Origin of the sequence: Cupriavidus sp. GA3-3, from assembly GCF_000389805.1 — a bacterium.
GTDB classification, from domain to species: Bacteria; Pseudomonadota; Gammaproteobacteria; order Burkholderiales; family Burkholderiaceae; genus Cupriavidus; species Cupriavidus necator_D.
In genome coordinates, this window is sequence record NZ_KB944492.1 from 1 (window position 1) to 57,671 (window position 57,671).

Below are 57,671 nucleotides of genomic sequence, written 5' to 3' on the forward strand. Positions count from 1 at the left end.
CCGGGACGGCGGCGGTGCCAGCGGCGCGCACGCCGACGCCAGCGGGGCCGCGGCCTCCGGCGCGGCCGGCGAACATCGCCGCCACCGCCAGGCCGGCGCCAGCGCCCCGCCCGCCGGCGGCGCGCAGCAGTAAGGACAGCGCATGAACCCCTCACGCCTCTTCATCGAGCGCCCGGTCGCCACGGCGCTGCTGATGCTGGCCATCTTGCTGTCCGGGCTGGTGGCGTACCGGCTGCTGCCGCTGTCGGCGCTGCCCGAGGTCGACTACCCGACCATCCAGGTCACTACGCTCTATCCTGGCGCCAGCCCGGACGTGATGACCTCGTCGGTGACCGCGCCGCTGGAGCGGCAGTTCGGCCAGATGCCGGGCCTGAAGCAGATGTCGTCGTCCTCGTCGGGCGGCGCTTCGGTGATCACGCTGCAGTTCGAGCTGACGCTGCCGCTGGACGTGGCCGAGCAGGAGGTGCAGGCCGCCATCAACGCCGGCAGCAACCTGCTGCCATCCGACCTGCCGATGCCGCCGGTCTACAGCAAGGTCAACCCGGCCGACGCGCCGATCATGACCATCGCCATGACCTCGGACACCATGCCGCTGCCCAGGCTGCAGGACATGGTCGACACGCGCGTGGCACAGAAGATCTCGCAGATCCAGGGCGTGGGCCTGGTCACCATCAGCGGCGGCCAGCGCCCCGCGGTGCGCATCCAGGCCAACCCGGCCGCGCTGGCTTCGCTGGGCATGTCGATCGACGACCTGCGCACCGCCATTGGCGCATCCAACGTCAACGGCGCCAAGGGCAGCTTCGACGGCCCCGCGCGCGCCTCCACCATCGACGCCAACGACCAGCTGCGCTCGGCCGACGAATACCGCCAGATCATCCTGGGCTACAGGAACGGCGCGCCGATCCGCATCACCGACGTGGCCGAGATCGTCGACGGCCCCGAGAACAGCCGCCTGGCCGCCTGGGCCAACGACAAGCCCGCGATCGTGCTGAATATCCAGCGCCAGCCCGGTGCCAACGTGATCGAAGTGGTGGACCGCATCAAGGCGCTGCTGCCGCAACTGCAGAATGCGCTGCCGGCCTCGGTCCACGTGCAGCTGCTGACCGACCGCACCACCACCATCCGCGCCTCGGTCGAGGACGTGCAGTTCGAGCTGCTGCTGGCGATCGCGCTGGTGGTGCTGGTGATCTTCCTGTTCCTGCGCAATATACCGGCCACCATCATCCCGGGCGTGGCGGTGCCGCTGTCGCTGGTGGGCACCTTCGGCGTGATGTACCTGGCCGGCTTCTCGATCAACAACCTGACGCTGATGGCACTGACGATTGCCACCGGCTTCGTGGTCGATGATGCGATCGTGATGATCGAGAACATCATGCGCTACATCGAGAAGGGCGATTCGCCGATGGCGGCGGCGCTCAAGGGCTCGAAACAAATCGGCTTCACCATCATCTCGCTGACCTTCTCGCTGGTGGCGGTGCTGATCCCGCTGCTGTTCATGGGCGACGTGGTCGGGCGCCTGTTCCGGGAATTCGCGATCACGCTGGCGGTGTCGATCCTGATCTCGGCAGTGGTATCGCTGACGCTCACGCCGATGATGTGCGCGCGCCTGCTGCACCATGTGCCGGAAGAGAAGCTGTCGCGCTTTCACCGCGCCAGCGGCCGCTTCTTCGACAACGTGATCGAGCGCTACGGCCGTGCGCTGGAGTGGGTGCTCGATCGTCAGAAAGCGACGCTGGTCGTGGCCGTGGCCACGCTGGTGCTGACCGGACTGCTGTATCTGCTGGTGCCAAAGGGCTTCTTCCCGGTGCAGGACACCGGCGTGATCCAGGGCATCACCGAGGCCGCCCAGACCACCTCGTTCGACGCCATGGCGCGCCGGCAGCAGGCCGTGGCCAAGGTGGTGATGCAGGACCCGGCAGTGGCAAGCCTGTCGTCGTTCATCGGCGTGGATGGCACCAACACCACGCTCAACGCCGGGCGCATGCTGATCAACCTCAAGCCCAAGGGCGAGCGCGACCCCATCGACGTGGTCACGCAGCGCCTGCAGCAGGCCGTGCACGAACTGGGCGGCGTGTCGCTGTACACGCAGCCGGTGCAGGACCTGACCATCGAGGACAAGGTCTCGCGCACGCAGTACCAGTTCACCGTCGAGGACCCCGATCCCGCCACGCTGGCCGCGTGGGTGCCGAAGCTGGTGGAACGCCTGCGCCAGGAACCCGAGTTGCGCGACGTCACCAGCGACCAGCAGAACAACGGCCTGCGCGCCTATGTCGATATCGACCGCGACGCCGCGGCGCGCTTCGGCATCACCACCGCGGTGATCGACAGCGCGCTGTACAGCGCCTTCGGCCAGCGGCTGGTGTCGACCATCTTCACGCAGTCGAGCCAGTACCGCGTGGTGCTGGAGACCATGCCGGAATTCCGCAAGAATCCGCAGTCGCTGGCCGACCTGCGCCTGCCCTCCTCTTCCGGCGGCCAGGTGCCGCTGGGCGCGTTCGCGCGCATCACCGAACGCACCGGCCCGCTGGTGATCAACCACCAGGGCCAGTTCCCGGCGGCGACGATCTCGTTCAACCTGGCGCCGGGCGAATCGCTGGGCGCCGCGGTCGACAAGATCACCAGGGTCGAGCAGGAGCTGGGCCTGCCGATCTCGATGCAGACCAGCTTCCAGGGCGCCGCGCTGGCCTTCCGCGCGTCGCTGTCGAACACGCTGTGGCTGATCCTGGCCGCGGTGGTGACGATGTATATCGTGCTGGGCGTGCTGTATGAAAGCACCATCCACCCGGTCACGATCCTGTCGACGCTGCCATCGGCGGGCGTCGGCGCGCTGCTGGCGCTGCTGTTGGCGGGGCAGGACCTGGGCATCATTGCGATCATCGGCATCATCCTGCTGATCGGCATCGTCAAGAAGAACGCGATCATGATGATCGACTTCGCGCTCGAGGCAGAGCGCGAGGGCGGCATGAAACCACGCGATGCGATCTTCCAGGCCTGCCTGCTGCGTTTCCGCCCGATCCTGATGACCACCATGGCGGCCCTGCTGGCGGCGCTGCCGCTGATGCTGGGTTCCGGCATCGGCAGCGAACTGCGCCGGCCGCTGGGCGTGACCATGGTGGGCGGCCTGCTGGTCAGCCAGGTGCTGACGCTGTTCACCACGCCGGTGATCTACCTGGCGTTCGACCGCGTGGCCACGCGCGTGAAAGGCTGGCGCAAGCGGCGCTTCGGTGATCCGGAGGAAGGCGGCACGGGCGAGGAGCCGGTGTAACGATGAATCTCTCGGCTGCCTTCATCCACCGCCCCGTCGCGACCGCGCTGCTGACGCTCGGCATCCTGCTGGCGGGGCTGGCCGCGCTGCGGCTGCTGCCGGTGTCGCCGCTGCCGCAGGTGGACTTCCCGACCATCTCGGTATCGGCGTCGCTGCCAGGCGCGAGTCCTGAAACGATGGCCGCCACCGTGGCGACGCCGCTCGAGCGCGCGCTCGGCACCATTGCCGGCGTGACCGAGATCACTTCGAGCAGTTCGCTCGGCTCCACCCGGGTGACGCTGCAGTTCGACCTGTCGCGCAATATCGACGGCGCCGCGCGCGACGTGCAGGCGGCCATCAATGCCTCGCGCGCGACACTGCCGACCAGCCTGCCCAACAACCCGACCTACCGCAAGGTCAACCCGGCCGATGCGCCGATCATGATCATCGCGCTGACCTCGCCGACCATGACGCGCGGGCAGCTGTACGACGCGGCCTCGACCATCCTGGCGCAGAAGCTGTCGCAGGTCGATGGCGTGGGCCAGGTCACCATCGGCGGGGCCTCGCTGCCGGCCGTGCGGGTCGAGCTGAACCCGACCGCGCTGAACAACTACGGCATCTCGCTGGAGGATGTGCGCAACACCATCAGCGCGACCAACGCCAACCGGCCGCTGGGCACGCTGGAGAACGCCGCCAGCAACTGGCAGGTCTACGCCAACGACCAGGCGATGAAGGCGGAAGACTACATGCCGCTGATCATCCGCTATGCCACGCCGGGAACCTTCTCGTCGACGTCGGCGGGCGCGCTGATTGCCAGCACCGCCAACGCCGCCGCCAGCGGCGGCGTCAGCACCAAGGTGGTCAACGGCGTGACCGTGACCACGCTGACCACCAGCAGCGGCACCACCACCATCACCAGCGGCGCCACCGGAGGCACCAGTGCCACCAGCGGCCCCAACTCGTTCGCGGTGCCGGTGCGGCTGCGCGACGTGGCCAATGTGGTCGACTCGGTGCAGGACATCCGCAACGCCGGCTCGGCCAACGGCAAGCCGTCGGTGCTGCTGGTGCTGAACCGCTCGCCCGGCGCCAACATCATCGAGACCGTCGACCGCGTCAACGAGATGCTGCCGCAGCTGCAAAAGATGATCCCCGCGGCAATCTCGATGGACGTGATGATGGACCGCACGCCCACCATCCGCGCCTCGCTGCGCGAGGTCGAGAACACGCTGATGATCTCGGTGGCGCTGGTGATCATGGTGGTGTTCGTGTTCCTGCGCAATGTGCGCGCCACCCTTATCCCCAGCGTGGCGGTGCCGGTGTCGCTGATCGGCACGTTCTCGGTGATGTACCTGGCCGGGTTCTCGCTGAACAACCTGTCGCTGATGGCGCTGACCATCGCCACCGGCTTTGTGGTCGACGATGCCATCGTGGTGCTGGAGAACATCTCGCGCCACATCGAGGAAGGCATGAAGCCGCTTGCCGCGGCACTGCGCGGGGCGCGCGAAGTGGGTTTCACGGTGCTGTCGATGAGCCTGTCGCTGATCGCGGTATTCATCCCGCTGCTGATGATGGGCGGCATCGTCGGCCGGCTGTTCCAGGAATTCGCGATCACGCTGTCGGTGGCGATCCTGGTGTCGCTGGTGGTGTCGCTGACCACCACGCCGATGATGTGCGCACGGATGCTGCGCCCGCCCGAGCCGGAGAAGCAGGGCCGCTTCTTCCGTGCCACCGAGCGCATGTTCCAGTGGCTGCACGACGGCTATGCGCGCTCGCTGTCCACGGCGCTGCGCCTGAGTCCGCTGGTGTGGCTGGTGCTGATCGCCACCATCGCACTCAACGTGTACCTGTACGTGATCGTTCCCAAGGGCTTCTTCCCACAGCAGGACACGGGCCGGCTGATCGGCTTTATCCGCGCCGACCAGGCCACCTCGTTCCAGGCCATGCGCGGCAAGCTCGACAATTTCATCAAGATCGTCCAGTCCGACCCCGCCGTGGTCAACGTGACCGGCTTTACCGGCGGTTCCCAGCGCAATACCGGGCAGATGTTCGTCACGCTCAAGCCGCTGTCGGAGCGCAACGAATCGGCCGACGCCATCATCGCGCGGCTGCGCGGCAAGCTGTCCAAGGAGCCGGGCGCGAGCCTGTTCCTGCAGTCGGTGCAGGATATCCGCATCGGCGGGCGGCAGAGCAGCTCGCAGTACCAGTTCACGCTGCAGTCGGACGACCTGGAAGTGCTGCGCGCGTGGGAGCCCAAGGTGCGCGCCGCGTTGTCGAACCTGAAGGGGCTGGAGGATATCGACACCGATACCAACGACAAGGGCCTGCAGACCTCGGTGATCATCGACCGCGACGCGGCCTCGCGCCTGGGCGTGACCGCGCAGCAGGTGGATGCGGTGCTCAACGATGCCTTCGGCCAGCGGCTGGTGTCCACCATCTACCATCCGCTGAACCAGTACCGCGTGGTGATGGAGCTGAGCCAGGAATACCTGCAAGGGCCCGATGCGCTCAAGGACATCTACGTGGTCACCGGCAACGGCAACCGCGTGCCGCTGGCGGCGTTCGCGCGCGTGACCCCGTCCAGCACGCCGCTGGGCGTGAACCACCAGGGCCAGTTCGCGGCCTCGACGATCTCGTTCAACCTGGCCGAGGGCACTTCGCTGTCGCAGGCGACCGACGCGATCACCCGCGAGATGGCGCGCATCGGCGTGCCGGAGACGCTGCGCGCCAACTTCCAGGGCGGCGCCAAGGCGTTCCAGGATTCGCTCAAGAGTCAGCCGATCCTGATCCTGGCGGCGCTGATCACGATCTACATCGTGCTGGGCGTGCTGTATGAAAGCTATGTGCATCCGCTGACGATCCTGTCGACGCTGCCCTCCGCCGGCGTGGGCGCGCTGCTGGCGCTGCTGGCATCGAAGACCGACTTCAGCATCATCGCGCTGATCGGCGTGATCCTGCTGATCGGCATCGTGAAAAAGAACGCGATCATGATGATCGACTTCGCCATCGATGCCGAACGGCGCGATGGCCTGTCGCCGCGCGACGCGATCTACCGCGCCTGCCTGCTGCGCTTCCGCCCGATCCTGATGACCACCATGGCCGCGCTGCTGGGCGCGGTGCCGCTGGCAATCGGCCGCGGCGACGGCGCCGAACTGCGCGCGCCGCTGGGCATCTCCATTGTCGGCGGACTGGTGGTAAGCCAGCTGCTGACGCTGTACACCACGCCGGTGGTCTACCTGACGCTGGACCGCTGGCGCCTGAAGGTCAAGGCCTGGCGCCAGCGCCGCCGTGGTGCCGGCACGCCTGACCAGCCGGCCGCCGTCTAGATTTGCGAAGACTCGACATGACAGTTCTTTCCCGCCTCCTGACCCATGCCCTGCCGGTGTCGCTGGCCTGCGCGCTGCTGCTGGCCGGCTGCGCCGTCGGCCCCGACTACCAGCGCCCCGACGCGCCGGTTTCCGCATCCTTCAAGGAAGCCGATGCCGCCACCCCCGCCTGGACCGGCGACTGGAAGCCCGCCGAGCCGCAGGATGCGCTGGCACGCGCCGACTGGTGGACCGTGTTCGGCGATGCGCAGCTCGACGCGCTGATGTCCGAGGTGCAGATCTCGAACCAGAATATCAAGGCCGCCGAGGCGCAGTACCGCCAGGCGGTGGCGTCGCTGCAGGCCGCGCGCGCCGGCTTCTTCCCGACCGTCGACGCACAGGCCGGCGCCTCGCGCGCGCGCGGCGCCAGCGGCAGCACGCTCAACGGGCAGAGCGCGACCCTGGGCGCAACCTGGGAAATCGACGTCTGGGGCCGCGTGCGGCGCCAGGTGGAAAGCAGCGAGGCCAGCGCGCAAGCCAGCCAGGCCGACCTGGCCTCGACGCTGCTGTCGACACAGGCAACGCTGGCGCAGAGCTACTTCCTGCTGCGCGTGGCCGATGCGCAGAAGGCCCTGCTGGACCGCACCGTGGCCGACTACCAGAAGTCGCTGCAGCTGGTGCAGAACCAGTATGCGGCGGGCACCGCGCAGCGCTCGGACGTGCTGCAGTCCGAGACCCAGCTCAAGAGCGCGCAGGCGCAGCAGATCGACATCCAGATCACGCGCGCGCAGCTGGAGCACGCCATCGCGGTGCTGGTGGGCAAGCCGCCCGCGGCGCTGACGCTGGCCGCCGACGACTTCCGCACCGCGCCGCCGCGCGTGCCGGCCGCGGTGCCGTCGCAACTGCTGGAACGCCGCCCAGACATCAGCGCGGCCGAGCGCCGCATGGCCTCGGCCAATGCGCAGATCGGCGTGGCGCAGGCGGCCTACTATCCGACCCTGTCGCTGTCGGCCAGCGGCGGCCTGACCGCCAGCACGCTGGCGCGCTGGATGTCGCTGCCGGACCGGATCTGGTCGATCGGCGGCGGCCTGGCCGGCACGCTGTTCGACGGCGGGCTGCGCAGCGCGGCCAAGGCGCAGGCGGTGGCGGCCTACGACCAGACCGTGGCCAACTACCGCCAGACCGTGCTGGGCGCGTTCCAGGAAGTCGAGGACAACCTCGCCGCGCAACGGCTGCTGGAACAGGAAGCGGTGGTGCAGAACGACGCGCTGCGCTCGGCGCGCGAGGCGCTGGTGCTGGTGAACAACCGCTACCGCGCCGGCACCGCTGGCCTGCTCGACGTGCTGACGGCACAGACCAGCGCCTATACCGCCGAGCGCACCGCGCTGTCGATCGCCGGCCGCCAGTACACGGCGGCGGTGGTACTGATCAAGGCGCTGGGCGGCGGCTGGCATGCGCCCGGTGCGGAGGCTGCGCCGGCACAGGCCGGTTCGAACCAGGCCGTCAGCCAGCGCTAGCCGCAGGCGCGCGCGGCAGCGGCTGTTGGCAGATGCGCTCGCGCAGCCAGGTGGCAGCCTTGCCCAGCGGCCGCTGCTTGTGCCAGACCAGCTCCATCGCCACCGGCCAGTCCTGCTGCTGGAATGCCAGCGGCGGCGTCACCAGCCGCGCCGCGGCCGGCGAATTGGCCACCACGTGCCACGGCACGAAGGCCCAGCCCAGCCCGCGCTTGACCAGCTCCACGATCACCCACTGGCTTTCCACCCACCACACGTCCGCGGCCACGCGCAGGCGCATCTTCTCTTCGCTGTCTGAGCGGGTGGCGACCATCAGCTGGCGATAGCGCTTCAGTTCCTCCCAGTCCACACGCTGGCCGGCCAGCGGATGCTCGGGCGCGCACAGGATCTGCATCGGCACCCAGCCCAGCGCATGGAAGCCCAGCGCCGGTGGCAGCACCTCCTGCCGCCACATGATGCCGAGGTCGGCGCCGCCCTCCAGGACCAGCCGGCTGACGTCCTCCATCAGCGGAAACAGCAACTCAAGCTCCACCGCCGGGAAGCGGCTGGAGAACTCTTCCAGCAGCATGCCCAGCGTCTCTTCCGGATAGAGCTCGTCCACCGCCAGCACCAGCCGCGTCTCCACGCCCTCGCCCAGGCTCTTGGCCACGCCGCGGAAGTGCTCGCAGCGCTCCAGGATCACGCGCGCCTCGGCCAGCAGCCGCTCGCCCGCGGGGGTCAGTACCGGGTAACGGGCGGAGCGGTCGAACAGCGCGTTGCCGGCGTCGATTTCCAGGTTGGACACCGCCGCGCTGACCACCGACTGCGCCTTGCCCAGCCGGCGCGCGGCGGCCGAGAACGAACCGGTGTCAGCCGCCGCGACGAATGCCTGCAATTGCTCGATGGAGAGGCTCATAAATAACTTTCCATGCTTATCTATCTGTTTTACAGATAGTATCCAACTTGGCAATCCCTACCCAGCAGATAGACTAGCTCCCATCGCGTTTGACACGCAAGGAGAACAACGATGCGCAAGACCTGGGACCGGATTCGCCACGCCGTCGGCTTCGAGGTGGTCGGCCTGCTGATTTTCGCGCCGCTGGCCAGCTGGGCCTTCGGCTATGAACTGCACGAGATGGGCGTGATCGGAGCGGTCGCCTCGCTGATCGCCACCGGCTGGAACTACCTGTACAACGTGCTGTTCGACAAGGGCATGCTGCGTTTCACCGGCCAGCTGCGCAAGTCGGTGCCGGTGCGCGTGCTGCACGCCGTGCTGTTCGAGCTGGGCCTGCTGGTGGTGTTCCTGCCGTCGGTGGCCTGGTACCTGGACATCAGCCTGGTCGATGCGCTCATCATGGACCTCGCCGTGGCCGGCTTCTACATGGTCTACGCGCTGGTGTACAACTGGCTGTACGACATCGTCTTCCCGGTGCCTTCACTGCAGGCACAAGCCAAGCCGGAAGGCGCCGCGCTCGGCTGAGCGCGGGTTTTTCCCGACCCCGGAGGCGTCACTCCGGGGTCTTCCCCATCTTGTCGCATCCGGTCGAATTGTTATACTCCATAACAAATCCAATTCGACCGGAGGCAGCGCGCCCGCGCTTGCGTACCGGCGCATCCTGCACGCGGGGGAGACACCATGAAGATCGCAATCGCCGGTGGCGGCATCGGCGGACTGACGCTGGCGCTGCTATGCCACCGCCACGGCATCGAGGCCGAGGTCTGGGAGGCCAGCGAAACGCTGCGCCCGCTGGGCGTGGGCATCAACCTGCTGCCGCACGCCGTGCGTATCCTGTCCGAGCTGGGACTGCGCGACGCGCTGGCGGATATCGCCATCGAGACCTCGTCGCTCTCGTACTACAACAAGCGCGGCCAGCGCATCTGGCATGAGCCGCGCGGGCTGGCGGCCGGCTACGACTGGCCGCAATTCTCGATCCATCGCGGCGAATTCCAGATGCTGTTGCACCGTACCGTGGTGGAGCGCCTGGGCGCCGGCGCCGTGCATACCGGCCATAGCTTCGAGACCGTGCTGGACACCGGCGCGGGCGGACAGGCGCGCTTTGGCCTGCGCCGCCGCAGCGACAATGCCGAGGTCGAGGCCAGCGCCGATGTGCTGGTCGGCGCCGACGGCATCCACTCGGCGGTGCGCCGCCATTTCTACCCCACCGGCGACCTGCCGCGTTTTTCGCGCCGCCTGCTGTGGCGTGCGGTCACCGAGGCGCCGCCCTACCTGGACGGCCGCTCGATGTTCATGGCCGGGCACCAGGACCAGAAGTTCGTGGCCTATCCGATCTCGGAACCGCTGCGCCGCCAGGGCCGCTCGCTGGTCAACTGGATCGCCGAGCTGCGCGTGCCCGACAGCGTGCCCGACACCCCGCCGCGCAGCGACTGGAACAAGCAGGTCGACAAATCCGTGTTCTGCGCCGCGTTTGCCGACTGGCGGTGGGACTGGATCGACATCCCCGCGCTGATCGACGGTGCCGAGGCGATCTACGAATTCCCGATGGTCGACAAGGACCCGCTGCCGCGCTGGACCTTCGACCGCGTCACGCTGCTGGGCGACGCCGCGCACCCGATGTACCCGATCGGCTCGAACGGCAGCGCCCAGGCGATCCTGGACGCGCGCTACCTGCTCGACAGCCTGCTCGGCACGCCCGACACCGGCTACGCGCTGCGCGAATACGAGGCCGAGCGCCTGCCGCGCACCGCCGGAATCGTGCTGCGCAACCGCATGAACGGGCCCGAGCAGGTGATGCAGCTGGCCGAGGAACGCGCGCCGCAGGGCTTTGCCGACATCGACCAGGTGATCCCGCGCGCGGAACTTGAGGCGATCTCGCTGCGGTACAAGCAGCTGGCGGGATTCGACCGGCAGTCGATGCAGGGCAGGCGGTAGGATCCGGCAGGTTTGACAATGCAGAACAAGACCATCGAGAGAGGAGACACCATGGCGCCCCTGACCACCACCAAGCTGGCCCGCCTCGCACTGGCCGCGGCCCTCGCCTTCAGCGCCGGCAGTGCGCTGGCCGACATCACCGTCGGCGTCAGCCTGTCCACCACCGGCCCGTCGGCGTCGCTGGGTATCCCGCAGAAGAACTCGCTGGCCTACCTGCCGCAGAAGATCGGCGGCGAGGCGGTACGCTACATCGTGCTGGACGATGCCTCGGACCCCACCCAGGGCGCCAAGGTGGCGCGCCGCTTTGTCTCCGAGGACAAGGTCGACATCATCCTGGGCTCGTCCGCGGTGGCGCCGTCGATCGCCATTGCCGAGGTGGCCGATGAGGCCCAGACCGTGCAGCTGGCGTTCTCGCCGATCGAACTCAAGCCCGGGCGCGGTGCCTGGACCTTCCGGCTGGCGCAGCCGGTGCGGCTGATGGCCAATGCCGTGGCCGCCACCGCCAAGACCAACGGCGTCAAGACCATCGGTTTTATCGGCTTTGCCGATGCCTACGGCGAGACCTGGCTGAAGGACTTCACCGCCGCCGCCAGCGCCAACGGCATCCGCCTGATCGCCACCGAGCGCTACGGCCGCGCCGATACCAGCGTGACCGCGCAGGCCATCAAGCTGATTGCCGCCAAACCCGACGCCATTTTGATCGCCGGCGCCGGCACCGGCGCCGCGCTGCCGCACACCACGCTGCGCGAGCGCGGCTACGGCGGCACCATCTACCACACCCATGGCGCGGCCACCAAGGACCTGATCCGCATCGGCGGGCGCATGGTCAATGGCGCGATCCTGCCGGCCGGGCCGGTGATCGTGCCGGAGCAGTTGCCCGCGGGCGACCCAGTGCGCAAGCCGGGGCTGGACTACGTCACCCGCTATGAGAAGCAATACGGGGCCGACAGCCGCACGCAGTTCGGCGCCCACGCCTACGACGCCGGGCTGGTGCTGGAGCGCATCGTGCCGGTGGCGCTCAGGCACGCCAGGCCGGGAACGCCGGCATTCCGCCAGGCGCTGCGGCAGGCACTGGAGACCGAGCGCGACATCGTGGTCTCGCACGGCGTGCTGAATTACAGTGGGCAAGACCACTATGGCTTCGACCAGCGCGGGCGGGTTATGCTGACCATCGACAACGGCAACTGGAAACTGCTGAAATGAATCCCGACGCATCCGGCACACCGCCCGCCGCACCCCCGCGCCCGCGCAGCACCACCGCCGCGTCCGCGCGGCGCAAGGCGCGAGACCCGCTTGCGCCGGATCCGGCCGCAAGCGGCGGTGCCGATGCCGGTTTCGACCCGCATGTGCCGAACATCGACTATGGCGTGCTCGACAATCTGATCGGCTACGCCATCCGCCGCGCGCAGATCCGCATCTATGAAGATTTCGTGCTGTCGCTGGCGCAATGGCAGATCACGCCGCCGCGCTTTTCGGCGCTGATCATCATCTCGCGCAACCCGCACCTGAAGCTGACCGAACTGGCGCAGATCCTCGGCATCGCGCGCTCGGGGGCGGTGCTGCTGGTCGACGCGCTGGAAGAGATGAACCTGGTGGCACGCCGCCCGGCAGCCGGCGATCGCCGCGCCTACAGCCTGGTGCTGACGGCAGCCGGCCGCCGCACGCTGGAAGCCGCCACGCAGGCAGTGGTGGCGCACGACGCGCACGTCGGCTCGGCGCTGAGCGAGGCCGAGCAGGCCACGCTGAAGTCACTGCTGGCTCGGCTGGCGCCGCCGCGCGCCGGCTGAGGGCAGTCGGCAAGACTGTCATCTGCCGGCCCGCGGCCATGCGTTAACATGGCCGCCATGCCAAGAACAATCGCCGCGCCTACTGCATCGCGACCCGGCGCCCTGCTGCGCTGCCTGTCGCCACTGCTCTCGCCCATCCTTGCCGCCGTGCTGCTGGCCGGCGGTCCCGCGCCCACCCCGGCGCAAGCCAAGGCGCCCGCCAAGACGGTCAAGGCGGCAAAAGCGGCGAAGGCCGCCACCGCCGCAAAAACCGCTGCCGATCCCGCACTGGTGAGCGCCGGCGTGCCGGCCCCGGTGGCCGCGGCGCTGCGCCGAGCCGGCGTGCCGGCGTCGGCCGCCAGCTTCTACGTGGTCAGGCTGGGCGCGGGCACCGCCCGCGCCAGCTGGAATGCGCAGCAGCCGATGAACCCGGCCTCGACCATGAAACTGGTCACCACCTTTGCCGGGCTGCAGCTGCTGGGGCCCGACTACCGCTGGCAGACCTCGCTCTATGCCGACGCCCAGCCCGGCTTCGACGGCACCGTCAACGGCAACGTCTACCTGCGCGGCCACGGCGATCCCAAGCTGGTGCCCGAGGAAATGGCCAAGCTGGTGGCGAAGGCGCGCGCCGGGGGCGCTACCGGCATCAACGGCGACCTGGTGCTGGACCGCAGCTACTTTGCCGATGGCCTGGACGGCAATGGCACCATCGACGGCGAAGTGCAGCGCGCCTACAACGTCGGCCCCGATGCGCTGCTGTATGCGTTCAAGACGCTGTCATTCACGCTGACGCCGGACCCGGCCAGCCAGACCGTGGCAGTCAGCGTCACACCCGAGCTGGCGCAGCTCAAGCTGGACAACCGGCTCACGCTGACCAACGGCCGCTGCGGCGACTGGCAGTCCAGCGCCAGCCCGAGCGTGCTGCCGCAGGCGGACGGCACCGTGCTGGCGTCGTTCTCGGGCGACTATGCCAGCGACTGCGGCGAGCACGTGCTCAATATCGCCACGCTGTCGCATGCGGAGTTCACATGGGGCGGCTTCGTCGCCGAATGGCAGCGCGCCGGCGGGCGCTTTGCCCATATGCCCGCGCTGCGCAGCGGCAAGGTGCCGCGCGGCGCGGTGCTGCTGGCGCGCCACTACGGCCTGCCGCTGGCAGACATCGTGCGCGACATCAACAAGTTCTCGAACAACGTGATGGCACGCCAGCTGTTCCTGACCATCGGCGCAGAAATGGACCGCGGCGGCCCGGCCAGCACCGGGCGCTCGATCCGCGTGGTGCAGCGCTGGCTGGCGCGCCAGGGGCTGGACATGCCCGGCCTGGTGCTGGACAACGGCTCGGGCCTGTCGCGCGAGGAACGCATCAGCGCCTATGACATGGCGCGCCTGCTGCAGCAGGCCGCGGCCAGCAACGTGGGGCCGGTGCTGATCGATTCGCTGCCGGTGCTGGGCGTCGACGGCACGCTGCGCAACCGCCTGACGCGCGCCAACGCGGCCGGCAACGGCTACCTGAAGACCGGCACGCTGGCCGACGTGCGCGCGCTGGCCGGCTATGTGGATGCTGCCGACGGCGGCCGCTACGTGGTGGTCAGCATGATCAACCATCCCAATGCCGCGCAGGCGCTGGAAGCACACGACGCCTTGCTGCAATGGGTGTACCGCGGCGCACCCTGAGTCCGCGCCGGCCAGGCCGCGGCGCGGCGCCGTGGCCTGGCGCCAACGCCGCGGCCGCATTTTGTTAAGCGGACGCTTACCAGCGTCCGATCCGCCCCTATAATGCCAGGGTGCCGGCCGCGTCCTGCGGCGGCAGCCTTCCGGGCCGGCCCTCGGCCCCGGGCCTGCATTGCCCCCTCGCCCTCTGACATGACTTCCCGACAGCCCCCGGTGTGGTTGCGCCTCTGGCATCGCTTCGCACCCGCCGAACGCGCCGGCTTTATCGACGGCGCGCGCTACTTTGCCCCGTCCCTGCCCGCGGTCTTCTCCTGGGGCCTGGTGACCGGCGTGGCGATGAGCAAATCCGTAATGACCGTGCCCGAAGCCATCGGCATGTCGCTGCTGGTCTATGCCGGCTCGGCGCAGCTGGCCGTGCTGCCGCTGTTCGCCGCGGGCCTGCCGCTGTGGACCATCTGGCTGACTGCGGCCGTGGTCAACCTGCGCTTTGTGATCTTCAGCGCCGGCATGCAGCCGCACTTCAGCTACATGCCGCTATGGCGGCGCACCATCCTGGGCTCGTTCAACGGCGACCTGCACTTCGTCTACTTCCTGCAGAAGTACAGCACGCCCGGCTACGAGCCCGGCAAGGAAGGCTACTTCTGGGGCATGGCGCTGACCAACTTCTGCATGTGGCAGCTGTCGTCGATCATGGGCATCGTGCTGGCCAGTCTGTTCCCCGACAGCTGGGGCCTGGGGCTGGCCGGCACCATGGCGCTGATCCCGGTGATGATCGCCACCATCAACTCGCGCTCGACGCTGCTGGCAGTGGTGGTGTCGGCGGTGCTGGCGCTGCTTTGCTTCGATTTGCCGTACCGTCTCAGCCTGGTGGTGGCAGTGGTGGGCGCGATTGCCGCCGGCATGGCCAGCGACGACCTGGCCGCGCGCGCGGCACTGCGCGGCATCCGCCGGCGCAAGCCCAAGGCCCCCGAGGTCACCAACGCCGCCGCGCCGGAAACGCCGCCGGGAGACCGCGCATGAGCCATCTTGAAATCTGGATTGCCATCCTTGGCATGGCGGTCGTCACCATCGTCACGCGCGCGCTGTTCCTGATGGCCGGCGAGCATGTCACCGTGCCCGACCGCATCGCGCGGGCGCTGCGCTATGCACCGGCCGCGGCGCTGGCGGCGATCATCCTGCCGGACCTGATGACCTGGCAGGGGCATTTCACGGTGGCGTTCTCCAACGACAAGCTGATGGCGGGGATTGCGGCCACGCTGTTCTACCTGCTGACGCGGAAGATGGTGGGGATGATCGGGGTGGGGATGGCGGTGTATACGGCGCTGAGGCTGCTGGGCGGCTGAATTGGCGGCATCGTGCTTGGCACACGCCGGCCCTCTCCCTGGCTCCTCTCCCGCACGCGGGAGAGGGGAGCAAACCGGCAGGTTATTTGCACCGCATGAGTCAAGAACCACCGCCTGTGTGCTCCCTCTCCCGCTTGCGGGAGAGGGTTGGGGAGAGGGCCGGAGCTTCAACGAAGTAAAGCCCCCAGGCAAGCCACCGCCCCCTATCCCCCAAACGCCGCCGCCGCCCGCTCCAGCCGATCCCGCACCCCCGCCCAATCCTGCCCTTCAGGCAACACCTCGAACATCAGCTGCGTATAGCCCTGCTTGTCGAGCTTGCGCAGCAAGCGGTAAAGCTCGCGCGCATAGGCCGCCGCATCCGCAGGCGCCTGCACCCAGGTACAGCGCTGGTCCACCAGCGGCGCCCGGCCGACCCACGCCACGCGGGCATCGTCCGGCAGCGAGGCCAGTTGCGCCGAAGCTGCTTGCGCATCGGCCAGCAGCAGCGGTGTGTGCGGCGCGTAGTGAGCCTTGAGCGTGCCTGAAGCCCGCGGCGCGGCCGCGTCGGGCGGCAGCGGGGCCGCGCCCAGTACCTGCGCCATCATCGCCGCGGTGATCGCCCCCGGCCGCAGCAGCACCGGGCCGATGCCCTGGTCCAGCCGCGACAGGTCGACGATGGTCGATTCGATACCGACCTCCACGCCATCGCCTTCCAGCACATAGACCGCATCGCCGAATTCATCGCGCACATGCTGCGCGGTGGTCGGGCTGACCTGGCCGAACTTGTTGGCCGACGGCGCGGCAATGCCGCCGCGGCCGCGCTTGAAGCGCGCCAGCAGCGCCTGCGCCACGGGGTGCGAGGGGCAACGCACGCCAATGCTGTCCTGGCCGCCGGCGACGGCCGGATGGATATGCGCGGCGCGCTTCAGGATCAGCGTCAGCGGGCCGGGCCAGAACGCGTCGATCAGTTGCTGCGCTGCCTCGGGGACCTCGTCGGTCCAGTAGCCGATATCGGCGCCGTCCACCACGTGGACGATCACCGGATGGTTCGACGGCCGGCCCTTGAGCGCGAAGATGCGGGCGACCGCCTCGGGGTTCTCGGCATCCGCACCGAGTCCGTAGACGGTTTCGGTGGGAAAGGCGACCAGTTGCCCGGCCTCGAGCAGGCGGACGGCTTCGTCCAGTTCAGCGGCCGTGGGCATGCGCGGCGACATCGTGTTCCTTGGAGCTATGGCTTCAGAGCGGGATATGCAGCGCCTGCGCGGCGGCGGCAAAGGCGGCGGCGGCCGCTTCGGCATGCTCGCCCACGCAGTTGACGTGGCCCATCTTGCGCGACGGGCGCGCATCGCCCTTGCCGTACAGGTGCAGCTTGGCGCCGGGTTGCGCCACCACCTCGTCCCAGGAAGGCGTACGCTCCAGGCCGAACTCGAACCACACGTCGCCCAGCAGATTCAGCATCTTGCCGGCCGAGTGCTGGCGCGTGCTGCCCAGCGGCAGCCGCGCCATGGCGCGCACCTGCTGTTCGAACTGGCTGGTCTCGCACGCATCCATGGTGATATGGCCGGAGTTGTGCGGGCGCGGCGCCATCTCGTTGGCGACCAGCGAGCCGTCGGTCAGCACGAAGAACTCGATGCACAGCACGCCGACGTAGCCCATCTCCGTGGCGATGGCAGCCGCTGCGGCACGCGCGCGGTCGGCGATCTCGGGCGACACGCTGGTCGACGGCATCACCGTCGAGAACAGGATGCCGTCGCGGTGCACGTTCTCGGCCAGCGGCCAGGTGGCGGTGGAGCCGTCCGCGGCACGCGCGGCCAGCACCGAGACCTCATAAGCCAGCGGCAGCATCTGCTCCAGCACGCACGGCACATGCTGCATGGCGTTCCAGGCGGCGCGCACGTCGTCGCGCGTCTTCACGCGCGCCTGGCCCTTGCCGTCGTAGCCCATGCGCGCGGTCTTGAGGATGCCGGGCAGCACGTGGTCGGGCAGCTGGTCGACATCGGCATCGTGCTGGATCACCCAGTGCGGGGCCGGCGACACGCCGGTGCGCTCGGCGCACGCGGCAAAGAACTTCTTCTCGCCGATGCGGTTCTGCGCGATCGACACGCAGTAGCCGCGCGGCGCGACAAAGGCGCCCAGCTGCTCGAGCCGGTCCAGCGACAGCGACGGCACGTTCTCGAACTCGGTGCTTACCGCCTGGCACAGCTTGCCCATCTCGGCCAGCGCGGCCTCGTCGGTGTATTGCGCACAGATATGCTTGTCCGCCACCGAACCGGCCGGGCTGTCCTGGTCCGGATCGAGCACGCATACGCGATAGCCCATCGCCTGCGCCGCATGCGTGAACATGCGGCCGAGCTGGCCGCCACCCAGCATGCCGAGCCACGCACCAGGCAGGATGGGCGCGTCGGGACGGTCGACGCCGAACTCGGCGCGCGATTCCGGCGTGTGGGCTTCGGAGAGATAGGGATGGATATCGGTGGGCATTGCTAGGTTCCGTGGGATGTCCGGATGATTACAGCGGCAGCATTACAGTGGCAAAGTCATCGCGCGCGCGGCTTCGGTCTGCTTCGCGCGGAATGCTTCCAGCGCGCCGGCCAGCGCCTCGTCGGTGGTGGCCAGCGTGGCGATCGCGTGCAGCGCGGCATTGGCGGCACCGGCCTCGCCGATGGCGAAGGTGGCCACCGGCACGCCCTTGGGCATCTGCACGATCGACAGCAGCGAATCCTCGCCGCGCAGGTACTTGGACGGCACCGGCACGCCGAACACCGGCACGATGGTCTTGGCGGCGATCATGCCGGGCAGGTGCGCGGCGCCGCCGGCACCGGCGATGATGGCGCGGATGCCGCGGCTGCGCGCGCTCTCGGCATAGCGGAACATGTCGTCCGCCATGCGGTGCGCGGACACCACCTGGGCTTCGAACGGCACGCCGAAATCCTTCAGCATGGCCACTGCGTGCTGCATCACGTCCCAGTCGGAACTGCTGCCCATCACCACGCCGACCAGCGGCTTGTCTTGCTTGCTCACTTCAGATCCTTGATTGTTTGCTCCCCTCTCCCGCTTGCGGGAGAGGGGCCGGGGGAGAGGGCTGGCGTTTCCCGACGCGTGGCGCCTTGCTAAACCACCCCTCTCCCCGGCCCTCTCCCGCTGAGGGGAGAGGGAGAACACCGTCGGGAAATTGATAACTTACTGCAGTTCTTCGCCCGTCAGACGCGTCAGCGCTTCACGGTACTTGGCGGCGGTCTTTTCGATCACCTCGTCCGGCAGTTGCGGCGCCGGCGCGGTCTTGGGCCAGGGCTTGCCGTCGATGCGCACGGCTTCCAGCCAGTCGCGCACGAACTGCTTGTCGAACGACGGCGGGTTGGTGCCCACCTGGTAGGAATCGGCCGGCCAGAAGCGCGACGAATCGGCGGTCAGGACCTCGTCCATCAGCGTCAGCACGCCATTGTCGTCCAGGCCGAACTCGAACTTGGTATCGGCGATGATGATGCCGCGCGTGGCCGCAAACTCGGCCGCTTCCTTGTACAGGCGGATCGAGATATCGCGCATCTGGCGCGCCAGCGCGATGCCGATGCGGGCCTCGACTTCGGCGAACGAGATGTTCTCGTCGTGCTCGCCCATCTCGGCCTTGGCGGCCGGGGTGAAGATCGGCTCGGGCAGCTTCTGCGCGTTCTGCAGGCCGGCGGGCAGCTCGATCCCGCACACCTTGCCGGTGGCCTGGTAGTCCTTCCAGCCGCTGCCGGCGAGATAGCCGCGCACCACGGCTTCGACCAGGATCGGCCGCAGGCGCTTGACCACCACGGCGCGGCCCTTGACCTGCTCCACTTCCTCCGGCGCGACCACGGTCTCGGGCGCGATGCCGGTCTCGTGGTTCGGCACGATGTGCGCGAGCTTGCGGAACCAGAAGTTCGCCATCTGGTTCAGCACGCGGCCCTTGTCGGGGATCGGCTCGCCCATGATGACGTCGAACGCCGACAGGCGGTCGGTGGTGACGATCAGCAGCTTGTCATTGCCGACGGCATAGTTGTCGCGCACTTTGCCGTGGCCCAGCAGCGGCAGCGAGTTGATGGAGGACTGGTAGAGAGCGTTGGACATGATGGTTCCGATAAAACGGCGAAGCCGCCGGGCGCTGGATGCGTGCCGCGGCGGCCGGAACTGCAATCCGCCTTCCCCTAGCGCGGAAGGCGGACTAGGGACATTTACTGCACGACCTGCGACAGCTTGCCCGCCTTGTACTGCTGCGCGATATCGGTCAGGCCGATCGGCTTGATCTTGCCGGCCTGGCCTTCGCAGCCGAAGGCGATGTAGCGCGCCTTGCACACCTGCTTGGCGGCTTCGCGGGCCGGCTTCAGGTATTCGCGCGGGTCGAACTTGCTCGGGTTCTCGGCGAAGAAGCGGCGGATCGCGCCGGTCATGGCCAGGCGGATGTCGGTGTCGATGTTGATCTTGCGCACGCCGTACTTGATCGCTTCCTGGATTTCCTCGACCGGCACGCCGTAGGTTTCCTTCATGTCGCCGCCGAACTTGCGGATCTCTTCCAGCAGTTCCTGCGGCACCGACGACGAGCCGTGCATCACCAGGTGGGTGTTGGGGATGCGGGCGTGGATTTCCTTGATGCGGCTGATCGCCAGGATGTCGCCGGTGGGCTTGCGCGTGAACTTGTAGGCGCCGTGCGAGGTGCCGATGGCGATGGCCAGGGCGTCCAGCTGGGTGGCCTTGACGAAGTCGGCGGCCTGCTCCGGATCGGTCAGCAGCATGGAGTGGTCCAGCACGCCGACGGCGCCGATGCCGTCTTCTTCGCCGGCTTCACCGGTTTCCAGCGAGCCCAGGCAGCCCAGTTCGCCTTCCACGGTCACGCCGACGGCGTGGGCCAGCTGCACCACCTTGCGGGTGACGTCGATGTTGTACTCGTACTCGGCCGGGGTCTTGCCGTCTTCGCGCAGCGAGCCGTCCATCATCACCGACGAGAAGCCCAGGTCGATCGCGCCCTGGCAGATCGCCGGCGACTGGCCGTGGTCCTGGTGCATCACCACGGGGATGTGCGGGTAGGCTTCGACCGCGGCTTCGATCAGGTGGCGCAGGAAATGCTCACCGGCGTATTTGCGCGCGCCGGCCGAGGCTTGCATGATCACCGGGGCGTTGACCTCGTCGGCCGCCTGCATGATGGCCTGCACTTGCTCGAGGTTGTTCACGTTGAAGGCCGGCAGGCCGTAGCTGTTCTCGGCCGCGTGGTCCAGCAGCTGGCGCATCGATACGAGTGGCATGTCTAACTCCTAAATAAAAATTGGGTGTCTCTGTATTTTTCTGTCGGCGCTCAATACCCCACCCTGACAATCTTCAGGGTGTTGGTACCGCCCGGCTGCCCCATCGGTTCGCCGATGGTCAGCACGATGAAATCGCCACGCTGCACCACGCCCTGCGCCAGCAGCAGCTCTTCGGCCTGCTCGAGCGCGGTGTCGCGGTCGGCGCTGGACTGCAGCGGCAGCGGCACCACGTTGCGGTACAGCTGCATCTTGCGCTGCGAGGCCAGGTTGGGCGTCATCGCATAGATCGGCACATGGATGCGGTGACGGCTCATCCACAATGCGGTGGCGCCGGAATCGGTCAGCGCGGCAATCGCCTTCACCTGCAAATGATAGGCCGTGAACAGCGCACCCATCGCCACCGACTGGTCGATGCGCGAGAAGGTCTGGTTCAGGAAATCGGTGTCGAGCTGCACCACCTCGGACTTCTCGGCTTCGATGCAGACCGCGGCCATGGCCTCGACCGTCTCCACGGGGTAGCGGCCGGCGGCGGTTTCAGCCGACAGCATCACCGCGTCGGTGCCGTCCAGCACGGCGTTGGCCACGTCCGAGACCTCGGCGCGCGTGGGCACCGGGTTGACGATCATGCTCTCCATCATCTGGGTGGCGGTGATGGTCAGCTTGTTGGCCTCGCGCGCCAGCTTGATCATGCGCTTCTGCAGCGCCGGCACGGCGGCATTGCCCACTTCCACGGCCAGGTCGCCGCGCGCCACCATGATGCCGTCGGACGCCTGCAGGATCTCTTCCAGCACGCCCGGGCGGATCGCCTCGGCACGCTCGATCTTGGCGATCATGCGGGCCTTGTGGCCGTGCGGCTGGCCGGCCACGGCGGTCAGCTGGCGCGCCATTTCCATGTCGGTGGCATTCTTGGGGAAGCTGACGGCGACGTAGTCCGCGCCCAGGGCCATGGCGGTCTTGATGTCGTCCATGTCCTTGGCGGTCAGCGCCGGCGCCGACAGCCCGCCGCCCTGGCGGTTGATGCCCTTGTTGTTGGACAGCTCGCCGCCCACGCGCACGGTGGTGAAGATCTCGCTGCCGAACACACGGTCCACCACCAGCACGATCAGGCCGTCGTTGAGCAGCAGCAGGTCGCCCGGGCCGACGTCGCGCGGCAGGTCCTGGTAGTCCAGGCCGGCGCGCTGCTCGTTGCCGAGCTGGCAGCTCGAATCCAGGATGAACGGATCGCCCACCTTGAGCGTGATCTTGCCGTGCTCGAACTTGCCGACGCGGATCTTGGGGCCCTGCAGGTCGGCCATGATGGCGACCTCGCGCCCGCATGCCTGCGCGGCTTCGCGCACCAGGCGGGCGCGGTCGAGATGGTCCTGGGCGGTGCCGTGCGAAAAATTCAGCCGCACCACGTCGACCCCCGCCGCGATCATGCGGGTCAGGATTTCCAGCGAGCTGGAGGCGGGGCCGATGGTGGCGACGATCTTGGTGGAACGAGTCATGCGCGGAATTCCTGGTTCAGGGCCCCGGCAATACCGCCGGGCCCGGCGGATGCGTCAGCCTGCGGCGCGCTGCTCCAGCACTTCGAATGCGGGCAGCTTCTTGCCTTCCAGGAATTCCAGGAACGCGCCGCCGCCGGTGGAGATATAGCCCACGCGGTCGGCAATGCCGTACTTGGCGATCGCGGCCAGCGTGTCGCCGCCGCCGGCGATCGAGAACGCCTTCGATTCAGCGATGGCCTGGGCCAGCACCTTGGTGCCGTTGCCGAACTGGTCGAATTCGAACACGCCCACCGGGCCGTTCCAGACGATGGTGCCGGCGGCCTTGAGCTGCTCGGCCAGCATCGCGGCGGTCCTGGGGCCGATGTCCAGGATCATGTCGTCGTCGGCCACGTCCTTGACGTCCTTGACGGTGGCCGCGGCAGTGGCGCTGAATTCCTTGGCGCACACCACGTCGACCGGGATCGGCACCGAGGCGCCCCGCCTGGCCATGATGTCGATGATGATTTTGGCGTCGCCGACCAGGTCGGCTTCGGCCAGTGACTTGCCGATCTTCAGGCCGGCGGCCAGCATGAAGGTATTGGCGATGCCGCCGCCGACGATCAGGTTGTCGACCTTGTCGGCCAGCGACTTCAGGATGGTCAGCTTGGTCGAGACCTTGGACCCGGCCACGATCGCCACCAGCGGGCGCGCCGGCTGGCCCAGCGCCTTGCCCAGCGCGTCGATCTCGGCGGCCAGCAGCGGGCCGGCGCAGGCGATCGGGGCGTACTTGGCGATGCCATGCGTGGTGGCTTCGGCACGGTGGGCGGTGCCGAAGGCATCGTTCACGTAGACGTCACACAGCTTGGCCATCTTCCGGGCCAGTTCGTCGCTGTTCTTCTTTTCGCCCTTGTTCACGCGGCAGTTTTCCAGCAGCACCACCTGGCCCGGCGCCACCTCGACGCCGTCGACCCAGTTCTGCACCAGCTTGACCGGCTTGCCCAGCAGCTCGGACAGGCGCGTGGCGATCGGCGCCAGCGAGTCCTCGGGCTTGAACTCGCCCTCGGTCGGGCGGCCCAGGTGGGAGGTGACCATCACCGCGGCGCCGCCAGCCAGGCATGCCTCGATGGCCGGCACCGAGGCGCGGATGCGGGTGTCCTCGGTGATGTTGCCGGCGTCATCCTGCGGCACGTTCAGGTCGGCGCGGATAAACACCCGCTTGCCGGAGATTTTGCCTTGGGAAATCAGGTCGGAAAGACGCAGGACAGAGGTCATGGCGATGGATGGCGCGAGATTTCGCTGGAATTCGGGGAAACGGGCATTTTACCTGATCGTGGTCAACGCTTTGCCGATTCCGGACCGTTACGCACTTAGCATGCGGCCCTTGCAGCACATTCAGGACAACCCCACAGGGTGCTAGTGACATACCTCCCCACGAAAGAAGGGTCAGCTCCATGCCCCTCTTGACCCCCGAGTGCGGTAATGTATGCAACGTCTGCTATAACAGACACGCAAAAAGCGCCAGAGCCGGTATTGAAACGGCCATGACAACAGGCGGCCAAAATAACAAGCAGCCAAAAAGAATGCAGCCGGTGTGCGATCAGACGCAGCGCCGGCGCCGCGCATTTCCTTGTCGCGAATGCAGGGGGTGAGTCAGATGAAAGAAGCCGACATGCACGGAGCGATCCGTGGCTTGTACGAGGGCATTCTCGATCCCGGTGCCTGGCAGCAGAGCCTGCGCACCCTGACGGAACTGGCGGACACGGCACATGCCTCGATGATGGTCTGGGACACCGTCCGCGACCAGGTCACCGTCAATGAGATCGTCAATCCGGTGGTGGAACTGTTTTCCGAGTACGAATCGGACTACCAGGCCATCGATCCGGCCAAGCAGTACGCGCCGCGCCTTCGGCCGGGCGACTGGTATATCGACGCGCGCGAACTGGGCGAAGGCACCATGGCCCGCCATCCGTTCTACCGCGACTTCTTCCACCGCTACGACCTGCGCTCCTACGTGGCCTGCCTGGTCGAGCGCCAGCCCCACTACGAAGTCTATTTCTCGATGCAGCGCGCGCGCACGCAGCCGCTGTTCTCGCCCGACGACACCCGCGGCATGGACTGGATCATCCCGCATATGCGCAGCGCCATGGCCATGCGCGACCGCACGCTGGGGCTGACGGTGCTGGCGCGGCTGTCGACGCAGCTGGTGGAGCGGCTCAATTTTGCCCTGCTGGTGTTCTCGCCGCAGCGCCAGGTGCTGCTGAGCAACCGCGCCGGCGAGCGCTGGGCGCGGCGCCTGGACCCGGCCGGCAAGGTGTCGGACTGGACCCTGTCGCGCCCGTTCGCCGACATGGTGCAGGCCGCCTGCGACCCGCAGCGCGCGGTCGCCGCGCAGGCCGCCCGCGCCACCGACGGCAACGGTGCCTGCGCGCAGGTGATCGTGCTGCCGCTGCCGCCCTCGCACGCGTTTGCCGCGCAATGGCAGGAACCGGCGGCACTGGTGATCGTGCATGAGCAGGACAGCGCGCCGCTGTTGCTGGCGCCGGTGCTGCGCGACCTGTACGGACTGACCCCGGCGGAGACCCGGCTGACCACCCAGCTCGCCACCGGACAGGGTCTGCCCGAAGCCAGCCAGCAGCTGAACATCCGCCACGAAACCGCGCGCACCCAGCTCAAGGCCATATTCCACAAGACCGGCTGCAACAGCCAGGCCCAGCTGACGCATCTGCTCTCGCGCCTGGGCGCGGCGCTGGACGAGGCCTGAACACCACGCGCCCGGCAGCGGGCCGGCGCCGCGCCCGCGGCCCGCCCGTTGCCCCGCGAAGAAAGTGCTAAAAATAAAAGAAGTAAAAAGAAGGGAAGCCATGAGCGACACACAGATGCACGACACCATTCGCGCGCTGTACGAGGGGATCTTCGATGCCGATGCCTGGCAGCGCAGCCTGGGCGCGCTGTGCCAGGCCAGCGGCAGCACGCATGCCCATCTGCTGGTGCTCGACACCGTCAACGAGCGCGTGCTGGTGAACCAGGAGGTCAACCCCATGCCGGAGGCGGTGGCCGCCTACAGCGAACACTACGTAGCCATCGACCCGGCCCTGCCGTTCGCCAGGCGCATGTCGGTGGGCAACTGGTATATCGATTCACGCGAGCTGGGCGCGCAGGCGATGCGCAAGTCGCCCTTCTACGGCGAGTTCCTGCGGCAATTCGAACAGTCATCGGTGATGGCCTGCCTGATCGAGCGCCAGCCGCACTACGACGTGTTCCTGTCGCTGCAGCGTCCGCAGGGCCACGACCACTATTCGCCCGAAGACGCGCGCGCGCTTGACTGGGCCATCCCGCACATGCGCCATGCGATGGCGCTGCGCGACCGCACCCACCAGGTGTCGACACTGGCGCATGCGTCGGCGCAACTGATGGAGCGGCTGCCGTTCGGCGTGATCGTGTTCCGCGACGACGGCAAGCCGCTGCTGGCCAACAGCATTGGCGAGACCTGGGTGCGCCGGCTGCTGCCGGCGGTGTCGGTCGAAACCCGCGCCGTGGCGCCGCCCGCCATAGCCGTGCGCGAGGAAGCCGACTGGCAGCTGTCGCGCCCGTTTGCCGAAGCGCTGCGGGCGGCATGCAACCCCGCCAACCCGCAGCCGGCGCAGGCGCTGCGTGCGGCCGACAGCGCCGGCCGCCAGGCCCAGGTCGTGCTGCTGCCGCTGCCGCCGGCACACCATCTGGCGATGGACTGGCAGCGCCCCAGCGTGCTGGTGGCGATCCACGAACCCGGCACCGCGCCGATGACGCTGCCGGCGGTCTTGCGCGACCTCTACGGCCTCACGCCGGCCGAGACCCGGCTGGCCTTGCAGCTGTCATCGGGCATCGGCCTGCCCGAGGCGTGCGAGCTGATCGGCATCCGGCGCGAGACCGGACGCACGCAACTCAAGGCAATCTTCACCAAGACCGGGACGGGCACGCAGGCGCAACTGGCGCACCTGCTCACGCGGCTGGGGGTACGGACCTGACCGAGGCCAGCGCGCGTCAGTCGATCGACGCGCCCACGGTCTTGACCACCCCCGCCCACTTCTGCCGATCCCCCTTCACCGTAGCCTTGAACTGATCCACGGTCTCGACCCGCGGCGTGTTGCCGGCATCGATCAGCTTCTGGCGGATCGCCGGCGTTTCCAGCGCCACCTTCACCGCATCGTTGACCTTGCGCGCGATCTTCGGATCCAGCCCCTTGGGCCCGAAGAAGCCGAACCAGATGGTGCTGTTGAAGCCGGGCAGGCCGCTCTCGGCAATGGTCGGCACGTCGGGAATCACTTGCACGCGCTGCTTGGTGGTCACGCCCAGCAGGCGCACCTTGCCGGCGCGGTACTGCGGCAGCACGCTCTGCACCTGGTTGAAGATGCAGCAGACCTCGCCCTTCACCACCGCCTGCAGCGCGTCGGGGCCGCCCTTGTAGGGCACGTGGACCATGTCCAGGCCGGCGCGCGCATTGAACTCGGCAAAGGCCAGGTGCGTGCCGGTGCCGTTGCCGGTGGAGGCAAAGTTGTACTTGCCCGGGTTGGCCTTGACCTTCTCGATAAACTCCTTGACCGACTTCACGTCCAGCACCGCCGGGTTGACGGTCAGCACGTTGGAGACCTCGACCAGCGGCGCGATCGGGGTGAAATCGGCCTCGGCGTCGAACGGCAGGTTCTTGTACAGCGCCGGGTTGATGCCGTGCGTGGCGGCGGTGCCCAGCAGCAGCGTGTAGCCATCCGGCCTGGCATGCGCCACCACCTCGGAGGCGACGTTGCCGCCGGCGCCCGGCCGGTAGTCGTAGATGATGGTGGTCTTCAGCGACTTCTGCAGCGATTCCTGCAGCGTGCGGCCGACGATGTCGACGCCGGAGCCGGCAGTAAAGCCCATCAGGATCGTCACCGGCTGCGTCGGCCACTCCCCTTGCGCGCGGGCGGGCGAGCTGACCGTGCTGATGGCAGCGGCGGCGCACAGCGCGGCCAGGCCGGTAGCGGAACGGAAGGACAAGCGCGGAAGCAGGCGGGACGAAGTAGGCATGGGGGGCACCGTCGGTAAGTATCAGCAAGATAAGACCCGGCGCGGCGGGTCGGCACAATGATGACCGGGATCTGAGCCCCGGGCCAGCGCCACACGATAGCAAGGTTCCTGCCAAAACCAAACGACCGTGTTCGCTTGAGGGTATTCGATCGGGGCATATGTACGCCTCCTCGGCATCGCCTCAGCGCCGCAGCAACCCCACCAGCTCGTCCACGTCCGGCAGCGGCGCGCCGGTTCCCGCGGCGCTGTCGTCGTCCGCCTCCAGCAGCCCGTCGGCCAGCGCGCGCTTGTCGCGGTGCAGGTCGACGATGCGCTCTTCGATGGTGCCGGCATTGATCAGCCGGTACACCGTCACCGGGCGCTGCTGGCCGATGCGGTGCGCCCGGCCCATGGCCTGGTCTTCGGCGGCGGGATTCCACCAGGGGTCGGCAATGATCACGTAGTCGGCCGCGGTCAGGTTCAGGCCGAAGCCGCCGGCCTTCAGGCTGATCAGGAAGACATCGCCCTCGCCCGCCTGGAAGGCGGCCACGCGGCGGGTGCGCTCGGCCGCGGGGGTGGCGCCGTCCAGGTACTGCAGCGCCAGCCCGGCGCGCTCCAGCCCCTGGCGCAGCAGCTGCAGGAAGTCGACAAACTGGCTGAACACCAGGGTCTTGTGGCCGCTCGCGGCAAGCTCGCTGGCCAGCTCGACAAAGGCGCGCACCTTGGCGCCTTCGGACAGCTGGCCGCTGAGTTCCGGCGTGACCAGGCGCGGGTCGCACGCGGCGCGGCGCAGCCGCATCAGCTGCGCCAGCACGTGGATGCGCGCCTGGGCCTGGTGCTGGGCCTGCGCCAGGGCGCGCGCACGGGCCCCGGCAGGCGCGCCTTTGGTGGCCTTGCGTGCCGCTTCCACGCGCGCCAGCGCGGCCTCGGCCTCGGTCTGGGCCTGGCGGCGCAGGGCCTCGTAGTGCGCGGCTTCGACCGGCTCGGGCTCGACCCGGATCACCAGCTCCGTGCGCGGCGGCAGTTCGTCCAGCACCTGCGCCTTGGTCCGGCGCAGCACGAACGGCGCGATCATGCGGCGCAGCCGCTGGCGCGCCTCGCGCATGCCGCCGCGCTCGATCGGGTTGGCAAAGTGTTCGTTGAAGCGGGCCAGCGAGCCCAGCAAGCCCGGATTGCAGAACCGCATCACCGACCACAGCTCGGCCAGCCGGTTCTCCACGGGCGTGCCGGTCAGCGCCATGCGGAAGCCCGACGGCAGCGCGAACATGGCCTGCGCCCGCCGCGTGACCGCGTTCTTGAAGGCCTGCGCCTCGTCCGCGACCACGGTATGCCATTCGCGCGCGCAGAACGCCTTGCTGGCCTGCTGCAGCAGCGTGTACGAGATGATCACCAGGTCATGCGGCCCGGCCTGCGCCAGCAGCGTCTCACGATCGCCCTCGGCATAGACATGGACGTTGAGCGTGGGCGCAAAGCGCCGCGCCTCGGCCGCCCAGTTGCCGCACACCGAAGTCGGCGCGATCACCAGCGCGGCGCCGCCGCCGGCGCGCGCCACCAGCACCGCCAGCGCCTGCAGGGTCTTGCCCAGGCCCATGTCGTCGGCCAGGCAGGCGCCCAGGCCCGAGGCCGCCAGCGTCATGGCCCAGCGGTAGCCAGCCTCCTGGTAGGGCCGCAGCTCAGCCGCCAGCGTGGCAGGCAGCGCGATGTCAGCCTCGCGCGCGGCGCGCAGCCGGGCGATGCGCTGGCGGAAATGCGCATCGGGATCGACGCCGGCGCCGGCCAGCACGTCATCCAGCCACGGCGTGGCCATCTGCGGGACGCGAATGCCGTCGGGCACATGCTCACCGACGCCGGCGAGGTCGCGCAGCCGGCCGCGCAGCGTGCGCGTCAGCGCCACGTAGACGCCCTGCCCCATCGGCACGAAGCGCCCGGCGTCGCTGCCGGTCCAGTCGATCAGCTTGCCCAGCTCCAGCACCAGCCCCTCGGCCACGCGCAGCTCGCCGGCCAGCCGGTACCACGCGCCGCGGCTCTCGATCTGCACGCCCAGCTGCCGCAGGTCGGCCGGCAGCACGCGAATCTCCTTGCCGCGCGGCCATTCCACGGCCTGCACGGCGGGCAGTCCGGGCAGCGCCTCGACCACGGCGAGCGCGTCCTCCGGATCGTCCAGCATCCAGGTGTATTCGCCGCCCGGCGGCGCCAGCGCCACCAGCTGCGGCAATGCCGCGAAGACCTCGGCCACGCTGGCCAGCTCGGCATCCAGGTCGCGTTGCGTGGCCAGGGTCTCGCCGCGCACCGCCGCCATCAGGCGCTCGCGTCCGGCGCCGGGCGCGAGCCGCGGCCCGAGCGGCCCCAGCGGCGTCACCACCAGCCGCAGCGAAATGCCGCGCCCTGCCAGCCCGCCCAACGGTGCCACCTCGGCGCGCAGGCGCGCGTCAGCCTCCACCGCGCGCGATCCGCCCGCCTGGTCGGCCTGGACCTGGAACTGGCCGGCCAGCGCGCGCAAGGTCTGGTCGAGCTGGGCGTGGCCGTCCTCCGGGATCGCCAGGCCATCGCCGATCAGCCGGGCAGCCTCGAACTGCGCCGGCGTAAAGCGGATCAGCCGCAGCCGGTGCGGGCCGTCGCGCACCACCGTGAGCTGGCGCAGGGCCTCGGCCTCCTGGCGCGCGGCGGCCGGCAGCAAGGCTTCCATCGCCGGCGCCTCGCGCACCGGCGGGAACATGCGCAGCACGTAGCGGCCGGCGCTGCGCACCGCTTCCAGCGCGGGCGCGTCCTCCACCACCTCCAGCGTCTGCGACGGCGCATGCGCCAGCACCACGCCCGGGTGCCCCACCAGCGCCATCGCCGCGGCGGCGCGGTCGAGCACGTAGCGCCGGTTGTGCGACTGGTCGCGGCGGATGGCGCGGGCCACGCGGGCGTCCCACGGCTCCAGCCGGTCGTCCTCGGCCACGCGCGCCAGCGGCACCGGCCTGGGCTTGCCCCAGCCGCGCGCGCCGCGCACCTGCTCGAGCGGCTCGATCGTGCCGGGCGCGCCGTCGGCATCCAGCGTCAGCGCCCACAGCAGGCGCCTGCCGCCTTCGCCCCCGGCGGCAGGCTCGCTGCCGGCGAGCGCGCGCAGCGCCTCCAGCGCCTGCTGCCAGCCGGCCTGCGGCGCGGACGCGCCGCCGGGGTCGGAAGCCCTGTCAGGCGGGACATCGGGTCCGGGATGTGGGGTCAAAGGCACGGCGAGTGTGGGAATCAAGGCCGCCAGCGCGGCGGCACGGTGCGCGGAACAGGGCAAGAATGCCCGAAAAAGAGGATTCTAGACCGCAGCGGCGCCCGCACCGCGTTGTGACCCATGCCCCCCGGGCTTACAATATCGTTTTTGCTATTTCCACGGCGCAGGGAGAACAGACATGTCGATGGCGGATCGCGACGGCAAGATTTGGATGGACGGCAAGCTGATCGAATGGCGCGACGCCAAGATCCACGTGCTGACGCATACGCTGCACTATGGCATGGGCGTGTTCGAGGGCGTACGCGCCTACAAGACCCCCGAAGGCACCGCCATCTTCCGCCTGAAGGAGCACACCCGCCGCCTGTTCAATTCGGCCAAGATCTTCCAGATGGTCATGCCCTTCGACGAGGCCACGCTGGAAGCGGCGCAGCGAGAAGTGGTGCGCGCCAACAAGCTGGAATCCTGCTACATCCGCCCGATCGTGTGGGTCGGCGACGAGAAACTGGGCGTCTCGGCCAAGGGCAACACCATCCACGTGGCAATCGCGGCCTGGCCGTGGGGCGCCTACCTGGGCGAGGAAGGCATGGAGCGCGGCATCCGCGTGAAGACCTCGTCGTTCACGCGCCACCACGTCAACGTGTCGCTGGTGCGCGCCAAGGCGAGCGGCTACTACATCAACTCGATCCTGGCCAACCAGGAAGCCACCGGCCTGGGCTACGACGAAGCGCTGCTGCTCGACACCGAGGGCTATGTCAGCGAAGGCTCGGGCGAGAACGTCTTCATCGTGCGCAACGGCGTGATCTACACCCCGGACCTGGCCTCGTGCCTGGACGGCATCACCCGCGACGCCACCCTGACCATCGCGCGCGACCTGGGCATCGAGGTGCGTGAAAAGCGCATCACCCGCGACGAGATGTACTGCGCCGACGAAGCCTTCTTCACCGGCACCGCCGCCGAAGTCACGCCGATCCGCGAACTGGACGACCGCGTCATCGGCGAAGGCCGCCGCGGCCCGGTGACCAAGCAGATCCAGGACGCGTTCTTTGCCGCCGTGGGCGGCACCAACGAAAAGTACAAGAAGTGGCTGACGCTGGTCTGAGCACCGGCTGCCAGCCCCTGTTGCGCGCGCCCGGCACTGCCGGGCGAGGCACACCCTCTGTTTTCATCGAACAATAAGCATCACTCCCTGCAACACCATGACGCAAACCGCCACCATCATCGAAATCGGCGCTGAAGACATTCCGCTGCATTGCCCGACCGCCAACACCCCGGCATGGAACTACCATCCGCGCGTGTTCCTCGACGTGGCAGACACCGGCGAAGCCAAGTGCCCGTACTGCGGCACCGTCTACAAGCTCAAGCCGGGCACCGTGCTGAAGGGCCACCACTGACCCGAGCCGCCCGCATTCGCACGATCCTGACGCTCCGGGCCGCTTGCAGGCGCCCCGGAGCGTCGGCATTGCCGGCGTCCGCGCCGACGCTCCCGTGCCGGCTCCAAGCGCCCCGCCCATGAAGAAAGCCCTCGTCATCGCCCCCAACTGGATCGGCGACGCCCTGATGGCGCAGCCGCTCTTTGCGCTGCTCAAGGCGCGCCATCCGCGCCTGGTCATCGACGCACTCGCGCCCAAGTGGGTCGCGCCCGTGCTCGCGCGCATGCCGGAGATCGGCCGCGTGTTCCCGTCCGACCTCGCGCACGGCAAGCTGCAGCTGTCGGCACGGCTGATGTTCGCGCAGCAGCTCAAGAACGAAGGCTATGACCTCGCCTACGTGCTGCCGAACTCGCTCAAGTCGGCACTGGTCCCCTGGCTGGCCGGCATCCCGCTGCGCATCGGCTACCGCGGCGAAGCCCGCTTCGGCCTGCTCAACGTGCGCCACGCCAACCCGCCGCGCGACAAGCGCCCGCCGATGGTGGAGCACTACGCCCGCCTGGCGCTCAAGCCCGGCGCGCGCCTGCCCGAAGACCTGCCCGAGCCGCGCCTGCGCGTCGACCCGACGCGCATGGCGGCCACCGCCGAGCGCTTTGGCATCGCCCCGCACACGCGCGTGATCGCGTTCTGCCCGGGTGCCGAGTTCGGCCCGGCCAAGCGCTGGCCGGCCGGGCATTTCGCCAGGCTCGCGCAGATGCTGCGGCGTTCCTACCCGTATGCGCAGATGATCACGCTGGGCTCGGCCAAGGACGCCGAGATCGCCGCCGAGATCGTCAGCGAGGCCCCGTTCGTGCGCAACCTTTGCGGCCAGACCTCGCTGGATGACGCCGTGGACCTGCTGGCGCTCTCCGAAGCCGCGGTCTGCAACGACTCCGGCCTGATGCACGTCACCGCGGCGCTGAACCGGCCCCAGGTGGCGGTGTTCGGCTCGAGCGACCCGCGCCACACGCCGCCGTTGTCACAGGCAGCGAGTATCATGTGGCTGCAACTGGAGTGCAGTCCCTGCTTCAAGCGCGAGTGCCCGCTGGGCCACCTGCGCTGCCTGAAAGAGATCGAACCTGAAATGGTGTTCGTCGAGCTGCGCAAGCTGCTGCACCGGCCCTGACCTCACTGCCCTCGCCACTTCTACTGCCACCATGCCTCGCTTTGCCCGCCTGTTCGATTCCGCCGAAGACATCGTCGAAGCCTTTCGCGAAGCGCTGAAGCTGCGCGACGCAGACGGCGCGCTGCGCCTGTGGCTGGACGAAGACTCGATCACCTGCGTGCTGCCCGACGGCCAGCGCCTGATCGGCCACGAACAGCTGCGCCAGGCCTTCCTGCAACTGCTGGAAGAACAGCCGGTGCTGGTCGATGCAATCGAGACCAGCAGCCATGCGTCGATGGCCGTGTCGATCTTCGACGTGACCGAGGCGCTGCGCTTCGGCGGCGACCGCGTCGAGGCCGACCTGTACGTGCACACCACCTATGTACTGATGCAGAACCACGAAGGCTGGCGCCTGGCGCATATCCACTGCAGCCCGGCCAACGCGGTGCAGGTTGCCGCCGTGGCCGCCGCGCCGGGGCAGGCGCTGCACTGAACCCGCATGGCCGCCGCGCCGCGGCCTGCTGCAACACCACGCCGGCATGACGCAGCTTCCGCACCACCGCCTTCCCCAGGCCGTCCACGCCGCCCAGGCTGATCCCGCCACGGCGCCCGGCCATGGCTACGGCGAAGGCGTGCCGATGCCCTGGTGGCTGCGCGGCGGCCATGCCCAGACCATCATCCCCGCGCGCTTCACGCGCCGCCCGCCGCGCGTGAGCTTCCGCCGCGAGCGCTGGGATACCCCCGACCAGGACTTCATCGACCTCGACTGGACCACCCACCCGGTGCGCCCGGACACGCCGCTGGTGGTGATGTTCCACGGCCTGGAGGGCGATTCCGGCAGCCACTACGCGCAGGCGCTGATGCATGCGCTGTCCCTGCGCGGCTGGCAGGGCGTGGTCCCGCATTTCCGCGGCTGCTCGGGCGAGCTCAACCTGGCACCGCGCTTCTACCATTCGGGCGATTCGGCCGAGATCCGCTGGGTGCTGGAACGCATGCGCCAGCGCCATTGCGCCAACGGGCGCAAGCTGCTGGTGGTGGGGATCTCGCTGGGCGGCAACGCACTGCTGCGCTTCCTGGGCGAGGACGGCACCAGCGCCGGCCACGTGCATGCGGCCGCGGCGATCTCCGCGCCGCTGGACCTGGCTGCCGGCGGCGCGGCGCTGTCGGCCGGCTTCAACCTGGTCTATACGCGCATGTTCCTGCAGACGCTCAAGCGCAAGTCGCTGGCCAAGCTGGGGCAGTTCCCGGGGCTGTTCGACCGCGACACGATGCTGGCCAGCCGCGACCTGTACGCCTTCGACAACGTCGTCACCGCGCCGCTGCACGGCTTTGTCGATACCGACGACTACTGGCGCCGCGCCGCCAGCAAACCCGTGCTGCGCGACATCGCCGTGCCCACGCTGGTGCTCAATGCGCGCAACGATCCCTTCCTGCCGGCCCGGCACCTGCCCGGTCCGGCCGACGCCAGCCCCCAGGTATGGCTGGAACAGCCCGAGCACGGCGGCCATGTCGGCTTCATGACCCCGCCCGAGGGCTGGCGCCGGCACCTGCCCCTGCTGCCCGACGGGCGCTTCAGCGGCGACATCGAATGGTTGCCGGCACGGATCCTGAGATTTTTTGACGGCATGATGTGAGGCGGGCGCAGTCCCCCCACGGCCCGCCGAGGAGACAGACATGGACGAGATCGTCAGGCAAGCCATGGCACGCTGGCCCAACGTGCCCAACGCCTACGGCTGGCTGGCACTGGACCGCCGCGGCCAGTGGCGCCTGCGCAATGAGTACGCCCAGCAGCACGGGCTATCGGGCGACCCCATCCGCCATGAAGCGCTGATCGGCTTTATCGAACGCAACTACCTGTGCGACGAGCGCGGCGCCTGGTACTTCCAGAACGGCCCGCAGCGGGTGTTCGTTTCGCTGGGCTATGCGCCGTGGGTGGTGCGGCTGCATGAAGGCGCGCTGCGCACGACCACGCAGCAGGCCTTCACGCTGCAGGCCTGCTACGCCGACGAGCACGGCAACGTGGTGCTGGCCGGCACGGTCGAGGGCATGGCGCAAGGCAGCCCGCCGGCACAGCAGGCCGCCCTGCTGCACGACCACGACCTGGAACTGTTCAGCGGCGCCAGCACCTGGCATGGCGAAGCCTGCGGCACTGACCTGGGCGTATTCCACCACGATGGCCGCGACATCCCGATCGAGCCGGTTGCCGAGAGCGAGGTGCCCAGGCGCTTTGGCTTCGTGCGCCAGCCGGCGCCACCGGCTGGCTGAACGCCTGCCTCAGTTAGGCATGCCCTTGCTGTCCTGCTTGTCCTCGCGGTACTGGCGCTCCAGCTGGTGCAGGCGCGCATCGACCTCGGACAGCGTGTAGAAGTCGCCGTCGCCGGCCTTGCGCGCGATCTGCAACTGCTCGATCGCGGCCTGGTAGGCACCGTCCATCGCATACTTCTCGGCCAGCGCCTGGTGCTGCTGCAAGCGCTTGCCCTGGCCCGCGTAGGCGCGCGCCAGCAGCTCCCACCATTCGCTGCGGCTGGTCTCCTGGCGCGTGCGTTCGCGCAGGAAGCGCACGGCCTCTTCATAGCGGCCTGAGCCGACCAGGGTATCGGCATAGGCAATCGCCACCGCATGCGACAGCGGGAACGCCTTCATCGACGCGCTGGCCTGGGACAGCGCCTCGGGCACGCGGCCCTGCGCGCGCGCCAGTTCCACCGCCATCACGTCCAGCATGGGGCTGCCCGAGGAGGCGCCGGGAATATTGCCGTAGAGACGGCGCGCCTCGGCCAGCTCCTGTTCGGCGGCCGGGTAGCGGCCCAGCCGCTGCTCGGTGAAGGCAAGGCCGTAGTGCAGCGCCGGAGCACGCAGTGCCGTTGCTCCCGGCAGTTGCGTGCGCAGCGCCGCGCGCAGGTTCTGCAGGTCGCTGGGCGACGATTCCTGGATCACGCGGGCCCGCATCCGCGCAAACTCGTATTCAGGCGTGTTGGCGACCTTGCGCTTGCTGGCATGACTGACGCGGTCCTGCATGTCGGCAATCCGCTCGGAGGTCAGCGGGTGAGTCCGCACATAAGACGGGACCGAGTTTTCCGCGGTCCCCGATGCGCGCTGCAGGCGCATGAAGAAATCGGGCATGCCCTGCGGGTCAAACCCCGCCGCGGTCAGGATCTGGAAGCCGACCCGGTCGGCCTCGCGCTCGGCCCCGCGCGAGAACGACAGCTGGTTGGCGATGGCCGCGCCCTGCCCGCCCATGGCCAGCGCCGCCGCGGCGTCCGGGCTGCGCGTGGCGGCCAGGCCCGCCAGCACCATCGAGGCCAGCGCGATCCACATCGACTGGTCCTGCGAGGTGATGCCACGCGCGATATGCCGCTGCATCACGTGGCCGATTTCATGGCCCAGCACCGAGGCCAGTTCCGATTCCGTATCGGACTGCACCAGCAGCCCGGTATGCACGCCGATATAGCCGCCCGGCAGCGCAAACGCGTTGATGCTGCGGTCACGCACCGCGAACAGGTCAAAGCCGGTGGCAAAGGTGCCCGCACCGGTCGAGCCGGAGATATTCTGGCGCCGCGCCGCCTGCACCAGCCGGTAGCCCAGCGCGTTCAGGTAATCGGACAGCAGCGGATCCGGCACGTACAGCGGGTCGCGCCGGATATCGCGCATGATGCGGTCGCCCAGGCGCTTTTCCATGTCGGGCGACAGCGACGCCGTGGACGGGTCGCCCAGGTCCGGCAACTGCACGCCGCCGGCCTCCACCACCGCGTTGTTGGTGCGCAGGCCGAACTCGGACTTCTGGCCCGCCTTCACGCTGCGGTTCAGGTTGTCATAGACCTGGTCGCTGGCCTCGCCCGAGATGGCGGGCACCGGCTGCGGGGGCCGGGCCGCGGGCGCAGCCGCCACCGGCGTGGCTGGCGCCGGGGCTGTGCGCGGCGTACCCTGAGGCCAGGCCGGTGCCGCGAACGTCAGCGCCAGCAGCGCCGCCAGCGGCCGCCGCCATGGCGTCCATGCGCCGCCAGCGCGGCAATGGCCGGCGCCTGCGCGATGTGACGCGGAGCCGGCGGGAACAGCGTCCGCCACGGCGCCGGGGCCGCGTGCGGCAGACCTGCGAAGCGATGGGTGTTTTGGCATGTTGCTATGATAGCGGCCTCCCGTGGCCGTTCCCATCGGATGCTTCCCAGGGACGCCGGCGGCCACCAGCACGCAGTTCGCACTGAAGCTCTCGATCATGACCCAGCTCACCCATTTCGATACCGCCGGACAAGCCCACATGGTCGACGTCGGCGACAAGGCCAGCACCCACCGCGTCGCCGTGGCCACCGGCACCATCACCATGCAGCCAGCCACCTTCACGCTGGTGCGCGACGGCAGCGCCAAGAAAGGCGACGTGATCGGCATCGCCCGCGTGGCGGCGATCATGGCCACCAAGCGCACCGCCGACCTGATCCCGCTATGCCACCCGATCGGCCTGACCAAGGTGGGGGTCGAGTTCGCGCTGGACGAGGCCACCGCCACCGTAGCCTGCACCGTGCGCACCGAAACCCGCGGCCAGACCGGCGTGGAGATGGAAGCGCTGACCGGCGTGCAGGTTGCACTGCTGACGATCTATGACATGTGCAAGGCGGTGGACCGCGGCATGGTGATCGGCAATGTGAAGTTGCTGGAAAAGCATGGGGGCAAGTCGGGGGATTGGGTGGCGGTCGGCTGACCTCCGCACGTGACGCCTGCAACACGCGCCGCGATGGGCAGTGTCACGATGTCTTACGCCAGGGTCGTTCCCCGGTAATAGAGGTAACGCCGCATTTCCAGCCGGGCCGCCGTGGCGCCGGCGCGGGACAATTTGGTATTCAATATGATTGCAGGCCCGCCGCTGGTTGCGGCCTGCTGACCCTGTCCGTGGCGTGCCATGCGGTGCGCGCGGGGATGAGGTGGATACCATGAACGGGCGCATGCTCTGCCAGATCGCCCTGGCACTCGCGGCCACGGCCGCAAGCGGCGCCGCCCTCGCCGGGCGGGCCGATCTCCACGATGCCGCTTTGCACGATAGCGACGCACGCGGCGGCTTCATCAAGACACGCACAAGCGTCGGCGTGGGCCTCTATTTCGGGCCCGGCGTGTTCTATGGCGGCTACCCGTATGGCTACCCCGCCCCGTACTACTACCCGCCCGCCGTGGTCACCGCACCCGCGGCGCCGCCGCAGTACATCGAACAGGGTCCGAACGGCCCCGTGCCGGTCCCCGGCCCGGACGGCGTAGCGCCGCAGCAGGGCTGGTGGTACCACTGCGACCAGCCCGAAGGCTACTACCCCTATGTGCAGTCCTGCCCCGGCGGCTGGCAGCGCATACCGGCACAGTCGCCGGCCAACTTCTGATGCGGGGTGACACCATGCATGCCCTGACCCGCGCCACGCTGGCCGTGGCTACCCTGACCCTCGGCGCCTGCGCCGTGATGCCTGCCGGCCCCAGCGTGATGGTGCTGCCGGGCACCGGCAAGAGCTTCGACCAGTTCCGCGCCGACGACTACAACTGCCGCCAGTTCGCCTTCGGGCGGGTGGGCGGTGTCTCATCCTCGCAGGCCGCCAACAATGCCGCCGTCGGCAGCGCCGTGGTCGGCACCGCGCTGGGCGCAGCGGCGGGCGCGGCGTTCAATGGCGGATCGGGTGCGGCGGTGGGTGCGGGCGTCGGCCTGCTGACTGGCGCGGCGGTCGGCGCTGGCAATGCCCAGTACGCCGGCTACGGCACGCAACAGCAATACGATGCCGCCTACGTACAGTGCATGTACGCCAGCGGCAACCGCGTGCCGGCCCCCGGACGCGTCGCCGCTGCGCCGCCGTCACCACGGTACTACTACTATCCGCCGCCTCCGCCACCGGTCTATTACAGCCCGTATCCGTACTACTAGGTCAGTCCCGGCGCCATTCGGAATACCGACGCGAACGGTCGCCGACCCATGCGCAGAATGCCTGCGGGCGTTCGTCTGGCGTCAGGTCGCGGCAGGCCTTCGCAATCTCGGCGTATTGCGCGACTTCATCGCCAAGGTAGTACCAGCGCAGCCGTTCCATCCACTGGCGGCCTTGCGCAGGATCGCCGGTCAGCGCCAGCAGCCATGCGGTGCGCGCGATCATGGTCGGCGTAGGCAGCAGGTGGACGGCGGCGATGTGGGCGGGCAACAACTCTGCCGCATTGGCCGGCGTAATGGTGGCCAGGCCGGCAGCGTCGGCCTGCGCGTGCTGGCGGAACCAGAAGCGCGGCATCGGCAAGGCGTTGCGGCCTTCGCTGCTGGCGTATTCGCGGGCTTCGGCGCGGCGGTAGTCTTGCCACATGGTGGCCAGCACGGCCATAGCCACCACGACAAACGCGAGCGCCAGCCCACGCGCCACTGGCATCGGCACGCGCCAACGCCCGAAACCCGACGGCTCCAGCCAACCGAGCATGAAGCAGAACGGCAGGAAGAAATAGAGATAATGCAGCGGGTATTCGAGCATCGAATGCGCGCACAGCATCGCCAGCCAGGTAAGAACCAGCACGGTCTGCTTGCGCTCTTCGCTATCGCCGTGCCACAAGCGAACGCGAATCACGCGCCATAGCCACGCCAGCAGGATCAGGCCTACGCCGGCGGTACCGACGATGCCCGTCTTTGCCAGCAGGTCGAGGATGGCGTTGTGGGCGTGCAGGGACATCTCCACCTTCACGCCGACTTGCTGCAACTGCTGGAATTGCGCCCAGCCGAACTCGCCCCAGCCGACGCCGAACCACGGGTGGGAGCGGAACATTGCCAGCGCGTGGGTCCATAGTGCACTGCGCGCGGACATCTGGTCTTCGGCTTCGAGTTGGGCGATGGTGTCGAACAGACGCCAGTCGAAGGCTTGCCCTGCGACGCGGATTGCGGGTTGCAGGATCAGTAGCATCGCCACCATTGCAACGGCGGCGACGAGCAGACCGACTGGTCGCTGCATTGGGTCCGAGTCGCGCCGCCCGCCTCGTGCAAGCCATGCCGCGACCAGTGCATAGACCGCAGCCAGGCCAACATGCAGCACGCCGGTGCGCGAACCGGACAGTACGATGCCGCTTTCCAGCAAGACCACGGCAGCGAGCCACATCGGGAAGCGCAGGCGGCGACGGGAGGCCAGCCATACTGATGCCACCAGCGCCAGGCCTTCAACGGTGGCCTGGTGGTTGGGCTGGTTCAGGTTGCCCCAGAGGCGGCGGTTGTTGTCGTAGAAGTAAGTGGAGACGAGGCCGAAGGCGCGGGATTCGAGATGGAACAATTGCACCCACTGCATTACGGTGCCTAGCAGGCCGGCGACGAGGAAGGCAGTGGCCAAGTCATCGCCGATATCCTGCGTGCTCGTTGCTGTCGCGCGGCGGTGCCACCATGCGGCGCATGTCACTGTGCCGCCGAGGATCAGCGTGAGGACCGTGATCGTGCGGCTGCCAGTGATGTCAGCGTGGCCGAGGGCGCCTAGTACCAGGCTGATGATGGTTAGGCAGAGGAACAGCAAGGAGACCGACGGTATGGACACGGCGGCTGCCGGGGTCGATGCGGCGAGCTTGCGGATCGCAGTGATCGCGAAGACGGCGATAGCACAGAGTGCTGCGATCCATTCGCCATAGAACGTCGCGAGCGGCAGAGTGTGCCGGGAGACTAGCAGCGGGGCGACGATTGCTGCGATGAGGGCGGCCGAGGGTGGAAAGGGCCTGGACAGCTGCATCGGGGCGCCTGTTTAGGGGAAAAGGCGCATGATAGCTTGGGGCGTAGATAAAGAAAAAGCGCCCGAAGGCGCTTTACGTCCAATCCACTATACAGCAGTGATTAGCGGTTCGCCGCCGGCATAATATTAGCGGGAATGCTATCGGTGCCGACCTTCGTGAACGCAACTTGAGTTCCAGTCGCGTCCGGCGCCCAATCCGCTTCGTAAATGTAGCCGCCAACCTCGGGTTTCCCAGTGAACTTGACGTTCACTTTACCCGGAACTGCGGGCGGACCAGCGACGGCTGCAGTGCCCACAAGGGCAACAGCGGCGGTACCGTACTTCGGTGTCGGCAGCGACGTGATGTTGAGCTCTGCCGCAGTGTCGCACAACGAGCCATCACCAGCGTTGACCTGGAGACACTGGGAAATGGCCGTTTTGAGAGCCGCCAGGTCGGAAATATTGTTCTGCCACTTCGACTTGGTAACGTAGTCCTGGTACTGCGGGATAGCGATTGCAGCCAAAATACCAATGATCGCCACCACGATCATCAGTTCAATCAGCGTAAAGCCCTTCTGGACACGACGGCCCAGTTTCTTCAGTTGTACCCGTTGCATGATTTGACCCCTCGAAGAGATTTTGGTTAAGCGTTGCACGTCTTCGGTTTCGTGACGCGGGAACCATTGAGCAGTAAGCGTGCCAGCGGCATCCCCCATCCGTAGGGGGTGAAAAGCGACAAATTTCGTCACCCGTCAGGGGGATGCATGCCGTATGCGCCAAAATTTGTCACTTGCACTCGCTACCACCGCGCGAAGCGACAAAATGTGCGATCACTCACATGAGTTAGTTGGCCAAGGCACCGACGGCCGCCTTGCCGGCGCGCCAACGAAAAAGGGCGGCCAGCTGGCCGCCCTTCTCGCCTGGGCGAAATCTCGTCAGGCGGCCTGTGCCGACCGGCGGCTCAGCAGCTTGCCCATGATCACCACCATGATCGCGCCGGCGGCGCCGAATACCAGGTGGGCGTGCGGCACGTGGACTTCGAACCAGGCGGCGTCGACCGGGTCGCTGACCAGCATCTCACCGGCCAGGTAGCCCAACAGCGCGGCACCCAGCACGATGATGACCGGGAAGCGCTCCATGACCTTGAGCAGCAGCGTGCTGCCGAACACGATCAGCGGGATCGACAGGCCCAGGCCGATGATCAGCAGCATCAGCTGGCTGCCCTCGGGGCCCTTCTGCGCGGCGGCGGCCACGGCCACCACGTTGTCGAGCGACATCACCAGGTCCGCGATCAGGATGGTGCGGATGGCGGCCCAGATATTGTCCTTGCCGTCGTGGCCTTCCTCATCGTCATCGCCGGTCAGCAGTTGCACGCCGATGTAGACCAGCAGCACGGCACCGACGATCTTCAGGTACGGCAGGCTCAGCAGCTTGACCGCGGCCACGGTCAGCACCACGCGCATGATGATGGCGGCGGCACTGCCCCAGAAGATGGCTTTCTTCTGCTGGGCGGGCGGCAGGTTGCGCGAGGCGAGCGCGATCACCACCGCGTTGTCGCCGGACAGGACGATATTGGTCAGGATGATCGATCCCAACGCAATCCAGAATGTGGTGGAAGACAGCAGTTCCACGGGAGGGCTCCTCGAATTTTATAGGTTGCACACCCGTCATCTGACGGGATTTCGGATGTCTCGAAACACGGACATGACTGTTTACCGCACGAACCTTTCGATTAGATTTCAATCCTGTAATGTTTCGTGCCGGAAGCCACGCCGAATCCGTCCTCCAGAATGACAATGCCCCCGCGCGGGCGGGGGCATTGCCTGGTTCGCCATTCCAGCGCTCGCTGGAATGGCGAGGTACGACTTACAGCATTGCCTTCAGCAGGCGGCCCATCTCCGACGGGTTCTTGGTCACCTTGATACCGCAGGCTTCCATGATTTCCAGCTTGGCCTGGGCGGTATCGGCACCGCCCGAGATCAGCGCGCCGGCGTGGCCCATGCGCTTGCCCGGAGGCGCGGTCACGCCAGCGATGAAGCCAACCACCGGCTTCTTCATGTTTTCCTTGATCCAGTAAGCCGCGTTGGCTTCGTCCGGACCGCCGATCTCACCGATCATGACCACGGCGTCCGTTTCCGGATCGTCGTTGAACATCTTCATCACGTCGATGTGCTTCAGGCCGTTGATGGGGTCGCCACCGATGCCGACAGCCGACGACTGGCCCAGGCCCAGCGCGGTCAGCTGGCCCACGGCTTCGTACGTCAGCGTGCCCGAGCGCGACACTACGCCGATGCGGCCCTTGCGGTGGATGTGGCCCGGCATGATGCCGATCTTGATTTCGTCCGGCGTGATCAGGCCCGGGCAGTTCGGTCCCAGCAGCAGGGTCTTCTTGTTCTCGCGGCGCATGCGGTCCTTGACTTCCATCATGTCGCGCACGGGGATGCCTTCGGTAATGCAGACCACCAGGTCCAGGTCGGCGTCAACGGCTTCCCAGATCGCGGCAGCGGCGCCTGCGGGCGGCACGTAGATGACCGACACGGTGGCGCCGGTCTGGGCCTTGGCGTCCTTGACGCTGGCGTAGATGGGAATGCCTTCGAAGTCTTCGCCGGCCTTCTTGGGGTTCACGCCTGCTACGAAGGCGTTCTTGCCGTTGGCGTAGTCGCGGCAGCCACGGGTGTGGAACTGGCCGGTCTTGCCGGTAATGCCCTGGGTGATGACCTTGGTGTCTTTGTTGATCAGAATCGACATGCTGTAATCCTTTGCTTGGCTACGAGCGGCGCGCACAGGGGCTCAAGGGAGCGCCTGCGCACCGCCCGCGTTCGCGTATGGTTGCGTTCGTGCGACGGCTTACTTGCCAGCGGCAGCGGCCACCACCTTCTGGGCGGCTTCTTCCATCGTGTCGGCCGAGATGATGGGCAGGCCCGAGTCGGCCAGCATCTTCTTGCCGAGGTCTTCGTTGGTGCCCTTCATGCGCACGACCAGCGGCACCGTCAGGTGCACGGCCTTGGAAGCGGAGATCACGCCTTCGGCGATCACGTCGCAACGCATGATGCCGCCGAAGATGTTGACCAGGATGGCCTGCACGTTCTTGTTGCTCAGCATCAGCTTGAAGGCTTCGGTCACCTTCTCGGTGGTGGCACCGCCGCCCACGTCGAGGAAGTTGGCCGGCTCGCCGCCGAACAGCTTGATGGTGTCCATGGTGGCCATGGCCAGGCCGGCGCCGTTCACCAGGCAGCCGATGTTGCCGTCCAGCGAGATGTAGGCCAGGTCGAACTTCGAGGCTTCGATTTCGTTGGCGTCTTCTTCATCCAGGTCGCGGTAGGCAACGATTTCCGGGTGACGGAACAGCGCGTTCGAGTCGAAGTTGAACTTGGCGTCCAGCGCGATGACCTTGCCGTCGCCGGTCAGGATCAGCGGGTTGATTTCAGCCAGCGAAGCGTCGGTTTCATAGAACGCCTTGTACAGGCCTTGCAGGGCCTGGCGGGCTTGCGCCACGCTCGTGTCGGGCACGCCGATCTTGCGGGCGATGTCGTCGGCTTCAGCGTCGGTCAGGCCAACCGACGGCTCGATGATCAGGGTGTGGATCTTTTCCGGGCTGTGGGCGGCGACTTCTTCGATGTCCATGCCGCCTTCGCTCGAGGCCATCAGCGCGACCTTCTGCGAAACACGGTCCACCACCAGCGAAACGTACAGTTCCTTCTTGATGTCGGCGCCTTCTTCGATCAGCAGGCGGTTGACCTTCTTGCCTTCCGGGCCGGTCTGGTGCGTGACCAGCTGCATGCCCAGGATGTTCGAAGCGTAGGTCTTGACGTCGTCGATGCTCTTGGCAACCTTCACGCCGCCGCCCTTGCCGCGGCCACCCGCATGAATCTGAGCCTTGACGACCCACACCGGGCCGCCGAGCGTTTCTGCGGCCTTCAGGGCCTCGTCAACCGAGAACGCGGGGATGCCGCGCGGAACCGGCACATTGTATTTGCGCAGGATTTCCTTGCCTTGATACTCATGGATATTCATGCGTGTTTCCTTTCGGGTAGGCGTAAAAGGTAGAAGGGAAGAATCTGAAAGAAGACGAACTCTCTCGTCAGGCTGGCCAATCCTGAGAATCAGCCGGAGGTGCCAGTCGGCCGCTCGGCCGGGACAGCGTCGTTGCCATCATTGCCGCGGTCGCCATTGGCCGCGGGCGGCGCCTGAGGCGCAGTTGCGACGGCAGGTGCTGCCTCGGCCCGTACCTTGGGCGTCGGCTGGTGACCATACCAGCGCGGGTAAAACTGACGAACCACCTCGCCATCGAAACGCAGGGCGTGGCAGCCGTTCAACTGATAGGGCGGCTCCGGATTCGGGTCGTCCTCGCCGTTGTCGCGGATATTGATGACTTCACCGGCAAAGGCCTGGATCGCCGTGCTGGGCAGCACGCCAGCGGCCTCGGTCAGGTGTGAGCAACCGTGCATGCCGCCCAGGCGCTCGCGCACGGCCTTGCGAAAGCCCTTGCGCAGGTTCAGGCCGATCAGCTTGCGGTAAGCCGGGCCGATCGTGTCGCAATGAGATGGATACGGCACCCAGTCCGAGCAGGCCTCGGCATCCAGCACCGTCATTTCCTCATTGATCGTGACGCGCAACCACAGGTCGTGCAGGGGCTGGCCTACCGGGCGGACGCGGTCGCCGGCCAGTTCGATGTCGCGAGGCTTGGTGTCGGTCAGGCGCACCTCGATATCCCACAAGCCGTCCTCTCTCTGGTACGCCTCGGCCGTAATGGCGCGACGGTGACGCTGGGAGCGGTTGACGGGCTGGGACAGAGGCATGGCCAGGCTGGAAATACGGGGGCTGGGGAACGGCGGTGCCGGAGCACCGAAAACCGGGGGAGTTTAACATGCCGCGCCGCTTTGGCCGGGAACATCCTTGTGCAGCAACTGTCGCAGCGGGATTGTCGGCCGACCATGGCGCATCAGGCCTCGCCACCGTCGTCGCCGTAGTCTTCGTCCGCACCCTGGATGATCTTGCCGACGACCGAACGCGAGAACCCGCGCGCCACCATGAAGCGGATCTGCCTGGCCCGCGCTTCGGGCGTGTCCGGCGGGGTGCCGAAGCGCTTGCGCCAGACCTCACGGGCGCGCTCCACTTCCGTGGCGCGCAGCCGCTCCTGCAGATCGCCCAGTTGCTCGCTGCCGAGCTTGTGGGTCTTGGCTTCCTGCATCACGCGCGCGGTGCCGTAGCGGGCGCCGCGGCGGTGCACCAGGCTGTCGGCAAAGCGCTGGTTCGACAGCCAGTTCTCGCGCTCCAGCGCGTCCAGCAACTGCTCCAGCTGCTCGGCCGACTCGGCATGCGGCGCCAGCTTGCGCGCCAGTTCGGCGCGGCTGTGCTCGCGGCGAGACAGGTAGTCGACGGCGCGGGCCTTCAGCGAAAGCGGGGGACGGGTTGCCATGGTTGCCGGAATCTGTGGATGGAGGGGTCCGCGCCAAGCAAAAAGGCCGGGGCATCGGCGATGCCCCGGCCTTTTTGCTTGGCGCAATGGCCGCTGGCGCGGTCAGTCTTCGACCGCTACCGGCGTGGCAGCCGCCGTGGGGTTCATGGCCACCACGCCCAGCGCCGCGCGCACCTTGTTCTCGATCTCGTCGGCGATGTCAGGGTTCTCGCGCAGGTATTCGCGCGCGTTATCCTTGCCCTGGCCGATCTTGTCGCCGTTGTAGCTGTACCAGGCGCCGGACTTCTCGACGATCTTGGCGTCCACGCCCAGGTCGATGATCTCGCCCTGGCGCGAGATGCCCTGGCCGTAGAGGATGTCGAAGAAGGCTTCGCGGAACGGCGGCGAGACCTTGTTCTTGACCACCTTGACCTTGGTCTCGTTGCCGATCACGTCGTCGCCCTTCTTGATCGAGCCGATGCGGCGGATATCCAGGCGCACCGAGGCGTAGAATTTGAGCGCGTTGCCGCCGGTGGTGGTTTCCGGCGAGCCGAACATCACGCCGATCTTCATGCGGATCTGGTTGATGAAGATCACCAGGCAGTTGGTGCGCTTGATGGTGCCGGTCAGCTTGCGCAGCGCCTGGCTCATCAGGCGGGCCTGCAGGCCGGGCAGCGAATCGCCCATTTCGCCTTCGATTTCGGCCTTGGGCACCAGCGCCGCCACCGAGTCGATCACGATCAGGTCGATCGAGCCCGAGCGCACCAGCGCGTCGGTGATTTCCAGCGCCTGTTCGCCGGTGTCCGGCTGCGAGATCAGCAGGTCGCCGACGTTGACGCCCAGCTTGTTGGCGTAGCTGACGTCCAGCGCATGCTCGGCGTCGATAAAGGCGCAGGTGCCGCCCAGCTTCTGCATCTCGGCCACGACCTGCAGCGTCAGCGTGGTCTTGCCCGACGATTCCGGACCATAGATCTCGACCACGCGGCCGCGTGGCAGGCCACCGACGCCAAGCGCGATGTCCAGGCCGAGCGAACCGGTGGATACCACCTGAATGTCCTTCTCGACCTCGCCGTCGCCCAGGCGCATGATCGAGCCCTTGCCGAACTGCTTCTCGATCTGGGAGAGCGCGGCGGCAAGCGCCTTCTGCTTCTCGGCGCTCACGCCGGCACCTGCCTTCTTGTCGTCCATGGTCGTCCTTGAATCAATGGTGTATAAATAGGCCGCATGTGGCGCGGCACCGGCATTTTCCGGCTCCAGCGCCGGCCCGGCTGTCTGCGCGGCCGCTCTCCAGGGGGTCTCCCCGGGCAGCCCCAGCGGAACGTGCGGGTACTGTATAAAAAAACAGTATGCTTGGCAAGCCCCATCGCGCCCCATTCCGCCGGCGCCGGCTATGCCGGCCAGGGTGGAGACAACCATGCGCATTCTGATCGCCGAAGATGACGACGTGCTGGCGGACGGCCTGACGCGCTCGCTACGCCACTCGGGTTACGCCGTCGACCACGTCACCAACGGCCTGGAAGCCGATTCCGCGCTGTCGACCCAGACCTTCGACCTGCTGATCCTGGACCTGGGCCTGCCGCGCATGTCCGGGCTGGAAGTGCTCAAGCGCCTGCGCGCGCGCGGCGCCATGCTGCCGGTGCTGATCCTGACCGCCGCCGACAGCGTCGACGAGCGCGTCAAGGGCCTGGACCTGGGCGCCGACGACTATATGGCCAAGCCCTTTGCCCTGTCCGAGCTTGAAGCGCGCGTGCGCGCGCTGGTGCGGCGCGGCGCCGGCGGCGGCGCCACGCTGATGCGGCACGGGCCGCTGGCCTACGACCAGGTCGGACGCATCGCCTATCTCAACGAGCAGATGCTGGACCTGTCCGCGCGCGAGATCGGGTTGCTGGAGATCCTGCTCACACGCAGCGGCCGCCTGGTATCGAAAGAGCAGCTGGTGGACCACCTGTGCGAGTGGGGCGAGGAAGTCAGCAACAACGCCATCGAAGTCTACGTGCACCGGCTGCGCAAGAAGATCGAAGTCGGCGGCATCCGCATCGCCACCGTGCGCGGGCTTGGCTACTGCCTGGAGAAATTCCAGCCGGCGGTGGCCACGCATCACTGATCCGACCCCACCGCAGGCCACGCGACTGACCTGAGCGCAACCTCGCCGAGATGAGCCTGCTGCGACTGCCCTGGCGGCGCGTGCCCCGCCCCGCGCCCCCCCCTCCTTCCGCCGCCCCGGCCCCGGACACTACCGACCAGGACCTGGCCGACGCGTTGCCGCACCTGGAGGAAAGCGCGGCAAATTCCGCGCCGCGCTCATTGTTCGGTGAGATCCTCGACTGGATGCTGGCGCCGCTGCTGCTGCTCTGGCCGATGAGCATCGCGGTGACCTACCTGGTGGCCAAGTCGATCGCCAACGGGCCCTTCGACCGCGCGCTGGAAGCCAGCGCCATCGTGCTGTCGCAGCAGGTGCGCGAGGTCAACGGGCGCATCACGCTGCAGCTGCCGCTGTCGGCGCGCGAGATCCTGCGCGCCGACGAGACCGACAACATCTACTACCAGGTGGTCGGCAAGCGCGGCGAATACATCGCCGGCGACCACGACCTGCCGCTGCCGTCCGAGGAGGACCAGGGCCACGCGGGGCTGGTGTCCCTGCGCGATGACCGCGTGGCCGGCAACGACGTGCGCGTGGCCTACACCTATATCGACCTGAAGCAGGTCAGCGGCACCCAGCCGGTGCTGGTGCAGGTGGCCGAGACGCTGGACAAGCGCGCGCGCCTGGCCAACGAGATCATCAAGGGCGTGATCCTGCCGCAGTTCGTGATCCTGCCGCTGGCGGTGGTGCTGGTGTGGTTCGGGCTGTCGCGCGGGCTGGCGCCGCTGACCGCGATCCAGCAGCGCATCCGCGCGCGCAACCCCGGCGATACCAGCCCGATCGACGAACGCGCCGCGCCGCAGGAAATCACGCCGCTGGTGGGTTCGTTCAACGACCTGCTGGCGCGCCTGGACCAGTCGGTGCAGACCCAGAAGCGCTTTATCGCCGATGCCGCGCACCAGATGAAGACGCCGCTGGCGGGCCTGCGCATGCAGGCCGAGCTGGCGCAGCGCGAGCAGTCGCCGGAAGAGCTGCGGCGCTCGCTGGCGCAGATCGCCGGCAGCTCTGAGCGCACCGCGCACCTGGTCACGCAGCTGCTATCGCTGGCGCGCATGGAAAACCTGGCGGGCACCGGCGGCATGGCCGCGCTGGACCTGGCGGCGCTCGCGCGCGAGGTGGTCAAGGACTGGCTGCCGCAGGCTTGGGCGCGCGACATCGACCTGGGCCTGGATGCCGACGAACATCCGGTGATGGTGCAAGGCAACCGCCTGATGCTGACCGAGATGCTGAACAACCTGCTCGACAACGCCATCCGCTACACGCCGCGCGGCGGGCACGCCACGGTGCGCGTCAGCGCCGATGCCTTCGAGCCATTCGCCTACCTGGATGTGGAAGACACCGGCCCGGGCATTGCGCCGGCCGAGCGCGAGCGCGTGATGGAGCGCTTCTACCGCGTGCTCGGCACCAATACCGAAGGCAGCGGCCTGGGCCTGGCCATCGTGCGCGAGATCGTGCAGCAGCACGGCGGCGACGTCCAGATTTCCGACCACGTCTACCAACAATCGCCACGGCTGGCCGGCGCGCATTTCCGCGTGACGCTGCGCCGGCCCGACTACCTGCCGCCCGCATGAACGACAGCCCCGCCCCCGATAGTGCCGAAGCCCGCCAGCGCCAGGCCTGGCGGCGCAACCTGCGCTGGATCTGCGGCCTGCTCGCGATCTGGTTCACCGTCACCTTCGTGGTGGCATGGTTTGCGCGCGACCTGCGCTTCGACTTCTTTGGCTGGCCGTTCTCGTTCTGGGTCGGCGCGCAAGGCGCGCTGGTGGTCTACGTGCTGATGGCCGCGCTCTACGCCTGGCGCATGAACCGCGCCGACGGCGAAGCGGACGCCGATAGCCTGGCCGCGCCCGCCCCTGCGCCTTCGCAGGGCGCCTCGCGCGGAACAGGCACTGATGCTGCATAGCCGCACCCCTACAAAGCGCGCCATTCCGCCACACAAGTGAATTGCGCCCCGCAGCGCAGCAGCCAAACTCGCGCCCACGGCTAGCGTATACCCCGATATTCTTTGACGATTCCGTGCCCCGTTCTGTCAGAACGCAGTAAGTTTCGCCACCCACAATCCTCTGCAACTCAGGCATAGCGGCCAGCCGCGCGGTCTTTCCCGCGCCACGCCCACCCGAGATCCATTCCAGACGGAGGAGACAATATGGCAAACGTGCAAAACGTTGCGGTGCCCGCAGGGGGCGCGCAGAACGCACCGATGACAGCCGAAGAGCGCAAGGTGATCTTTGCCTCATCGCTGGGCACGGTGTTCGAGTGGTACGACTTTTATCTCTACGGCTCGCTGGCGGCAATCATTGCCAAGCAGTTCTTCGCCGGACTGGATCCCACCTCGGCCTTCATCTTCGCGCTGCTCGCATTCGCCGCCGGCTTTATCGTGCGGCCGTTCGGCGCGCTGGTGTTCGGCCGCCTGGGCGACATGATCGGGCGCAAGTACACCTTCCTGGTGACGATCCTGCTCATGGGCCTGTCGACCTTCATCGTCGGCCTGCTGCCGGGCTATGCCACCATCGGCTGGGCCGCGCCGATCATCCTGATCGCACTGCGCATGCTGCAAGGCCTGGCGCTCGGCGGCGAGTACGGCGGTGCCGCCACCTACGTGGCCGAGCACGCACCGCACGGCAAGCGCGGCGCCTATACCTCGTGGATCCAGACCACGGCCACGCTGGGCCTGTTCCTGTCGCTGATCGTGATCCTGCTGTGCCGCGAAATGACCGGGCCCAACTTCGAGACCTGGGGCTGGCGCATCCCGTTCCTGGTGTCGATCCTGCTGCTGGGCGTGTCGGTATATATCCGCCTGTCGATGAATGAATCGCCGGCGTTCCAGCGCATGAAGGCAGAGGGCAAGACCTCCAAGGCCCCGCTGACCGAGTCCTTCGGCCAGTGGCGCAACCTGAAGATCGTGATCCTGGCCCTGCTCGGCCTGACCGCCGGCCAGGCCGTGGTCTGGTACACCGGCCAGTTCTATGCGCTGTTCTTCCTGACCCAGGTGCTCAAGGTCGATGCCAAGACGGCCAACCTGCTGATCGCCGGCGCACTGGTGCTCGGCACGCCGTTCTTCATCTTCTTCGGCTCGCTGTCGGACAAGATCGGCCGCAAGTGGATCATCATGGCGGGCTGCGCGCTGGCCGTGCTGACCTACTTCCCGCTGTTCAAGGCCATGACCCACTACGCCAACCCGGCTCTGGAGCGCGCCCAGAAGAGCGCCCAGATCGTGGTCACCGCCGACCCGAAGCAGTGCTCGTTCCAGGGCAGCCCGATCGCCCGCGAGATCGACTTCCGCAGCTCCTGCGACATTGCCAAGCGCACGCTGGCCCAGGCATCGGCCAGCTATGAAGTGGTCGAGGCCCCGGCCGGCACCGTGGCCACGGTCAAGATCGGCGACAAGGAGATCAAGGCCTTCGACGCGCAGCTGGTGAACGGCCACAGCTTCGACGAGCCCAGCAAGAAGCAGATCGCGGCGTTCAAGAAGGAGGTTGGTGAATCGATGGCCTCCGCCGGCTACCCGACCAAGGCCGACCCGGCACAGATGAACACGATCATGGTGCTGGTGATCCTGGTCATCCTGGTGATCTACGTCACCATGGTGTACGGCCCGATCGCCGCCATGCTGGTGGAGCTGTTCCCGACCCGCATCCGCTACACCTCGATGTCGCTGCCCTACCATATCGGCAACGGCTGGTTCGGCGGCCTGCTGCCCACCATCTCGTTTGCGCTGGTGGCCCAGAACGGCAACATCTACTACGGTCTCTGGTACCCGATCATCATCGCAGCCATCACCTTCGTGATCGGCGCGCTGTTCATCCGCGAGACCAAGGACGTGAACATCTACGCCAACGACTGAGCAGTCGTCCGGCACTAACGGAAACGGCAGGCCATCCGGACTGCCGTTTTTTTATGCATGGGCCCTTCGTGCAAAATCTTCACACGAAGGTGTTGACAGCATCGAAAGCCCAGGTATAATCTCATTCTTCGTTGGCGAATTAGCTCAGTCGGTTAGAGCGACGGAATCATAATCCGCAGGTCCGGGGTTCGAGTCCCTGATTCGCCACCATCTATTTAAAAAGCCGCGATCCCGCATGGGTTCGCGGCTTTTTGCTTTGGGTCGTTACCAGGGCGCGCAAACGAGAACCGCCCATCATGGGGCGGCCACAGACGACGCTTACCAGTAACGCACGCGCCCGGTATCGATGTGCACGAACTGGTCAGACTCATAGAAGCCGACGCCCCCGCCCTGCAATGACTTGGCCGCGTCGCGCACGTCCGCCAGCGGCACGCCGGCCAGGCGGATGTCGATGGCCTTGCCGTCCATGTGCAGGCTGTGCCTGGCCACGCCGCCGCCGCGCGTGTTGCGCAGGCGCGAATTGGTGGTCGGACTGCGGTAGCCGGAAATGACCTGGAACGGCTGGTCGGTGCCAAGCTCGCGGCGGACCTGGAACAGCAGGTCGAACAGTTGCGGGTCGATCATGCCGACCTTGCCGGAATAGTGGTCGCGCAGGAAGCCGTTGAGCGTAGTCAGCGCGTCGGGCACGAAGCGGTCGCCAACGGCATAGACCAACGACACGCGTTCGCCGGTGTGGGTGTGGTCGAACGCCAGCGTGCGGGCGTCCGGCAGGCCAGCCAGGGCCCGGTTTGCAGGCAGGCCTGCCAGCGCCTGGCGCGGCGCCAGCGGCATCAGGCCGGCGGCAAGGGCCAGGCCTCCGGCGGTATGAAGAAAGCGGCGGCGTGCCTGGCGCGTCGCATCAGTCATGGTACTTCCTCTGAATGTGCCAGTGGCGCCTCAGCGGGTGGTGCCAGAGGCGCTTGCAATAGCTGGTTGCTGGGGCCGTCCGTTGCGTTGCCGCAGTGCCTTCTCCAGCAATTTGTCGTGACCGTAAATGTCAGGCAAGAAGGATACACGACCATCGGCGCGCGCAATGACCGTGCCGTAGGCCAGCACCACCGGCAAGGGCTGCTGCAGGCGCACCGTATTGGACTTGCCACGCGTCATCGCTTCGCGGATCCGGGTCTCGTTCCAGTCCGGCATATCGTGCAACACGAACTGGGCCAATGCTACTGGGGCTTCCACGCGGATGCAGCCATGACTGAAGTCGCGCCGGCCGCGCTTGAACAGCTGCGGCGAGGGCGTGTGGTGCAGGTAGATGTTCTCGTTGTTGGGAAACACGAACTTGATATCGCCCAGCGCGTTCAGCGGGCCCGGCCGCTGGCGGATGCGCATGCGGCCGTTCAGCACTGCCTCGAGATTTTCCTCGGACAGCGTGGTCACGGCCTTGCCGTCGCCGGTGACGAACTCCAGGCCCTGCCGGTTGAAATAGGCCGGATCGCGGCGCAGGTGCGGCACGGTCTCGCGGCGCGCGATCGAGGGCGGGATGTTCCAGTACGGGCTGAACTCGATGTAGCGCATATCCTCCTCGAACAACGGCGTGCGCGTATCCAGTGCCTTGCCCACGATCACCTTCATCTCGAGCTTGATGTCGAGCTTGCCGTCGCGGATCTCATAGGCGCGCAGCATGAATTCCGGCACATTGACCACGATCATGCGCGGACCGTCCAGCGGCGTCCAGCGCAGCCGCTCCATGGTCAGTTCGATTTGCCGCACACGGCTGGCGATGGGCAGGTTGAGTTGTGCCAGCGTGGCCGCGCCGATCACGCCGTCGGCCTCCAGGCCGTGGCGCGACTGGAACGCCTTGACGCCGTCGACCAGGGCCCCTTCGTAGCGGGCCGGCACCTGGGTGCCGGCGGGCAGGTCGCCCAGCGCAACCAGGCGTGCAGCCAGCGCCGCGGCACCGGCCCAGGGCTGGCCCGGCGTCAGCTTGCTCGCCGGCAAGGGTGGCAGCGGCTGCCCCCAGGCCGGCTGCTTCGCGATCTCGCGGTACCGCGCCAGGGCCTCCCGCAGCGTGCCATAGAGCGGGAAGGTGGGCGCTGCCTGGCGGATGGCATCGGGCAGCCGTTGCTGCCTGACGGCATCGCGCAGCCAGATAGCGGCATCGAAGGGCCGTTCCGCCTGGGGGGCAAAGTTGGCATGGACCGCGCGCGGGTTGACGCGCCCGCCGTGCAGGTCTGCCAGCATCCGCTCCATCGCGGCGCTCAGCGCCGCATCCACGCGTGCGGCCGCGTCCGGCGGCAATGCTGGCCCGCTGGCGGCCTGGGCCACGGCCTGGCGCAAGGCGTCGGCATCGTAGTCGCGCGGGTCGAGGCCGTCGGCCGCGGCCGCGGCCAGCGCATCGACGGCCTGGCGGGCCGCCGGCACCGGTCGGCCCTGCGCAAACCACATCGGTTCGTTGGCGAAGGCAGGCGTGGCCTGGCATGCGGCGGCACAGGCAAGCACGACAGCGCCCAGGCGGCGTGCGGCGGCATTCAGGGTCGGTGGCATCGGGCGAAAAGTTCGGATTCGTCACACACGCCAACAGTCTACCCGCGATGGCGGCATGGTGCCGCAAGCCGCCCGGGGTGCGCGTTACCACACCAGCTGATGCCGGCGCGCGTAGTCCACCATTTCGACCAGGGAGCCGACATTGAGCTTGGCCATGATGTTGGCCTTGTGCGTGCTGACCGTCTTGCTGCTGATCAGCAGTTGCGCCGCGATCGACTTGTTGGAATGGCCGCGCGCCAGGTATTGCAGGATGGTGATCTCGCGGTTGCTCAGCCGCGCAAAGCCGGATTCCCGCTGCTCGCCGATCTGGCGCACGGTTTCCAGCGTATGCATGGGAAAGACCAGGTAGCCGCTCAGCACACCGCGTACGGCCTGCATCACCTCGGCCAGCCCACGCTGCTTGACCACGAAGCCATGGGCGCCGGCGCGCAGCGCCCGCACCGAGGCCAGGGTGGCGTCGCTGTCGGACAGTACCAGCAAGGGCACGGTGGGCTGCGTCGCCGAGACGCACCGGACAAAGTCGATGCCGGGATTGCCGAAGCACTCGATATCGACCAGCACCAGCCCCGGCCGTTGCTCGCGGACCAGCCGGAATGCTTCCTGCATGCCGTCCATCTCCAGTACTTCACCGGCGCCCAACTCAGCGCGGATTTCAGCGGACAGCGTGGTTCGGAACCGGGAGGGTTCGTCGACGATCAGCGCGAGATGCAATTTGAGGCTCCTTAACGACTTGCATGGCTTGGCCTGGTGCCAAGGTTAAGGGGCCGGAGAGATCCTGATGCGCCGAATCCTCGCCGCGCAGATGCGGCAAAATCTGCATCAGAGTCAGACTCTTCTGCATCGCTGTTTTCGTATTGATGCCGCGGTCGGCGTTACCCGTTGCCAGCGTCGAGGACTTCAGTCAGCTTGCGGCTGGCATCCAGCGCCGCGGGGAACCCGCAGTAGACGGCGCTGTGCACCATCAGTTCGCGCAGTTCCTGCGGCGTAACGCCATTGGCGAGCGCGCCGCGCAGGTGCCCGGCCAGCTCCTGCGGCCGGTTCAGCGCAATCAGCATCGACACCGTTGCCAGGCTGCGCTGCTTGCGGTCCAGGCCGTCGCGGGTCCAGACCGTGCCCCAGGCGAACTCCGTCACCAGTTGCTGCAGGCTGGTGTCGCCCTGCTGTGCGGCGGCGTCCAGCGCGCGCCGGACGTGCTCGGAGCCGAGCACTTCGGTGCGCACGTCAAGGCCGGCCTCGAAGGCCGGCGTGGGAGTGTAGACGGGAAGTTGGCTGGGTTCGGCCATGGCATGGGTCTCCGGTCTGGGTGGATGCCGCATGGTAGCCGAACCGATCAAGCCGATTCGAGAGGCCGCAGCATCGGTGCCGCGGCCCCAGGTCATTCCGTGCCCGCGGGCAGGAAGCGCGGCGCCGGCGCCGAACGCGGCACCTCGCGCTCGCCCTGCCGGTACAGCCGATACGTGCCGCGTGCCTGGTTGTGCGGATGGCGCGCGGCCTCGTCCAGGGTCAGCACGCGCGCAAAGCACACGTCGGTGCCGCCCAGCAACGCCTCCCAGTGAGTGCTTGACTTGCCTGCGATGCAAGCGGCAATGCGGGCCTTCACCGCGGGCCACTGGGCACGGTCATACTGCGTGGCGGGGTCGATGTCGGTCAGCTCGAGCCGCTCGAGCAGCTCGCGGTAGAACTGCGGCTCGAGCGCGCCCAGCGTGATGGCGCGGCCGTCGGCGCAAGGGAAGACGTCATAGAACGGCGAATCGTGGAAGGGGCTCGGTTGCGGGCCGCCGAGCGTGCCGGCTGCGCGCGACACCTGCACCAGCGAGCCCAGCATGGCGACGATATCGGTGATGGCCGCATCCACCACGCAGCCCTCGCCGCTTGCGCGCGCGCTCAGGATGGCGCTGGTGATGCCGAATGCCAGGCCAAGCGCGCCGGTGGCATCGCCCATCACGGTCGGCGGCACCATCGGCAGTGAGCCTGCGCGCGCAGCCATCGACAAGAGGCCGGTCAGCGCGATGTAGTTGAGGTCGTGGCCGGCGCTTTGCGACAGCGGGCCGGTCTGGCCCCAACCGGTCATGCGCCCGTAGACCAGGCGCGGATTGCGTGCATGGCACGCCTTCGGGCCCAGGCCGAGGCGCTCCATCGCGCCCGGGCGCAGCCCTTCGATCAGCGCGTCGGCGCCGGCCACCAGGTCCAGTGCGGCGGCCACGTCGTCCGCAGACTTCAGGTTCAGTTGCACCACGCGCTTGCCGTGCTCCAGCTCCATCTCAGGCGGCACGGGCTGGCCGCGCAGGATGCGGCGGGCATCCGGCGCGACCGGCCGGGTCACCAGCGTGACCTCGGCGCCCAGGCCGGCCAGCATCGCACCGCACAACGGGCCGGGGCCGATGCCTTCGAATTCCACCACCTTGATACCGCGCAGGGGCAGCAGGTTGCCACGCTCACTCATGATCGTCGTCTCCGGAATCGCCGCCCGCCCGGGCCATGGCCGGGGGACAGCTTGCATTGAATTGGTATGGGATGGGCCGTGCCTGCGGCAGCGCGGACGTGCCAATGCCTGCCGCGGGGCTCGGGAGCATGCTACGCGCCACGGCGTTGACGGGGCAATGGCCAAATGCTTCAGCCGGCTTGACGGAATCCGTCAGCCGGCCGGCTATCGCACGGCGAAATCGGATAAATCCGATCCGACTTGATCTAAATCGGGTCCTGGCAGGACACTAGGTGCCATGATGGTTCCAGATGGCGGTGCCGCCTCATGGCGCACCGCCTGCCGACAGCCCCCATCCAGGAGATTTCCAACATGACCAATATCGTGCTCGCCACCGACGGTTCGGCCTTCAGCGACGCCGCGGCCCGTTTTATCGCCGAAGGCAAGCTGCTGCAGAGCGGCTTCACCGTGCATGTCGTGCATGTGGCGCCGGAAGTAAGCGGCCAGGTGCGCGC

50 protein-coding genes and 1 tRNA gene (1 of these 51 running past the window's edge) are annotated in these 57,671 nt (G+C 67.8%); 27 read left to right on the forward strand and 24 right to left on the reverse strand.

From position 1 onward, the window contains the following. Window positions 1–142: 142 nt before the first annotated feature. Genes C265_RS22385 through C265_RS22395 form a run of 3 tightly spaced genes read left to right on the forward strand, consistent with a single transcriptional unit; the run spans window position 143 to window position 8,063 of the window. Entirely contained in the window at window positions 143–3,265 is a 3,123-nt protein-coding gene (locus C265_RS22385; RefSeq protein WP_010812182.1) for an MdtB/MuxB family multidrug efflux RND transporter permease subunit, read from the forward strand. Between the two features lie 2 nt (window positions 3,266–3,267). Continuing rightward, a complete protein-coding gene (locus C265_RS22390) occupies window positions 3,268–6,567 on the forward strand; it encodes an efflux RND transporter permease subunit (RefSeq protein WP_010812183.1) in 3,300 nt (1,099 codons plus the stop codon). A 17-nt stretch (window positions 6,568–6,584) separates the two neighbouring features. Further along, window positions 6,585–8,063, forward strand: coding sequence for an efflux transporter outer membrane subunit (locus C265_RS22395; protein ID WP_010812184.1), 1,479 nt, complete (start codon window positions 6,585–6,587; stop codon window positions 8,061–8,063). Here the strand turns inward: C265_RS22395 and C265_RS22400 are convergent. Continuing rightward, entirely contained in the window at window positions 8,050–8,955 is a 906-nt protein-coding gene (locus C265_RS22400) for a LysR family transcriptional regulator (RefSeq protein WP_010812185.1), read from the reverse strand. The two genes, C265_RS22395 and C265_RS22400, sit on opposite strands and share 14 nt — an antisense overlap. 111 nt (window positions 8,956–9,066) lie before the next feature. Here C265_RS22400 and C265_RS22405 point away from each other — a divergent pair, with 111 nt between their 5' ends. From C265_RS22405 to C265_RS22435, 7 genes are all read left to right on the forward strand, one after another. Next, window positions 9,067–9,519 carry a PACE efflux transporter gene (locus C265_RS22405; protein WP_010812186.1) on the forward strand — a complete coding sequence of 151 codons (453 nt, stop codon included), beginning with the start codon at window positions 9,067–9,069 and terminating at the stop codon, window positions 9,517–9,519. A 156-nt stretch (window positions 9,520–9,675) separates the two neighbouring features. Beyond that, entirely contained in the window at window positions 9,676–10,929 is a 1,254-nt protein-coding gene (locus C265_RS22410) for a flavin-dependent oxidoreductase (protein ID WP_010812187.1), read from the forward strand. A gap of 51 nt (window positions 10,930–10,980) precedes the next feature. Then, entirely contained in the window at window positions 10,981–12,132 is a 1,152-nt protein-coding gene (locus C265_RS22415) for an ABC transporter substrate-binding protein (RefSeq protein ID WP_010812188.1), read from the forward strand. After that, complete coding sequence (locus C265_RS22420; RefSeq protein WP_010812189.1) at window positions 12,129–12,716, forward strand: MarR family winged helix-turn-helix transcriptional regulator; 588 nt, start codon at window positions 12,129–12,131, stop codon at window positions 12,714–12,716. The genes C265_RS22415 and C265_RS22420 overlap by 4 nt, the downstream gene beginning before the upstream one ends. A 48-nt stretch (window positions 12,717–12,764) precedes the next feature. Next, window positions 12,765–14,366: a D-alanyl-D-alanine carboxypeptidase/D-alanyl-D-alanine-endopeptidase gene (dacB, locus tag C265_RS22425; RefSeq protein ID WP_010812190.1), complete on the forward strand. Its 1,602-nt coding sequence runs from the start codon at window positions 12,765–12,767 to the stop codon at window positions 14,364–14,366. A gap of 189 nt (window positions 14,367–14,555) precedes the next feature. Then, complete coding sequence (locus C265_RS22430) at window positions 14,556–15,383, forward strand: AzlC family ABC transporter permease (RefSeq protein WP_037025076.1); 828 nt, start codon at window positions 14,556–14,558, stop codon at window positions 15,381–15,383. Next, complete coding sequence (locus C265_RS22435; protein ID WP_010812192.1) at window positions 15,380–15,706, forward strand: AzlD domain-containing protein; 327 nt, start codon at window positions 15,380–15,382, stop codon at window positions 15,704–15,706. Before C265_RS22430 ends, C265_RS22435 begins: the two co-directional genes overlap by 4 nt. 203 nt (window positions 15,707–15,909) lie before the next feature. Here the strand turns inward: C265_RS22435 and C265_RS22440 are convergent, their stop codons facing one another. The 7 genes from C265_RS22440 to C265_RS22470 form a co-directional block, all read right to left on the reverse strand. Next, the gene (locus tag C265_RS22440; RefSeq protein WP_010812193.1) at window positions 15,910–16,899 is read right to left on the reverse strand and encodes an L-threonylcarbamoyladenylate synthase; all 990 of its coding nucleotides are present in this window, start codon (window positions 16,897–16,899) and stop codon (window positions 15,910–15,912) included. 22 nt (window positions 16,900–16,921) lie between these two features. After that, entirely contained in the window at window positions 16,922–18,166 is a 1,245-nt protein-coding gene (locus tag C265_RS22445; RefSeq protein WP_010812194.1) for a 5-(carboxyamino)imidazole ribonucleotide synthase, read from the reverse strand. A 42-nt stretch (window positions 18,167–18,208) separates the two neighbouring features. Further along, a complete protein-coding gene (gene purE, locus C265_RS22450) occupies window positions 18,209–18,706 on the reverse strand; it encodes a 5-(carboxyamino)imidazole ribonucleotide mutase (RefSeq protein WP_010812195.1) in 498 nt (165 codons plus the stop codon). Window positions 18,707–18,865: 159 nt separating this feature from the next. Continuing rightward, window positions 18,866–19,774, reverse strand: coding sequence for a phosphoribosylaminoimidazolesuccinocarboxamide synthase (locus C265_RS22455; protein WP_010812196.1), 909 nt, complete (start codon window positions 19,772–19,774; stop codon window positions 18,866–18,868). 104 nt (window positions 19,775–19,878) lie between these two features. Beyond that, window positions 19,879–20,943 (reverse strand): class II fructose-bisphosphate aldolase, encoded by a 1,065-nt coding sequence (gene fba, locus C265_RS22460; protein ID WP_010812197.1) that lies wholly within the window; start codon window positions 20,941–20,943, stop codon window positions 19,879–19,881. A 50-nt stretch (window positions 20,944–20,993) separates the two neighbouring features. Then, window positions 20,994–22,430, reverse strand: coding sequence for a pyruvate kinase (pyk, locus tag C265_RS22465; RefSeq protein ID WP_010812198.1), 1,437 nt, complete (start codon window positions 22,428–22,430; stop codon window positions 20,994–20,996). Between the two features lie 54 nt (window positions 22,431–22,484). Further along, window positions 22,485–23,681, reverse strand: coding sequence for a phosphoglycerate kinase (locus C265_RS22470; RefSeq protein WP_010812199.1), 1,197 nt, complete (start codon window positions 23,679–23,681; stop codon window positions 22,485–22,487). A gap of 382 nt (window positions 23,682–24,063) precedes the next feature. Between C265_RS22470 and C265_RS22475 the strand changes: the two genes are divergently transcribed. Continuing rightward, window positions 24,064–25,170, forward strand: a complete 1,107-nt coding sequence (locus tag C265_RS22475) for a helix-turn-helix transcriptional regulator (protein ID WP_010812200.1) — start codon at window positions 24,064–24,066, stop codon at window positions 25,168–25,170. 100 nt (window positions 25,171–25,270) lie between these two features. Further along, window positions 25,271–26,413: a helix-turn-helix transcriptional regulator gene (locus C265_RS22480; RefSeq protein WP_010812201.1), complete on the forward strand. Its 1,143-nt coding sequence runs from the start codon at window positions 25,271–25,273 to the stop codon at window positions 26,411–26,413. A gap of 16 nt (window positions 26,414–26,429) precedes the next feature. On the opposite strand, the gene C265_RS22485 is transcribed toward C265_RS22480, so the two are convergent. After that, window positions 26,430–27,449 (reverse strand): tripartite tricarboxylate transporter substrate binding protein, encoded by a 1,020-nt coding sequence (locus C265_RS22485; protein WP_010812202.1) that lies wholly within the window; start codon window positions 27,447–27,449, stop codon window positions 26,430–26,432. A gap of 181 nt (window positions 27,450–27,630) precedes the next feature. After that, the gene (locus C265_RS22490) at window positions 27,631–30,645 is read right to left on the reverse strand and encodes a DEAD/DEAH box helicase (RefSeq protein ID WP_037025080.1); all 3,015 of its coding nucleotides are present in this window, start codon (window positions 30,643–30,645) and stop codon (window positions 27,631–27,633) included. 172 nt (window positions 30,646–30,817) lie between these two features. On the opposite strand from C265_RS22490, the gene C265_RS22495 reads away from it, so the two are divergent. The 6 genes from C265_RS22495 (at window position 30,818) to C265_RS22520 (ending at window position 35,415) form a co-directional block, all read left to right on the forward strand. Continuing rightward, window positions 30,818–31,738, forward strand: coding sequence for a branched-chain amino acid transaminase (locus C265_RS22495; protein ID WP_010812204.1), 921 nt, complete (start codon window positions 30,818–30,820; stop codon window positions 31,736–31,738). Window positions 31,739–31,835: 97 nt separating this feature from the next. Next, window positions 31,836–32,030, forward strand: a complete 195-nt coding sequence (locus tag C265_RS22500; protein WP_010812205.1) for a zinc-finger domain-containing protein — start codon at window positions 31,836–31,838, stop codon at window positions 32,028–32,030. A 118-nt stretch (window positions 32,031–32,148) separates the two neighbouring features. After that, entirely contained in the window at window positions 32,149–33,171 is a 1,023-nt protein-coding gene (gene waaF / locus C265_RS22505) for a lipopolysaccharide heptosyltransferase II (RefSeq protein ID WP_010812206.1), read from the forward strand. A gap of 31 nt (window positions 33,172–33,202) precedes the next feature. Then, the gene (locus tag C265_RS22510) at window positions 33,203–33,643 is read left to right on the forward strand and encodes a nuclear transport factor 2 family protein (protein ID WP_010812207.1); all 441 of its coding nucleotides are present in this window, start codon (window positions 33,203–33,205) and stop codon (window positions 33,641–33,643) included. Window positions 33,644–33,689: 46 nt separating this feature from the next. Next, complete coding sequence (locus C265_RS22515; protein WP_037025088.1) at window positions 33,690–34,784, forward strand: YheT family hydrolase; 1,095 nt, start codon at window positions 33,690–33,692, stop codon at window positions 34,782–34,784. A gap of 40 nt (window positions 34,785–34,824) precedes the next feature. Then, window positions 34,825–35,415, forward strand: a complete 591-nt coding sequence (locus C265_RS22520; protein ID WP_010812209.1) for a DUF2946 family protein — start codon at window positions 34,825–34,827, stop codon at window positions 35,413–35,415. Between the two features lie 9 nt (window positions 35,416–35,424). On the opposite strand, the gene C265_RS22525 is transcribed toward C265_RS22520, so the two are convergent. Further along, window positions 35,425–37,263 carry a M48 family metalloprotease gene (locus C265_RS22525; RefSeq protein WP_037025090.1) on the reverse strand — a complete coding sequence of 613 codons (1,839 nt, stop codon included), beginning with the start codon at window positions 37,261–37,263 and terminating at the stop codon, window positions 35,425–35,427. Between the two features lie 97 nt (window positions 37,264–37,360). Between C265_RS22525 and moaC the strand changes: the two genes are divergently transcribed. From moaC to C265_RS22540, 3 genes are all read left to right on the forward strand, one after another. After that, on the forward strand, window positions 37,361–37,840 hold the full coding sequence (gene moaC, locus C265_RS22530; RefSeq protein WP_010812211.1) for a cyclic pyranopterin monophosphate synthase MoaC: 480 nt from the start codon (window positions 37,361–37,363) through the stop codon (window positions 37,838–37,840). Window positions 37,841–38,069: 229 nt separating this feature from the next. After that, window positions 38,070–38,504 carry a hypothetical protein gene (locus C265_RS22535; protein WP_010812212.1) on the forward strand — a complete coding sequence of 145 codons (435 nt, stop codon included), beginning with the start codon at window positions 38,070–38,072 and terminating at the stop codon, window positions 38,502–38,504. Between the two features lie 14 nt (window positions 38,505–38,518). After that, window positions 38,519–39,034, forward strand: coding sequence for a glycine zipper family protein (locus C265_RS22540; protein WP_011614572.1), 516 nt, complete (start codon window positions 38,519–38,521; stop codon window positions 39,032–39,034). A 1-nt stretch (window position 39,035) separates the two neighbouring features. On the opposite strand, the gene C265_RS22545 is transcribed toward C265_RS22540, so the two are convergent. The 8 genes from C265_RS22545 to recA form a co-directional block, all read right to left on the reverse strand. Beyond that, on the reverse strand, window positions 39,036–40,844 hold the full coding sequence (locus tag C265_RS22545; protein ID WP_037025081.1) for a PglL family O-oligosaccharyltransferase: 1,809 nt from the start codon (window positions 40,842–40,844) through the stop codon (window positions 39,036–39,038). Window positions 40,845–40,945: 101 nt separating this feature from the next. Then, entirely contained in the window at window positions 40,946–41,440 is a 495-nt protein-coding gene (locus tag C265_RS33130) for a prepilin-type N-terminal cleavage/methylation domain-containing protein (RefSeq protein WP_010812216.1), read from the reverse strand. 318 nt (window positions 41,441–41,758) lie between these two features. Continuing rightward, entirely contained in the window at window positions 41,759–42,454 is a 696-nt protein-coding gene (locus tag C265_RS22555) for a TerC family protein (protein WP_010812217.1), read from the reverse strand. A gap of 235 nt (window positions 42,455–42,689) precedes the next feature. Further along, window positions 42,690–43,571, reverse strand: coding sequence for a succinate--CoA ligase subunit alpha (sucD, locus tag C265_RS22560; protein WP_010812218.1), 882 nt, complete (start codon window positions 43,569–43,571; stop codon window positions 42,690–42,692). Window positions 43,572–43,670: 99 nt separating this feature from the next. Continuing rightward, window positions 43,671–44,837 carry an ADP-forming succinate--CoA ligase subunit beta gene (sucC, locus tag C265_RS22565; RefSeq protein ID WP_010812219.1) on the reverse strand — a complete coding sequence of 389 codons (1,167 nt, stop codon included), beginning with the start codon at window positions 44,835–44,837 and terminating at the stop codon, window positions 43,671–43,673. Window positions 44,838–44,926: 89 nt separating this feature from the next. Next, a complete protein-coding gene (locus C265_RS22570; protein ID WP_011614567.1) occupies window positions 44,927–45,622 on the reverse strand; it encodes a DUF2889 domain-containing protein in 696 nt (231 codons plus the stop codon). Window positions 45,623–45,765: 143 nt separating this feature from the next. Continuing rightward, window positions 45,766–46,242 (reverse strand): recombination regulator RecX, encoded by a 477-nt coding sequence (gene recX, locus C265_RS22575; protein WP_010812221.1) that lies wholly within the window; start codon window positions 46,240–46,242, stop codon window positions 45,766–45,768. Between the two features lie 102 nt (window positions 46,243–46,344). Further along, window positions 46,345–47,409: a recombinase RecA gene (gene recA / locus C265_RS22580; RefSeq protein ID WP_010812222.1), complete on the reverse strand. Its 1,065-nt coding sequence runs from the start codon at window positions 47,407–47,409 to the stop codon at window positions 46,345–46,347. A gap of 226 nt (window positions 47,410–47,635) precedes the next feature. On the opposite strand from recA, the gene C265_RS22585 reads away from it, so the two are divergent. From C265_RS22585 to C265_RS22605, 5 genes are all read left to right on the forward strand, one after another. Then, window positions 47,636–48,325, forward strand: coding sequence for a response regulator transcription factor (locus C265_RS22585; RefSeq protein WP_010812223.1), 690 nt, complete (start codon window positions 47,636–47,638; stop codon window positions 48,323–48,325). A 50-nt stretch (window positions 48,326–48,375) separates the two neighbouring features. After that, on the forward strand, window positions 48,376–49,932 hold the full coding sequence (locus C265_RS22590; protein ID WP_037025083.1) for a sensor histidine kinase: 1,557 nt from the start codon (window positions 48,376–48,378) through the stop codon (window positions 49,930–49,932). Further along, window positions 49,929–50,264, forward strand: a complete 336-nt coding sequence (locus tag C265_RS22595; RefSeq protein ID WP_010812225.1) for a DUF4212 domain-containing protein — start codon at window positions 49,929–49,931, stop codon at window positions 50,262–50,264. Before C265_RS22590 ends, C265_RS22595 begins: the two co-directional genes overlap by 4 nt. A 243-nt stretch (window positions 50,265–50,507) precedes the next feature. Next, entirely contained in the window at window positions 50,508–52,205 is a 1,698-nt protein-coding gene (locus tag C265_RS22600) for an MFS transporter (protein ID WP_010812226.1), read from the forward strand. Between the two features lie 133 nt (window positions 52,206–52,338). Next, window positions 52,339–52,415 (forward strand) — tRNA-Met (locus C265_RS22605). 108 nt (window positions 52,416–52,523) lie between these two features. On the opposite strand, the gene C265_RS22610 is transcribed toward C265_RS22605, so the two are convergent. From C265_RS22610 to C265_RS22630, 5 genes are all read right to left on the reverse strand, one after another. Beyond that, a complete protein-coding gene (locus C265_RS22610; RefSeq protein ID WP_010812227.1) occupies window positions 52,524–53,111 on the reverse strand; it encodes a DUF882 domain-containing protein in 588 nt (195 codons plus the stop codon). 30 nt (window positions 53,112–53,141) lie between these two features. After that, a complete protein-coding gene (locus C265_RS22615) occupies window positions 53,142–54,734 on the reverse strand; it encodes a murein L,D-transpeptidase (protein ID WP_010812228.1) in 1,593 nt (530 codons plus the stop codon). An 84-nt stretch (window positions 54,735–54,818) separates the two neighbouring features. Beyond that, window positions 54,819–55,445, reverse strand: coding sequence for a LuxR C-terminal-related transcriptional regulator (locus C265_RS22620; RefSeq protein WP_010812229.1), 627 nt, complete (start codon window positions 55,443–55,445; stop codon window positions 54,819–54,821). A gap of 161 nt (window positions 55,446–55,606) precedes the next feature. Then, window positions 55,607–56,017: a carboxymuconolactone decarboxylase family protein gene (locus tag C265_RS22625; protein WP_010812230.1), complete on the reverse strand. Its 411-nt coding sequence runs from the start codon at window positions 56,015–56,017 to the stop codon at window positions 55,607–55,609. A gap of 92 nt (window positions 56,018–56,109) precedes the next feature. Continuing rightward, a complete protein-coding gene (locus C265_RS22630) occupies window positions 56,110–57,177 on the reverse strand; it encodes a CaiB/BaiF CoA-transferase family protein (RefSeq protein WP_010812231.1) in 1,068 nt (355 codons plus the stop codon). Between the two features lie 351 nt (window positions 57,178–57,528). Here C265_RS22630 and C265_RS22635 point away from each other — a divergent pair, with 351 nt between their 5' ends. Continuing rightward, window positions 57,529–57,671: the beginning of a universal stress protein gene (locus C265_RS22635; protein ID WP_010812232.1), read on the forward strand. 298 nt of this gene lie beyond the right edge of the window; the window shows 143 of its 441 coding nt (coding positions 1–143); its start codon is at window positions 57,529–57,531; the stop codon falls past the right edge of the window.

Bases quoted from the DNA above. Each gene is read 5' to 3' on its own strand.
- pyk (WP_010812198.1), bottom strand. From the start codon at position 22,430: ATGACTCGTTCCACCAAGATCGTCGCCACCATCGGCCCCGCCTCCAGC.
- C265_RS22570 (WP_011614567.1), bottom strand. From the start codon at position 45,622: ATGCCTCTGTCCCAGCCCGTCAACCGCTCCCAGCGTCACCGTCGCGCC.
- C265_RS22535 (WP_010812212.1), top strand. From the start codon at position 38,070: ATGAACGGGCGCATGCTCTGCCAGATCGCCCTGGCACTCGCGGCCACG.
- C265_RS22410 (WP_010812187.1), top strand. From the start codon at position 9,676: ATGAAGATCGCAATCGCCGGTGGCGGCATCGGCGGACTGACGCTGGCG.
- C265_RS22390 (WP_010812183.1), top strand. From the start codon at position 3,268: ATGAATCTCTCGGCTGCCTTCATCCACCGCCCCGTCGCGACCGCGCTG.
- C265_RS22405 (WP_010812186.1), top strand. From the start codon at position 9,067: ATGCGCAAGACCTGGGACCGGATTCGCCACGCCGTCGGCTTCGAGGTG.
- C265_RS22480 (WP_010812201.1), top strand. From the start codon at position 25,271: ATGAGCGACACACAGATGCACGACACCATTCGCGCGCTGTACGAGGGG.
- dacB (WP_010812190.1), top strand. From the start codon at position 12,765: ATGGCCGCCATGCCAAGAACAATCGCCGCGCCTACTGCATCGCGACCC.
- C265_RS22595 (WP_010812225.1), top strand. From the start codon at position 49,929: ATGAACGACAGCCCCGCCCCCGATAGTGCCGAAGCCCGCCAGCGCCAG.
- C265_RS22520 (WP_010812209.1), top strand. From the start codon at position 34,825: ATGGACGAGATCGTCAGGCAAGCCATGGCACGCTGGCCCAACGTGCCC.
- moaC (WP_010812211.1), top strand. From the start codon at position 37,361: ATGACCCAGCTCACCCATTTCGATACCGCCGGACAAGCCCACATGGTC.
- recA (WP_010812222.1), bottom strand. From the start codon at position 47,409: ATGGACGACAAGAAGGCAGGTGCCGGCGTGAGCGCCGAGAAGCAGAAG.
- C265_RS22385 (WP_010812182.1), top strand. From the start codon at position 143: ATGAACCCCTCACGCCTCTTCATCGAGCGCCCGGTCGCCACGGCGCTG.
- C265_RS22510 (WP_010812207.1), top strand. From the start codon at position 33,203: ATGCCTCGCTTTGCCCGCCTGTTCGATTCCGCCGAAGACATCGTCGAA.
- recX (WP_010812221.1), bottom strand. From the start codon at position 46,242: ATGGCAACCCGTCCCCCGCTTTCGCTGAAGGCCCGCGCCGTCGACTAC.
- C265_RS22470 (WP_010812199.1), bottom strand. From the start codon at position 23,681: ATGACCTCTGTCCTGCGTCTTTCCGACCTGATTTCCCAAGGCAAAATC.
- C265_RS22475 (WP_010812200.1), top strand. From the start codon at position 24,064: ATGAAAGAAGCCGACATGCACGGAGCGATCCGTGGCTTGTACGAGGGC.
- C265_RS22445 (WP_010812194.1), bottom strand. From the start codon at position 18,166: ATGCCCACCGATATCCATCCCTATCTCTCCGAAGCCCACACGCCGGAA.
- C265_RS22500 (WP_010812205.1), top strand. From the start codon at position 31,836: ATGACGCAAACCGCCACCATCATCGAAATCGGCGCTGAAGACATTCCG.
- C265_RS22420 (WP_010812189.1), top strand. From the start codon at position 12,129: ATGAATCCCGACGCATCCGGCACACCGCCCGCCGCACCCCCGCGCCCG.
- C265_RS22545 (WP_037025081.1), bottom strand. From the start codon at position 40,844: ATGCAGCTGTCCAGGCCCTTTCCACCCTCGGCCGCCCTCATCGCAGCA.
- waaF (WP_010812206.1), top strand. From the start codon at position 32,149: ATGAAGAAAGCCCTCGTCATCGCCCCCAACTGGATCGGCGACGCCCTG.
- C265_RS22440 (WP_010812193.1), bottom strand. From the start codon at position 16,899: ATGTCGCCGCGCATGCCCACGGCCGCTGAACTGGACGAAGCCGTCCGC.
- C265_RS22610 (WP_010812227.1), bottom strand. From the start codon at position 53,111: ATGACTGATGCGACGCGCCAGGCACGCCGCCGCTTTCTTCATACCGCC.
- C265_RS22630 (WP_010812231.1), bottom strand. From the start codon at position 57,177: ATGAGTGAGCGTGGCAACCTGCTGCCCCTGCGCGGTATCAAGGTGGTG.
- C265_RS22415 (WP_010812188.1), top strand. From the start codon at position 10,981: ATGGCGCCCCTGACCACCACCAAGCTGGCCCGCCTCGCACTGGCCGCG.
- C265_RS22590 (WP_037025083.1), top strand. From the start codon at position 48,376: ATGAGCCTGCTGCGACTGCCCTGGCGGCGCGTGCCCCGCCCCGCGCCC.
- C265_RS22485 (WP_010812202.1), bottom strand. From the start codon at position 27,449: ATGCCTACTTCGTCCCGCCTGCTTCCGCGCTTGTCCTTCCGTTCCGCT.
- C265_RS22495 (WP_010812204.1), top strand. From the start codon at position 30,818: ATGTCGATGGCGGATCGCGACGGCAAGATTTGGATGGACGGCAAGCTG.
- C265_RS22585 (WP_010812223.1), top strand. From the start codon at position 47,636: ATGCGCATTCTGATCGCCGAAGATGACGACGTGCTGGCGGACGGCCTG.
- C265_RS22515 (WP_037025088.1), top strand. From the start codon at position 33,690: ATGACGCAGCTTCCGCACCACCGCCTTCCCCAGGCCGTCCACGCCGCC.
- C265_RS22615 (WP_010812228.1), bottom strand. From the start codon at position 54,734: ATGCCACCGACCCTGAATGCCGCCGCACGCCGCCTGGGCGCTGTCGTG.
- C265_RS33130 (WP_010812216.1), bottom strand. From the start codon at position 41,440: ATGCAACGGGTACAACTGAAGAAACTGGGCCGTCGTGTCCAGAAGGGC.
- C265_RS22525 (WP_037025090.1), bottom strand. From the start codon at position 37,263: ATGCCAAAACACCCATCGCTTCGCAGGTCTGCCGCACGCGGCCCCGGC.
- C265_RS22400 (WP_010812185.1), bottom strand. From the start codon at position 8,955: ATGAGCCTCTCCATCGAGCAATTGCAGGCATTCGTCGCGGCGGCTGAC.
- C265_RS22455 (WP_010812196.1), bottom strand. From the start codon at position 19,774: ATGTCCAACGCTCTCTACCAGTCCTCCATCAACTCGCTGCCGCTGCTG.
- C265_RS22430 (WP_037025076.1), top strand. From the start codon at position 14,556: ATGACTTCCCGACAGCCCCCGGTGTGGTTGCGCCTCTGGCATCGCTTC.
- sucC (WP_010812219.1), bottom strand. From the start codon at position 44,837: ATGAATATCCATGAGTATCAAGGCAAGGAAATCCTGCGCAAATACAAT.
- C265_RS22625 (WP_010812230.1), bottom strand. From the start codon at position 56,017: ATGGCCGAACCCAGCCAACTTCCCGTCTACACTCCCACGCCGGCCTTC.
- C265_RS22600 (WP_010812226.1), top strand. From the start codon at position 50,508: ATGGCAAACGTGCAAAACGTTGCGGTGCCCGCAGGGGGCGCGCAGAAC.
- C265_RS22395 (WP_010812184.1), top strand. From the start codon at position 6,585: ATGACAGTTCTTTCCCGCCTCCTGACCCATGCCCTGCCGGTGTCGCTG.
- C265_RS22435 (WP_010812192.1), top strand. From the start codon at position 15,380: ATGAGCCATCTTGAAATCTGGATTGCCATCCTTGGCATGGCGGTCGTC.
- C265_RS22540 (WP_011614572.1), top strand. From the start codon at position 38,519: ATGCATGCCCTGACCCGCGCCACGCTGGCCGTGGCTACCCTGACCCTC.
- fba (WP_010812197.1), bottom strand. From the start codon at position 20,943: ATGCCACTCGTATCGATGCGCCAGCTGCTGGACCACGCGGCCGAGAAC.
- sucD (WP_010812218.1), bottom strand. From the start codon at position 43,571: ATGTCGATTCTGATCAACAAAGACACCAAGGTCATCACCCAGGGCATT.